This is a genomic window from Streptacidiphilus sp. MAP12-20 (assembly GCF_041262525.1).
Lineage (GTDB): Bacteria > Actinomycetota > Actinomycetes > Streptomycetales > Streptomycetaceae > Streptacidiphilus.
In genome coordinates, this window is record NZ_JBGCCK010000021.1 from 1 (window position 1) to 56316 (window position 56316).

At 70.7% G+C, this 56316-nt stretch carries 52 protein-coding genes, 1 pseudogene and 1 riboswitch (1 of these 54 only partly in view); of the genes and pseudogenes, 21 read left to right on the plus strand and 32 right to left on the minus strand.

Annotation, left to right across the window (positions count from 1 at the left end; genetic code table 11):
• Positions 1–111: 111 nt before the first annotated feature.
• From ABIA32_RS25385 to ABIA32_RS25410, 6 genes are all read right to left on the minus strand, one after another.
• Complete coding sequence (locus ABIA32_RS25385) at positions 112–1860, minus strand: amidohydrolase family protein (RefSeq protein ID WP_370099848.1); 1749 nt, start codon at positions 1858–1860, stop codon at positions 112–114.
• A 12-nt stretch (positions 1861–1872) separates the two neighbouring features.
• On the minus strand, positions 1873–2997 hold the full coding sequence (locus ABIA32_RS25390; RefSeq protein ID WP_370099851.1) for an LLM class flavin-dependent oxidoreductase: 1125 nt from the start codon (positions 2995–2997) through the stop codon (positions 1873–1875).
• Positions 2998–3098: 101 nt separating this feature from the next.
• Positions 3099–3935 carry an SDR family NAD(P)-dependent oxidoreductase gene (locus ABIA32_RS25395; protein WP_370099854.1) on the minus strand — a complete coding sequence of 279 codons (837 nt, stop codon included), beginning with the start codon at positions 3933–3935 and terminating at the stop codon, positions 3099–3101.
• Positions 3936–4021: 86 nt separating this feature from the next.
• On the minus strand, positions 4022–4894 hold the full coding sequence (locus ABIA32_RS25400; protein ID WP_370100147.1) for a TIGR03619 family F420-dependent LLM class oxidoreductase: 873 nt from the start codon (positions 4892–4894) through the stop codon (positions 4022–4024).
• A gap of 37 nt (positions 4895–4931) precedes the next feature.
• Positions 4932–6167, minus strand: coding sequence for an amidohydrolase family protein (locus tag ABIA32_RS25405; protein ID WP_370099857.1), 1236 nt, complete (start codon positions 6165–6167; stop codon positions 4932–4934).
• Positions 6168–6177: 10 nt separating this feature from the next.
• Positions 6178–6954 carry a helix-turn-helix domain-containing protein gene (locus ABIA32_RS25410; protein WP_370099859.1) on the minus strand — a complete coding sequence of 259 codons (777 nt, stop codon included), beginning with the start codon at positions 6952–6954 and terminating at the stop codon, positions 6178–6180.
• A gap of 225 nt (positions 6955–7179) precedes the next feature.
• On the opposite strand from ABIA32_RS25410, the gene ABIA32_RS25415 reads away from it, so the two are divergent.
• From ABIA32_RS25415 to ABIA32_RS25425, 3 genes are read left to right on the plus strand one after another with little or no spacing between them, the layout of a single operon-like run.
• Positions 7180–7845 (plus strand): DUF4097 family beta strand repeat-containing protein, encoded by a 666-nt coding sequence (locus ABIA32_RS25415; protein ID WP_370099862.1) that lies wholly within the window; start codon positions 7180–7182, stop codon positions 7843–7845.
• Between the two features lie 23 nt (positions 7846–7868).
• Positions 7869–8858: an ATP-binding cassette domain-containing protein gene (locus tag ABIA32_RS25420; protein ID WP_370099865.1), complete on the plus strand. Its 990-nt coding sequence runs from the start codon at positions 7869–7871 to the stop codon at positions 8856–8858.
• Positions 8855–9640: an ABC transporter permease gene (locus tag ABIA32_RS25425; RefSeq protein ID WP_370099868.1), complete on the plus strand. Its 786-nt coding sequence runs from the start codon at positions 8855–8857 to the stop codon at positions 9638–9640. Before ABIA32_RS25420 ends, ABIA32_RS25425 begins: the two co-directional genes overlap by 4 nt.
• A gap of 115 nt (positions 9641–9755) precedes the next feature.
• Here ABIA32_RS25425 and ABIA32_RS25430 read toward each other — a convergent pair whose 3' ends face one another.
• From ABIA32_RS25430 to ABIA32_RS25455, 6 genes are all read right to left on the minus strand, one after another.
• Entirely contained in the window at positions 9756–10865 is a 1110-nt protein-coding gene (locus ABIA32_RS25430; RefSeq protein ID WP_370099871.1) for a S1C family serine protease, read from the minus strand.
• Between the two features lie 46 nt (positions 10866–10911).
• Positions 10912–13032: a glycosyltransferase family 39 protein gene (locus ABIA32_RS25435; protein ID WP_370099874.1), complete on the minus strand. Its 2121-nt coding sequence runs from the start codon at positions 13030–13032 to the stop codon at positions 10912–10914.
• Between the two features lie 58 nt (positions 13033–13090).
• Positions 13091–14566: a sensor histidine kinase gene (locus tag ABIA32_RS25440; RefSeq protein WP_370100150.1), complete on the minus strand. Its 1476-nt coding sequence runs from the start codon at positions 14564–14566 to the stop codon at positions 13091–13093.
• Positions 14566–15324 carry a response regulator transcription factor gene (locus ABIA32_RS25445; RefSeq protein WP_370099877.1) on the minus strand — a complete coding sequence of 253 codons (759 nt, stop codon included), beginning with the start codon at positions 15322–15324 and terminating at the stop codon, positions 14566–14568. Before ABIA32_RS25445 ends, ABIA32_RS25440 begins: the two co-directional genes overlap by 1 nt.
• 111 nt (positions 15325–15435) lie before the next feature.
• Positions 15436–16161: a rhomboid family intramembrane serine protease gene (locus ABIA32_RS25450; RefSeq protein WP_370099880.1), complete on the minus strand. Its 726-nt coding sequence runs from the start codon at positions 16159–16161 to the stop codon at positions 15436–15438.
• An 84-nt stretch (positions 16162–16245) separates the two neighbouring features.
• Positions 16246–17217: an aldose 1-epimerase family protein gene (locus tag ABIA32_RS25455; protein WP_370099882.1), complete on the minus strand. Its 972-nt coding sequence runs from the start codon at positions 17215–17217 to the stop codon at positions 16246–16248.
• A gap of 226 nt (positions 17218–17443) precedes the next feature.
• Between ABIA32_RS25455 and ABIA32_RS25460 the strand changes: the two genes are divergently transcribed.
• Positions 17444–19555, plus strand: a complete 2112-nt coding sequence (locus ABIA32_RS25460; RefSeq protein WP_370099885.1) for an N-acetylmuramoyl-L-alanine amidase — start codon at positions 17444–17446, stop codon at positions 19553–19555.
• A 49-nt stretch (positions 19556–19604) separates the two neighbouring features.
• Here the strand turns inward: ABIA32_RS25460 and ABIA32_RS25465 are convergent, their stop codons facing one another.
• Positions 19605–20144, minus strand: coding sequence for a hypothetical protein (locus ABIA32_RS25465; protein ID WP_370099888.1), 540 nt, complete (start codon positions 20142–20144; stop codon positions 19605–19607).
• 280 nt (positions 20145–20424) lie between these two features.
• Here ABIA32_RS25465 and ABIA32_RS25470 point away from each other — a divergent pair, with 280 nt between their 5' ends.
• Positions 20425–21582, plus strand: a complete 1158-nt coding sequence (locus ABIA32_RS25470; RefSeq protein WP_370099890.1) for an acyl-CoA dehydrogenase family protein — start codon at positions 20425–20427, stop codon at positions 21580–21582.
• A gap of 62 nt (positions 21583–21644) precedes the next feature.
• On the opposite strand, the gene ABIA32_RS25475 is transcribed toward ABIA32_RS25470, so the two are convergent.
• The gene (locus tag ABIA32_RS25475; protein ID WP_370099892.1) at positions 21645–22571 is read right to left on the minus strand and encodes a tyrosine-protein phosphatase; all 927 of its coding nucleotides are present in this window, start codon (positions 22569–22571) and stop codon (positions 21645–21647) included.
• Here ABIA32_RS25475 and ABIA32_RS25480 point away from each other — a divergent pair.
• Complete coding sequence (locus ABIA32_RS25480) at positions 22464–22745, plus strand: hypothetical protein (protein WP_370099895.1); 282 nt, start codon at positions 22464–22466, stop codon at positions 22743–22745. The two genes, ABIA32_RS25475 and ABIA32_RS25480, sit on opposite strands and share 108 nt — an antisense overlap.
• 18 nt (positions 22746–22763) lie before the next feature.
• Here the strand turns inward: ABIA32_RS25480 and ABIA32_RS25485 are convergent, their stop codons facing one another.
• The 5 genes from ABIA32_RS25485 to ABIA32_RS25505 are packed head-to-tail and all read right to left on the minus strand — an operon-like array spanning position 22764 to position 25502.
• The gene (locus tag ABIA32_RS25485; protein WP_370099897.1) at positions 22764–23357 is read right to left on the minus strand and encodes a GNAT family N-acetyltransferase; all 594 of its coding nucleotides are present in this window, start codon (positions 23355–23357) and stop codon (positions 22764–22766) included.
• Between the two features lie 6 nt (positions 23358–23363).
• On the minus strand, positions 23364–24110 hold the full coding sequence (locus ABIA32_RS25490) for a tyrosine-protein phosphatase (protein ID WP_370099900.1): 747 nt from the start codon (positions 24108–24110) through the stop codon (positions 23364–23366).
• A gap of 29 nt (positions 24111–24139) precedes the next feature.
• Positions 24140–24454 carry a hypothetical protein gene (locus ABIA32_RS25495; RefSeq protein ID WP_370099902.1) on the minus strand — a complete coding sequence of 105 codons (315 nt, stop codon included), beginning with the start codon at positions 24452–24454 and terminating at the stop codon, positions 24140–24142.
• Complete coding sequence (locus tag ABIA32_RS25500) at positions 24451–25035, minus strand: TIGR03086 family metal-binding protein (RefSeq protein WP_370099905.1); 585 nt, start codon at positions 25033–25035, stop codon at positions 24451–24453. Before ABIA32_RS25500 ends, ABIA32_RS25495 begins: the two co-directional genes overlap by 4 nt.
• A 38-nt stretch (positions 25036–25073) precedes the next feature.
• Positions 25074–25502: an SRPBCC domain-containing protein gene (locus ABIA32_RS25505; protein WP_370099907.1), complete on the minus strand. Its 429-nt coding sequence runs from the start codon at positions 25500–25502 to the stop codon at positions 25074–25076.
• A gap of 123 nt (positions 25503–25625) precedes the next feature.
• Here ABIA32_RS25505 and ABIA32_RS25510 point away from each other — a divergent pair, with 123 nt between their 5' ends.
• The 4 genes from ABIA32_RS25510 (at position 25626) to ABIA32_RS25525 (ending at position 29286) form a co-directional block, all read left to right on the plus strand.
• Complete coding sequence (locus tag ABIA32_RS25510; protein ID WP_370099910.1) at positions 25626–25982, plus strand: ArsR/SmtB family transcription factor; 357 nt, start codon at positions 25626–25628, stop codon at positions 25980–25982.
• Positions 25979–26452: an SRPBCC domain-containing protein gene (locus ABIA32_RS25515; RefSeq protein WP_370099913.1), complete on the plus strand. Its 474-nt coding sequence runs from the start codon at positions 25979–25981 to the stop codon at positions 26450–26452. Before ABIA32_RS25510 ends, ABIA32_RS25515 begins: the two co-directional genes overlap by 4 nt.
• 55 nt (positions 26453–26507) lie before the next feature.
• Complete coding sequence (locus ABIA32_RS25520; protein ID WP_370099915.1) at positions 26508–27314, plus strand: DsbA family protein; 807 nt, start codon at positions 26508–26510, stop codon at positions 27312–27314.
• 169 nt (positions 27315–27483) lie between these two features.
• Positions 27484–29286, plus strand: coding sequence for an alkaline phosphatase family protein (locus tag ABIA32_RS25525; protein WP_370099917.1), 1803 nt, complete (start codon positions 27484–27486; stop codon positions 29284–29286).
• Here the strand turns inward: ABIA32_RS25525 and ABIA32_RS25530 are convergent.
• A complete protein-coding gene (locus ABIA32_RS25530; protein ID WP_370099920.1) occupies positions 29269–30348 on the minus strand; it encodes a HoxN/HupN/NixA family nickel/cobalt transporter in 1080 nt (359 codons plus the stop codon). The genes ABIA32_RS25525 and ABIA32_RS25530 overlap by 18 nt on opposite strands.
• A 31-nt stretch (positions 30349–30379) precedes the next feature.
• Positions 30380–30569, minus strand: a riboswitch (cobalamin riboswitch).
• A 126-nt stretch (positions 30570–30695) separates the two neighbouring features.
• Between ABIA32_RS25530 and ABIA32_RS25535 the strand changes: the two genes are divergently transcribed.
• The 3 genes from ABIA32_RS25535 (at position 30696) to ABIA32_RS25545 (ending at position 34073) form a co-directional block, all read left to right on the plus strand.
• Positions 30696–32882, plus strand: coding sequence for an alpha-galactosidase (locus ABIA32_RS25535; RefSeq protein WP_370099923.1), 2187 nt, complete (start codon positions 30696–30698; stop codon positions 32880–32882).
• 31 nt (positions 32883–32913) lie between these two features.
• Positions 32914–33405 (plus strand): pyridoxamine 5'-phosphate oxidase, encoded by a 492-nt coding sequence (locus ABIA32_RS25540; protein WP_370099926.1) that lies wholly within the window; start codon positions 32914–32916, stop codon positions 33403–33405.
• Between the two features lie 95 nt (positions 33406–33500).
• Positions 33501–34073 carry a hypothetical protein gene (locus ABIA32_RS25545; RefSeq protein ID WP_370099929.1) on the plus strand — a complete coding sequence of 191 codons (573 nt, stop codon included), beginning with the start codon at positions 33501–33503 and terminating at the stop codon, positions 34071–34073.
• Between the two features lie 199 nt (positions 34074–34272).
• Here the strand turns inward: ABIA32_RS25545 and ABIA32_RS25550 are convergent, their stop codons facing one another.
• The 11 genes from ABIA32_RS25550 to ABIA32_RS25600 form a co-directional block, all read right to left on the minus strand.
• The gene (locus ABIA32_RS25550) at positions 34273–35094 is read right to left on the minus strand and encodes a phosphate ABC transporter ATP-binding protein (RefSeq protein ID WP_370099932.1); all 822 of its coding nucleotides are present in this window, start codon (positions 35092–35094) and stop codon (positions 34273–34275) included.
• A gap of 32 nt (positions 35095–35126) precedes the next feature.
• Entirely contained in the window at positions 35127–36056 is a 930-nt protein-coding gene (locus ABIA32_RS25555; RefSeq protein WP_370099935.1) for a class E sortase, read from the minus strand.
• On the minus strand, positions 36053–37759 hold the full coding sequence (locus ABIA32_RS25560; RefSeq protein ID WP_370099938.1) for a substrate-binding domain-containing protein: 1707 nt from the start codon (positions 37757–37759) through the stop codon (positions 36053–36055). Before ABIA32_RS25560 ends, ABIA32_RS25555 begins: the two co-directional genes overlap by 4 nt.
• Positions 37756–38889, minus strand: coding sequence for a phosphate ABC transporter permease PstA (pstA, locus tag ABIA32_RS25565; protein WP_370099941.1), 1134 nt, complete (start codon positions 38887–38889; stop codon positions 37756–37758). The genes ABIA32_RS25560 and pstA overlap by 4 nt, the downstream gene beginning before the upstream one ends.
• A gap of 21 nt (positions 38890–38910) precedes the next feature.
• Complete coding sequence (pstC, locus tag ABIA32_RS25570; RefSeq protein WP_370099944.1) at positions 38911–39906, minus strand: phosphate ABC transporter permease subunit PstC; 996 nt, start codon at positions 39904–39906, stop codon at positions 38911–38913.
• Entirely contained in the window at positions 39899–42439 is a 2541-nt protein-coding gene (locus ABIA32_RS25575) for a hypothetical protein (RefSeq protein WP_370099947.1), read from the minus strand. Before ABIA32_RS25575 ends, pstC begins: the two co-directional genes overlap by 8 nt.
• 140 nt (positions 42440–42579) lie before the next feature.
• Positions 42580–43167 (minus strand): hypothetical protein, encoded by a 588-nt coding sequence (locus ABIA32_RS25580; protein WP_370099950.1) that lies wholly within the window; start codon positions 43165–43167, stop codon positions 42580–42582.
• A gap of 118 nt (positions 43168–43285) precedes the next feature.
• On the minus strand, positions 43286–44314 hold the full coding sequence (locus tag ABIA32_RS25585) for a PstS family phosphate ABC transporter substrate-binding protein (protein WP_370099953.1): 1029 nt from the start codon (positions 44312–44314) through the stop codon (positions 43286–43288).
• A 201-nt stretch (positions 44315–44515) separates the two neighbouring features.
• Positions 44516–44920: a hypothetical protein gene (locus tag ABIA32_RS25590; RefSeq protein WP_370099955.1), complete on the minus strand. Its 405-nt coding sequence runs from the start codon at positions 44918–44920 to the stop codon at positions 44516–44518.
• Entirely contained in the window at positions 44917–45255 is a 339-nt protein-coding gene (locus tag ABIA32_RS25595) for a YegP family protein (RefSeq protein ID WP_370099958.1), read from the minus strand. Before ABIA32_RS25595 ends, ABIA32_RS25590 begins: the two co-directional genes overlap by 4 nt.
• A gap of 243 nt (positions 45256–45498) precedes the next feature.
• Positions 45499–47397, minus strand: coding sequence for an alkaline phosphatase family protein (locus ABIA32_RS25600; protein ID WP_370099961.1), 1899 nt, complete (start codon positions 47395–47397; stop codon positions 45499–45501).
• Between the two features lie 196 nt (positions 47398–47593).
• Between ABIA32_RS25600 and ABIA32_RS25605 the strand changes: the two genes are divergently transcribed.
• A complete protein-coding gene (locus ABIA32_RS25605) occupies positions 47594–48247 on the plus strand; it encodes a class I SAM-dependent methyltransferase (RefSeq protein ID WP_370099963.1) in 654 nt (217 codons plus the stop codon).
• Between the two features lie 685 nt (positions 48248–48932).
• Positions 48933–49781, plus strand: a pseudogene (locus ABIA32_RS25610) (NADP-dependent oxidoreductase); the annotation flags it as partial.
• Between the two features lie 15 nt (positions 49782–49796).
• Here ABIA32_RS25610 and ABIA32_RS25615 read toward each other — a convergent pair.
• A complete protein-coding gene (locus ABIA32_RS25615; RefSeq protein WP_370099966.1) occupies positions 49797–50234 on the minus strand; it encodes a hypothetical protein in 438 nt (145 codons plus the stop codon).
• Between the two features lie 40 nt (positions 50235–50274).
• On the opposite strand from ABIA32_RS25615, the gene ABIA32_RS25620 reads away from it, so the two are divergent.
• The 6 genes from ABIA32_RS25620 to ABIA32_RS25645 all read left to right on the plus strand — a co-directional run.
• Complete coding sequence (locus tag ABIA32_RS25620) at positions 50275–50589, plus strand: hypothetical protein (RefSeq protein ID WP_370099969.1); 315 nt, start codon at positions 50275–50277, stop codon at positions 50587–50589.
• A gap of 602 nt (positions 50590–51191) precedes the next feature.
• Positions 51192–52274 carry a CoA transferase gene (locus ABIA32_RS25625; protein WP_370099971.1) on the plus strand — a complete coding sequence of 361 codons (1083 nt, stop codon included), beginning with the start codon at positions 51192–51194 and terminating at the stop codon, positions 52272–52274.
• Positions 52275–52352: 78 nt separating this feature from the next.
• Complete coding sequence (locus ABIA32_RS25630; RefSeq protein WP_370099974.1) at positions 52353–53393, plus strand: Lrp/AsnC family transcriptional regulator; 1041 nt, start codon at positions 52353–52355, stop codon at positions 53391–53393.
• Between the two features lie 150 nt (positions 53394–53543).
• Positions 53544–55241 carry a carboxylesterase/lipase family protein gene (locus tag ABIA32_RS25635; RefSeq protein WP_370099977.1) on the plus strand — a complete coding sequence of 566 codons (1698 nt, stop codon included), beginning with the start codon at positions 53544–53546 and terminating at the stop codon, positions 55239–55241.
• A gap of 262 nt (positions 55242–55503) precedes the next feature.
• Entirely contained in the window at positions 55504–56169 is a 666-nt protein-coding gene (locus ABIA32_RS25640) for a DUF4097 family beta strand repeat-containing protein (RefSeq protein WP_370099980.1), read from the plus strand.
• 68 nt (positions 56170–56237) lie between these two features.
• On the plus strand, positions 56238–56316 hold the 5' end (the start) of the coding sequence (locus ABIA32_RS25645; protein WP_370099983.1) for an alpha/beta fold hydrolase. The gene runs 728 nt beyond the window's last position; the window shows 79 of its 807 coding nt (coding positions 1–79); the start codon lies at positions 56238–56240; its stop codon lies beyond the right edge, outside the window.

Consider the following 56316-nt stretch of genomic DNA (forward strand, 5'->3'; position numbering starts at 1 on the left):
GGGCGCGGGGAACTGCGCGAGCAACCACCCTGTGCGGATGGCCCTGCACGTTCGGGGACTCACCGCACAGGGTGGTTGCTCGCGCAGTTCCCCGCGCCCCTGAAAGTGCAACTAACGCCTCGTTGAAACAGTGCGGGTGTCGCGGCCCGACCTCAATACGGTCCCCGGCACCGCCCCCGTCAGTTTCGTCTCCCGCACCGTCTCCACGCCGTTGACGCGGACCGCCACCACGCCCTCCGGGCGGGAGTCCAGCCGTGGGCTGTCGCCCGGGAGGTCGTGGACCAGGGTCGCCGGGCCCGCGTCGATGCGTTCCGGGTCGAAGAGGACCAGGTCCGCGAAGTTCCCCAGCGCCACCGCTCCCCTCCCCCGCAGGCCGAACAGTTCCGCCGGGTCGGAGGTCAGCATCTTGACCGCCTGCTCCAGCGGCACCAGCTGTCGCCGGCGCAGGCAGTCGCCCAGGAAGCGGGTGGTGTACGGCGCGCCGCACATGCGGTCCAGGTGCGCGCCCGCGTCCGAGCCGCCGAGCATGACGTCCTCGTGCTGCCAGGTCGCGCGGCGCAGCTCCCAGCTGTTCGGGTCGTTGTCGCGGGGCATCGGCCACAGCACCGTGCGCAAGCCGTCATTGACGCAGATCTCGACCAGCGTCGAGAACGGGTCCTGGCCGCGCTCGGCGGCGATGTCGCGGACGACCCGCCCCGAGACGCCCGCGTTCGCGTTCGCGTCCGAGTACGTGTCGCCGATGACGTACCGCCCGAAGTCCGCCAGCCGCCGGAAGACGCCCGCTTCCGGGCTGTCCGCCCGGCGCAGCATCTCGGCCCGCACCTCCGGCCGCTGCAACTGCGCGATCCGCTCCGGCACCGGCAGGTTGAGAACGTCTCCCCACCCCGGAATCAGGTTGAGCGCGCAGAACGTGCCCAGGCTCATGTTCATCGGCGTCAGGATCGGCATCGTCAGCGCGACGATCCGCCCGCCCGCCGCGCGCGCCCGCTCCGACGCGAGCAGTTGACGCGGGACGCGGTCCGGGACGGCCGCGTCGATGGTCAGCACGTTCCAGTTGAGCGGGCGGCCAGCCACCGCGCTCATCTCGACCAGCAGGTCGATCTCCTCATCCGCGAACTTGTCGAGGCAGCCCGCCACGATCGCCTCGATCTGCGTCCCCGGTGCCTCGCCCACCGCGCGGCAGAGCGCGAGCATCTCCTCGCGCTTCGCGTGCCGGGAGGCGACCGGCTTGCCGTCGCCGTCCGAGTGCGTGGCGGACTGCGTCGTGGACAACCCCCACGCGCCCTCCGCCATGGCCTGCTTGAGCAGCGCGGTCATCGCGTCCAGCTGCCCCGCCGTCGGCTGTCCGCCGACCGCGTCCGGGCCCATGACGTAGCGGCGCAGCGCGCAGTGGCCGACCATGAAGCCGGCGTTGACGGCGATCCTGCCCTCCAGCGCGCCAAGGTACTCGCCGAAGGAGGACCAGCCCCAGGGCACCCCCTCCTCCAGCGCGGCCAGCGCCATGCCCTCCACCTTGGCCATCATGCGACGCGTGTAGTCGGCGTCGTCCGGCCGGGCCGGGTTGAGCGGGGCGAGGGTGAAGCCGCAGTTGCCGCCCGCCACCGTCGTGACGCCGTGGTCGAGCGAGGGCGTGGCGAAGGGGTCCCAGAAGAGCTGGGCGTCGTAGTGGGTGTGCGGGTCGACGAACCCCGGCGCGAGCACGAGGCCGGTCGCGTCCTCCACCGAGACAGCGGACTCCTCGCAGCGCCCGGCCTCCGCGATGACGGCGACCTTCCCGTCCTTGATGCCGACGTCGGCGCCGCGCGCGGCCGCGCCGGTCCCGTCGACGAGGGTGGCGCCCTTGATCAGATGGTCGAGCATCGTCGCCTCTCCTCAGCTCGCGGCCTGACGGAACCGCGTCGTGCGGTGGACCGGATCGGTGTCGATCTTGGGGATCACGTGCTCGCCGATCAGCTTGATGGTCTGCGCCGTCTGCTCCGGCGGGATCCCGATCGGCAGGCCGAACGCCAGTTGGTCCGCGCCCGCCGACTCCCAGCGCTTGCACTGCTGGAGCACCTCGTCCGGGTCGCCGCAGATCATCAGCTCCTCGGCGATCAGCAGGTCGATCAGCTCCTCGCTGTACTCGGGCAGCAGCTCCGGCCAGACCGGGATGCCCTCGGGGCGCGGGAAGGTGTCGTGGTAGCGGAAGAGCAGCGACTGGAGGTAGTTGAGCCCGCCGTTGACCGCGATCCGCCGGGCCTCCGCCGAGGTCTCCGCGCAGATCGCGGTCGAGGTGACCATCACGTTGTCGTTGACGTAGGCCCCGACCGGCTCGGCCTCGCGGATCGCGTTCTTGTAGCTCTCGACGACCCACTCCATGTCGGAGACCTTCTGGACGCTGAAGCCCAGCACCCCGAGCCCCCTGCGCGCGGCCATCTCGTACGAGGAGGGGCTGCCCGCGGCGTACCACATGGCCGGGTGGGCGGCCCCGTACGGCTTCGGAAGCACCTTGCGCGGCGGCAGCGACCAGTGCTTGCCGCTGAAGCCGGGATACTCCTCGTTCAGCCACATCTTGGGGAACTCGCCGATCGTCTCCTCCCACATCTCCTTGGTGGCGTTCATGTCCGTCACCTCGGGGAGGAAGCCGAGAATCTCGTGGCTGCCCGCGCCGCGTCCGGTGCCGAACTCGAAGCGCCCGCCGGAGAGATGGTCCAGCATGGCGACGCGCTCGGCGACCTTGACCGGATGGTTGACCCTGGGCAGCGGGTTGAAGATGCCCGAGCCGACATGGATCCGCTCGGTGGCGTGGGCCAGGTAGCCGATGACCACGTCGTTGGCGGAGATGTGCGAGTACTCCTCCAGGAAGTGGTGCTCGGTGATCCACGCGTACTTGAACCCCTTCTTGTCGGCCTGGACGACGTAGTCCATCTCCTCCATCAGGGCGTGGTGCTCGGCCTGCGGATCGGCCAGGGAACGACTTCTGGGCACGTAGCCCTGGATGAAGATGCCGAACTCCATCGGTTCACCGTCCTGTCAGCGTGCGGGTTCGAGGGGATAGGCGAAGGGACCGACTGCATGATCTGACGATCCGTCAGATCATGCAAGAGTCGACCCTCGCGTCAGCCGATGCTGACGCCGGCCATCCAGCCGCCGTCGGCGACCAGCGCCTGGCCGGTCAGATAGGAGGAGTCCTCCGAGGTCAGGAAGAGGGCCAGCTTCGCCATCTCGTCCGGACGGCCGATCCGGCCGAGCGGGACGGCCTTGGCGTAGAGCTCCTGGGTCGCCGAGGCGATCGCCGCCGCGTCCTCCGCGCTGAGCACCGGCGCGCCGGACTCGCCGACGAAAGCGTTGGCCGGGTCGGACATCGGGGTGTCGATCGCTCCCGGGCAGATCGCGTTGACGCGGATGCCCTTGGCCGCCAGCTCCAGCGCGGCGACGCGGGTCATCGCGACGATCGCGCCCTTGGTGGCCGCGTACGAGGTCAGCAGCGCCATGCCGGTGAGCGCGGTGTAGGAGGCGGTGTTGACGATGGTGCCGCCGCCGGCCGCCTCGATCGCGGGCGCGGCGGCGCGCATGCCGAGGAAGCAGCCGACCTGGTTGACTCGCACGACCGTGAGGTACTCCTCCAGCGGCGTGCTGACCAGCTCGTTGAAGCGCAGGATGCCGGCGTTGTTGAGCAGTCCGTCGAGCTTGCCGAAGGCGGAGACGCAGGCGTCGACGGCGGCGGCCCAGTCGTCCTCGCTGCTGACGTCGAGGTGCTGGTAGCGGACCCGGTCCTCGCCGAGCTCCAGTTGCAGCTCCTTGGCCAGGGCCTCGCCCTGGTCGTCCAGGACGTCGCCTAGCAGCAGCTGCGCGCCCTCGGCGGCGAAGAGACGGGCCTCGGCCTCGCCCTGACCGCGGGCGGCGCCGGTGATCAGGACGGTACGGCCGGCGAGACGACCGGAAGCAGTGGACATGGGTGCGGGCTCCCTTCGGAGATCTTCTGACTATCCGTCAGTTTCCGTCGGGAGCCCGCACAAGGGAAGACCCCGGAGCCGCCCGCTCACACCAGCGGCAGGACGTCCGTAGCGATCAGCTCCAACTGGGCCAGGTACTCGGCCAGATCACGGCTGCGCGGCCGCAGCTGGAGATGCGTGACGCCGACGGCGACGTACTTCCGCAGCAGCTCCGCCAACGCGTCCGGCTTTCCGGAGACCGAGCGGCGACCGATCTCCCACCCCGGCTCGCCGACATACAACGGCGGCGCGATGGCATTGACGACGAAGCCACCCTCCCGCCCGGCGCGCTCGCGCGTGGTACGGATCAGCTCCAGCTGCGCGGGCAGCGTCTCCAGGGTGTCGCCCTGCGAGAGCCACCCCTCCGCCTGCGCCGCCGCACGCCGGACGGCCGCCGGAGCGGAGCCGCCGACCCAGATCGGCGGACGCGGCGACTGCACCGGACGCGGGCTCACGGCCAGGTCCCTGAACGGGAAGCGCGGGCCCTCATGGACCGGGTACTCGTCGGTCAGCGCGGCGTCGAGCGCGGTGATCGTCTCGGTCAGGATCTCGCCGCGCCGGTGGAAGTCGACGCCGAGCGTCTCGAACTCCTCCTGCACGTGGCCTGCGCCGACGCCGAGGACCAGCCGCCCGCCGCTGAGCCTGTCCAGCGTCGCGTACTGCTTGGCCGACAGCAGCGGGTGCCGCAGCGGCGCGACGGCGACGTGCGAGAGCAGCCGCGTGCGCGTGGTCAGCGCGGCGAGGTAGCCCAGCGTGGAGACCGGGTCGTACCAGGTCGCGCCCATCGGCCCGGCCAGCCGGCGCGGAATGGCGACGTGGTCGCAGCAGGCGACGTACACGAAACCGAGCCGGTCCGCCGCCTGCGCGACGGCGGCAAGCTCGACCGGTCCCGCCTCGGTCTCCCAGGGCTCGACGAACATCGTGCTCTGCGCCTGGACGGGGAGCTGGATGCCGAACTCAGGCACCGCTGGCCCCCGTCCCGCCCCACAGGCCCTCGGCGGTGAGCCCGAGCAGCTCGATCGCGTTGCCGCGCACCAACTGCTCGACCACGGGCGCTTCCAGGTGGCCCATCTGCTCCTCGGCGACCTCCCTGCTCCTGGGCCAGGTCGAGTCCGAGTGCGGGTAGTCCGTCTCGTACAGGACGTTGGCCGCGCCGATGGCGTCCAGGTTGCGCAGGCCGTGCGGGTCGTCGAAGAAGCAGCCGTAGATGTGCTCGGCGAAGAGTTCACTCGGCTTCGTCAGCACCTTGTCGGCGACGCCGCCCCAGGCGCGGTTCTCCTCCCAGACCACGTCGGCGCGGGCCAGGATGTAGGGGATCCAGCCGATCTGCCCCTCGGCGTACATGATCTTCAGGCCGGGGAAGCGGTTGAACTTGCCGCTCATCAGCCAGTCGACCATCGAGAAGCAGCAGTTGGCGAAGGTGATCGTGGAGCCGACGGCCGCCGGGGCGTCCGCGGAGGTGGAGGGCATCCGCGAGGAGCTGCCGATGTGCATGGCGATGACGGTCTGCGTCTCCTCGCAGGCCCGCAGGAAGGGGTCCCACGCGTCGGTGTGGATGCTGGGCAGGCCCAGGTGCGGGGGTATCTCGCTGAAGCAGACGACTCGGAACCCGCGCGCGGCGTTGCGCCGGACCTCGGCGGCGGCGAGCTCGGCGTCCCAGAGCGGCACGATGCCGAGCGGGATCATCCGGCCCTGTGCGGCCGGGCCGCACCACTCCTCCACCATCCAGTCGTTGTACGCCCGTATGCAGAGCAGCCCGAGCTCGTGGTCCTTGGCCTCGGTGAAGGTCTGTCCACAGAAGCGGGGGAAGGTGGGGAAGCAGAGGGCGGACTGGACATGGTTGATGTCCATGTCGGCGAGCCGCTCGGGTATCGAGAAGGACCCGGGTCGCATCTGCTCGTAGGTGATGCCTTCCAGGCGCACCTCGTCGCGCGGATATCCGACGGCCGTGTCGAGCCGGGTGAGCGGGCGGCGCAGGTCCTCGTAGACCCACCAGTCGGCGAGCGGGCCCTCGCTGCCGGGCTCGCCCATCCGCAGCGAGAGACGCCCGCCGACGAAGGTCATCTCGGCCAGCGGGGCCCGGACGATGCGCGGGCCGGTCTCGCGGTACTTGGCAGGCAGCCGGTCCTGCCACACGTGCGGCGGCTCGACGGTGTGGTCGTCCACCGAAATGATCCAGGGGAAGCTCTCCATGCGGGTCAGGCTACGCCGAATCTGACGATCCGTCAGGAGTGCGAGAGCTACGTTCTGGGGTGTCACCTGAGGTCGTTTCGGGTTTCGTCCAGAGGACTTCGCGGACCTGCTCCGCGGCCCGGAGGATGCTCTCGCTGATGAAGTCGCTGAAGCGGGCGATGTTCTCCAGGCGGGCGGCGGCCGGGCTGTCGTGACCGAGGACGCCGACGCCCTGCCGTGCGATCTCGGCGACCTGGGCGGTGCCACGGGCGCTGGCGATCGTCGCCTGATACCAGACGTCGTCATCGACGAAGTAGCGCTCGCGGCGACGTTCGTCGCGCTCCCGGCGGATGAGGCCCTGGCTTTCGAGGAACGTGATCGCCTTGGAGACGGACGCCGGACTGACCTCGAGTCGCTGGACGAGTTCGGACGCGGTGAGGCTGCCCGCGTCGGCGACAAAGAGGCAGGTCAGCACTCGGGCCATCATCTTGGGCAGGCCCTGTGACATCAGCAGGGTGGTGAACGACTCCTCGTACTCACGCACCGCCGCGTCGTCGCGCCGACGGCCCTGCGCCGAGGCCCCCTCCCCTCGGGGCGCGGCGGGCTTGCGCTGATGAGCGCGGCGTTCGGTGGCACGGTGGGCCAGGTCGGCGCGGTAGGCGGTGGGGCCGTCGTTCCGCATCACCTCACGCGTGATCGTGGAGGTCGGCCGATCCAGGCGCCTGGCGATCTCCGCGTAGGCCAGGCCGTCGGCCAGCCCCAGTGCGATCTGCTGGCGTTCCTGCTGGGTGAGCCTGCCTCCCGGCATCATGATCTCCTTCGCGCTTCCCCGATGCCCCGAGCATAGCGTTCACCTCGCTTCATTGCAACGGCAGGATGGGCTGCTGTTGCATTGAATTCACAGCCATTGCAACGATTTTCTGGCTTTCACCTGCATAGATGCTGATTCTTCGCAACGAACCTATTGAAGGATCCTCGAACGCAACGTAGCTTTTCGCCTATCAGAAACGGCGAACTGCACGAGGAGCGCACGATGCAGAAGTTCGACACCCCCACCACCATCACCGCCATCCTGGACATCCCCGCCGGACGCATCCAGCTCATCGCCGCCGACCGCGCCGACACCGCCGTCGAGATCCGGCCCGCCGACCCCGCCAAGAGCCGCGACGTGAAGGCCGCCGAGCAGATCCAGGTCGCCTACGCCGACGGCGTCCTGCGGATCCACACCGCCGAGCCGAAGAACCAGTACTTCGGCCCCACCGGATCCCTGGAGGTCACCGTCCAGCTGCCGGCCGGGTCGCGCATCGAGGCGAAGACCGCCGGCTGCGAACTCCGCAGCGTCGGCCGCCTCGGCGACGTCACCTTCGACGGCGCCTACCGGCAGATCAAGATCGACGAGGCCGGGGGGCTCCGCCTCACCGCGGTCGACGGCGACGTCGAGGTCGGCCGCCTCACCGGCCCGGCGGAGATCAGCACCGCGCGTGGCGACATCACGATCGCCGAGGCCACGTCCGGCACGGTCGTGCTCCGCACCCAGATGGGCGACATCACGGTCGGCGCCGCCGCCGGCGTCTCGGCCGCGCTGGACGCGGGCACCGGCTACGGCCGCGTCAGCAACGCACTCAGGAACGACGGCGCCACCGAACTCGACATCCGCGCCACCACCTCCCACGGCGACATCACCGCCCGCAGCCTCTGAGAATCCGAGAAGGAGCACTCCTCATGACCACCCTGGCCATCGCGGCGAACGGGCTGCGCAAGTCCTACGGCGACAAGACCGTCCTCGACGGCGTCGACCTGCGCATCCCTGCCGGGTCCGTGTTCGCGCTGCTCGGCCCGAACGGCGCCGGCAAGACCACCGCCGTCAAGATCCTCTCCACCCTCATCTCCCCCGGCCCCGGCACCGGCGACATCCACATCGGCGGCCACAACCTCGCCACCGACCCCCAGGCCGTGCGTGCCGCGATCGGCGTCACCGGCCAGTTCTCCGCCGTCGACAACCTGATCACCGGCGAGGAGAACATGCTCCTCATGGCGGATCTGCACCACCTCCCCCGCCGAGAGGGACGGCGCGTGGCGGCCGAGCTGCTGGAGCGCTTCGACCTGGTCGAGGCCGCGAAGAAGCCCGCGTCCACCTACTCCGGCGGCATGAAGCGCCGCCTGGACATCGCGATGACCCTGGTCGGCAACCCGCGGATCATCTTCCTCGACGAGCCGACCACCGGCCTGGACCCGCGCTCGCGCCACAACATGTGGCAGATCATCCGCGAACTCGTCACCGGCGGCGTCACCGTCTTCCTCACCACCCAGTACCTGGACGAGGCCGACGAGCTCGCTGACCGCATCGCCGTCCTCCACGACGGCAGGATCGCCGCCGAAGGCACCGCCGAAGAACTCAAGCGCCTCATCCCCGGCGGGCACGTCCGCCTCCGCTTCACCGACCCGGCCACCTACCAGTCCGCCACCGCCGCGCTCCACGACGCGACCCGCGACGACGACGCCCTCGCGCTGCAGCTCCCCAGCGACGGCAGCCAACGCGAACTGCGCTCCATCCTCGACCGGCTCGACGCCGCCGGCATCGAAGCCGACGAGCTGACCGTCCACACCCCCGACCTCGACGACGTGTTCTTCGCCCTCACCAGCAGCACCGGCGTCTCCAGCCAGACCACCCAGACCCCTCAGTCCACTCAGTCCAAGGAGGCAGTCCGATGAGCGCCCTCTCCCTCGCCGTCCGCGACTCGAACACGATGCTGCGCCGCAACCTCCTGCACGCGCGCCGCTACCCCTCCCTCACCCTGAACCTGCTGCTCACCCCGATCATGCTGCTGCTGCTCTTCGTCTACATCTTCGGCGGCACCATGAGCGCGGGGATCGGCGGCGGCGGGCGCACGGCCTACATCGCCTACATCGTCCCCGGCCTGCTGCTGATGACCATCGGCAGCACCGTCGTCGGAACCGCCGTCTCCGTCTCCAACGACATGACCGAGGGCATCATCGCCCGCTTCCGCACCATGGCCATCCACCGCCCCTCCGTCCTGGTCGGACACGTCGTCGGCAGCGTCCTCCAATCCATCGCCAGCGTGATCCTCGTCGGCGCGGTCGCCGTCGCCATCGGCTTCCGCTCCAAGGGCGCCGGCGCCCTGGACTGGCTTGCCGCCTTCGGACTCCTCGTCCTGTTCGCCCTGGCCCTCACCTGGATCGCCGTCGGCATGGGCCTGATCAGCCCGAACGCCGAAGCCGCCAGCAACAACGCCATGCCGCTGATCCTGCTGCCGCTCCTGTCCAGCGCCTTCGTCCCGCTCCACACCATGCCCGGCTGGTTCCAGCCCATCGCCCAGTACCAGCCCTTCACTCCCGCCATCGAAACCCTCCGCGGCCTGCTGCTGGGCAGCCACATCGGCAACAACGGCTGGCTCGCCATCGCCTGGTGCCTCGGGCTCGCCGTCCTCGGCTACTTCTGGTCGGCCTCGAAGTTCAACAACGACCCGAAGTAACCGCGCATGACCACGCGGGCCGCTCCCGCAACTCGTTCCGCCCCAGGGCGGCGCACCCCGACACCACGTCGGTGTACGCCGCCCCGTCGGCGTTCCGGCCGGCCGCCGCCTGCGACTACCCCAGCGTGCCCAGGGTGACCGTCGCGGTCTTGGTGGCGCCGTCGCGGACGTAGGTGACCGGGACCTGCTGGCCCGGCTTTTCGGAGGCGAGGACCTCGGAGAGGGTCGCGGAGCTGTCGATCGTGGTGTCGCCCAGCTTGGTGATCACGTCGCCCGCCTTGAGGCCCGCCTTGTCCGCGGGGCCACCGCTGGTCACCGAGACCACGCCCGCGCCGGTCTCCTTGCCGTCGCCGCCCGTGGTGATGACCGTGCGGGTGGAGATCCCGAGCGCCGCGCGGCCGGAGTCCGTCACCTTGCCGCTCTTGATCATCTGGTCGGCGAGGTTGGTCACCGTCGAGGCCGGGATCGCGAAGCCGATGCCCGGGGCCTGCCCGCCGCCCTCGCCGCTGTCCAGCGCGGCGAGCGTGTTGACGCCGATGACCTGGTTGGAGAGGTTCACCAGTGCGCCGCCGCTGTTGCCCGGGTTGATCGCCGCGCTCGTCTGGACCATGTTCGGGATGGTCGCGCCCTGCGGATTCTCCTGACTCTTGCCCTCGCTGACGGTCCGCCCGACCGCCGAGACGATGCCCTGCGTCACGCTCGACGAGAGCCCCAGCGGGTTGCCCATCGCGAGCACGATCTGACCCACCTCGACCTTCGAGCTGTCCGCGAAGACGGCCGGCTTCAGGCCGGACGGCGGGTTGGTCAGCTTGATCACCGCGAGGTCGTTCGTCGGGTAGGAGTAGACCAGACTCGCCGTCAGCGTCTTGGACTGGTCGGAGAGGGTCACCTGAAAGCTGGTGGCACTGCCGACGACGTGGGCGTTGGTGACGATGTCACCCTTGTTGTCGTAGACGATGCCGGTGCCCAGGCTGCTGCCGGCCGTGATCTGCACGATCGAGGGCAGGACCGCCTTGACGGTGTTCTGGTAATCGGTCTGCAGATCGTTGCTGACGCTCGGCGCGGGCGCGGCGCTGCCCGCGTCGGAGGACTTCGCGCCGCTACCGCCGCTACCGCTGCTGCTGCACGCGGTGGCGGTGAGCAGCAGCGATGCGGCGGCAGCGGCGGCAAGGGCGGTGCGACGGGCCGGGGTCTCCATGGGCGCGACCTTCACTGTGGATGACATTTTCTCCACATTGTCGCTTTTGTCAGGAAAGATCCCCGGAGGCGCGCTAGCTGGTCTTCGCCTTTGTCAGGTCGTAGACGGTCACCCCGTTCACGGTCGTGGAGCTGTAGTTCTTCGCCACCCAGGCCACGATCTGCGCGGAGTCGCTGGAGCCGGAGCTGCTGCTCGTGCCGCCTCCGCCCATCGAGAGCGTGCCGCCGAGGAAGTAGTGGATCTTTCCGGCGCGGACGTCGTTCTCGAACTGGGCGAGGGTGGGCGACGGGTCGGTGCCGTTGAAGCCGCCGACGGCCATCACGGGCGCGTCGCTGGCCAACTGATAACCCGCCGCGTTCTGCGAGCCGACGGTGGCGGCGGTCCAGGTGTACTTCGACGCGTCCTGCTTGAGCAGCGCGGTCAGCGCGGCGCCGGGCTTGCTGCCGTTGAGCAGCCCGCCCGCGCCGCCCCCGCCGCCACCGAAGCCGCCCCGCGCACCGCCACCGGCCGCGCCACCCGGGAAGCCGCCCGTCCCGGCGCCGGGCCGGACACCCGGGGCGCCCTGCGCGCCCAGCGCGCCCTGCGCGCCGGGACCGCCCGCGCCGCCGCCGAAGCCACCGAAGCCGCCACGGCCCGCTCGCGCCCCTCCGGGCATGCCGCCGCCTCCGCCGAAGCCACCGCCCTGCACCGCCGGGCCCGCTGACGGAAGCGAGCCGGCATGGGTGGTACCCGCCGTCTCGACGCTGTACGCCGCCGGGCCTGCCAGGCCCGCGACGATCGCCGCCACCGCCAGGGCCAGGGCGATCCTTCGCCCGAGCAGCGGACCGAAGGCCAGCCCGAGCGCCGCGGCGAGCCCGACGAACAGCACCGCCCAGCGCAGCCACGGCAGCCAGTCCGCGCTCCGCGCCAGCAGCACGTACGACCAGACCGCCGTCACGGCCACGACGACCGCCGCGCCGCCCGACACCGCCCAGGAACCGCGCTGCTCCCAGAGCAGCCCTGCGCCCATGCCCACCACGATCGCGATGTACGGCGCGAGGGCGACGTTGTAGTAGGGGTGGAAGATCCCCTGCATCTCGCTGAAGACCAGGAAGGTCGTCAGCAGCGCACTCCCCCACAGCAACAGCGCCGCGCGGCGCTGGTCCGTGCGCGCGGCGCGTCGCGTCAGCCAGAGGCCGACCGGCAGGAGCAGCAGCGCGGCCGGGAGCAGCCAGGCGATCTGACCGCCCATCTCGGAGCTGAACAGCCGGGTCAGTCCGGTGCTCCCCCACATGCTGCCGCCCCCGGCTCCGCCGCCTCCGCCGCCGACGCTGCCGGTCTCCGAGCCGGTGATCCGGCCGAAGCCGTTGTATCCGAACGTCAGCTCCAGGAAGGAGTTGGTCTGGCTGCCGCCGATGTACGGCCGGTACTGAACCGGCGTCAGCTCCACGATCGCCACCCACCAACCGGAGCTGACCACCAGCACGACCGCCGCCAGCAGCAACTGCCGTACCCGCCGCCAGAAGCCGGTAGGCGCGAGGATCAGATAGACGAGCGCGAAGGCCGGCAGCACCAGGAACGCCTGCAGCGTCTTGGTCAGGAAGGCGAAGCCCACGCAGCCCGCCGCCAGCAGCAGCCAGCGCGTCCGCGCCTGCTCCTGCGCGCGCTGCACGGCATATCCGGCGAGGGCGAGCAGCAGCGCGAGCAGCGCGTCGGGGTTGTTGAAGCGGAACATCAGCGCCGCGACCGGGGTCAGCGCGAGCACCGCGCCCGCCAGCAGCGCGGGCCCGGCGGCGAACCGCCGCTTCACCGCCGCGTACACGACCGCCACCGCGGCGACGCCCTCCAGCGCCTGCGGGACCAGGATCGACCAGGCGTTGACGCCGAAGACCCGGGCGGAGAGCTCCATCACCCACAGGGACGCGGGGGGCTTGTCGACGGTGATGGCGTTGGCGGCGTCGGACGAGCCGAAGAACATCGCCTTCCAGCTGTGCGCCCCGGCCTGGACGGCCGCCGAGTAGAACTGGTTGGCCCAGCCCGAGGCTCCCAGATCCCAGAGGTAGAGCAGCGCGGTGAGCGCCAATAGGGCGAGGAAGGCGGGCCGAACCCAGCGGGGGTCGCCGGTCGTCGCGGGGACGGACAAGGGCTGGTCGGGCTGGTCCGGCCCCTCCTGATTCGGCACAGGCGGGTTCGGCTCGGGCAGCGTGGTGGTCATGTCCCCAGGGTCACGAACGGCTCTGTCCGACCGGTATGGGGTAGCTGTGCGGAGCCCGTCAGGATCCCTCGGTCAGCGGGAGGCGCACCGTGAAGACGGTCTCCCCCGGCTCGCTGGTCACCCACACCTCACCGCCGTGCGAGGCGACGACGGCCGCGACGATGGCCAGGCCGAGGCCGGTGCTGCCCGCGATGCGCGACCGCGAGCCGTCGCCGCGCGCGAATCGCTCGAAGACCGTCGGCAGCAGCTCCTGCGGGATGCCGGGGCCGTCGTCGGCGATCGTCAGCACGGCCCAGCGCGCCTCGACCGCGAGCGAGCCGGTGACGGTCGTGCCCTCGGGCGTGTGCTTGCCGGCGTTCGCGAGCAGGTTCACCAGCACCTGGTGCAGCCGGTGCTCGTCGCCGACGACCGCGGCGGCTTCTGCCGCGTCCTCCTCCGGCAGCCGGACCTCCCACTTGTGGTCGGGCACCGCCGCGTGTGCATCGCGGACGGCATCGACGAGGAGCGGGGCGAGCTCGACGGGCTCGCGGTCCAGCGGCCGACCCGCGTCGAGGCGGGCGAGCAGCAGCAGGTCCTCGACGAGCGCGGTCATCCGCGTCGCCTCGGACTCGACGCGGCTGAGCGCGTAGGCGGTGTCCGGCGGCACGGCCTCCCTGCTACGCCGGGTCAGCTCGGCGTAGCCCTTGATCGACGCGAGCGGCGTCCGCAGCTCGTGACTGGCGTCGGCGACGAACTGACGCACCCGCGTCTCGCTCGCGTGCCGGGACTCGAGCGCGGCGGAGACGTGGTCGATCATCCGGTTGAGCGACGCCCCGACCAGCCCGGACTCGGTCCGGGGATCGGTGTCCTCGACCGGGACCCGGGCCAACGAGGTCACCTCGCCCTTGTCGAGCGGCAGCCTGGAGATCCGCGCGGCCGTGACGGCGACGCGGTCCAACGGCCGCAGCGAGACCCGGATCAGGCCGAAGCCGACGAAGCCGACGATGATCACGCCGGTGACGCCGAGCACCGCCTCGGTCGTGACCAGAGTGCTGATGACATCGTCGATCTCGGACTCGGGCAGGCCGACCACGATCTGCGTGGTGCCGTGCCCAGGGGCGGGCGGCGCCCAGCTGACCAGATAGGTGCCCAACCCCGGCAGCGTGACGGTGTGCGAGCTGCCGTCCTTGGGCACGGCTTCGAGTGCCTCGATCTGAGCCCCGGTCAGCGAGCTGTCCGCACGATTGATGGCCGACTGGGGCTGTCCGCTCTCGTTGCCGACCGCCACGGCGTCCTGCGGGAAGCCGTGCGCGTTGCTGAACACGCCGGTCAGGTTGAGCTGCTGCTGGTTGTCCCCGCCCGGCATGGGGCCGCCATGGGACACCACGGCCACGCGCGCCGAGGTGTCCTGGAGCTTGGAGTCCAGATTGCCCAGCATGTAGCTGCGCAGCTGGACGGTCGTCAGCCAGGCCATGACCGTGAAGACCAACGCCAGCAGCACGGTCATGACGACAACCAGCCGCGTGCGCAGCGACCAGCTCGACCAGCGTCGGATCACGACGCGGCCGCCTCCACCACCGCGGGCTTGAGGACGTACCCCGCGCCGCGCATGGTGTGGATCATCGGCGCGCGGCCCGCGTCGATCTTGCGGCGCAGGTAGGAGATGTACAGCTCGACGACGTTGCCCTGGCCGCCGAAGTCGTAGTTCCAGACCCGGTCCAGGATCTGCGGCTTGCTCAGCACCCGGCGCGGGTTCCGCATCAGGAAGCGCAGCAGCTCGAACTCCGTCGCCGTCAGCCGGATCGACGTGCCCGCGCGGTGGACCTCGCGGCTGTCCTCGTCCAGCGTCAGATCGCCCACCACCAGCAGCGACTCGCTCCGCGCCGCCGCGGCGCCGGAGCGGCGCAGCAGGCCGCGCAGCCGGGCGACGACCTCCTCCAGGCTGAACGGCTTGGTGACGTAGTCGTCCCCACCGGCCGTCAGACCGGCGATGCGGTCCTCGACAGCGTCCTTCGCGGTCAGGAAGAGCACCGGCACGTCGTGCTGTTCGGCGCGGAGCCTGCGCATGACCTCGAGCCCGCTGAGGTCGGGCAGCATGACGTCGAGGATCACCGCGTCCGGGCGGAAGTCGCGCGCGGCGCGGATCGCGGTCGCGCCGTCGCCGGCGGTGGTGGTCTGCCAGCCCTCGTAGCGCAGGGCCATGGACAGCAGGTCGGCGAGGGGGGACTCGTCGTCGACGACGAGCACCCGCACGGGGGTGCCGTCGGGGCGGCGGAGCTCGGTGGTGGCGGCATCGGCGGGAGTCGTGGTCATGCGAACACGCTGCCGTCGTTGAATGAGAAATCGATGAAGCTGGGACTACGGGTTTCCTGTGTATTCCCTGGCAATTTCCGAAGACCGCTCGAAGAGCGACCGCTCCCGGCCTCAGAGCAGACCGAGATCACCGAGCTCTTTGTGCAGGTCGGAGCGGGTCTGGTCGAGCTCGTTGCCCGGCGCGACCGCAGGCGCGGCCGCCGCACCCGCCCCGGCCTCCACCGGGACTGCCGCCGACCGCCGGTCGCGCAGCAGCCACGCGCCGGCGACGCCGCCGACCAGTCCGCCCAGGTGCGCGAGCCAGCTGACGCCGGGCGTGCCGGGGACCGCCACCGTGAGGATGTAGGCGAAGGAGGCCGCCATGACCAGGCCGATCAGCGTGTCTATCAGGTGACGGTCGAAGATCCCGCGCAGCACCACGTAGCCGAAGTAACCGAAGATGACGCCGCTCGCTCCGACGCCGACGGTGTTGCTGCCCTGGAAGAGCCAGACCGCCATCCCGCTGGTGATCGTCACCAGCAGCGTCAGCCACAGGAAGCGGACCACGCCCCGGTAGGCGGCCAGGAAGCCGAAGACGAAGAGCGGGCCGGAGTTGGACTCGATGTGCGCCCAGCTGAAGTGCAGGAAGGGGGCGGCGAAGATGTCCTGGAGCCGAGCGGTGTCGTGCGGGACGACCCCGTAGTCCATGGAGAGGTGCTGGCTGTCCATCCAGTTGACGACCTGGAGCGCCCAGACCACCACCAGGAAGCCGAACATCACGAAGAACGCCTTGCGCGCCTCCGCGATCATCTGCTCCGGAGTGCTGATCTCCTTCGGTGCCCACAGCTTCGACGCCATCGTTCCCACCCCCACCCCCGCAGCGGTTCCTGCCCTGCCAGAAACTTTAGGCCGCAGGGGTGACAACCGACAGCTCTCCGCGCCTCACTGGAGCGCGCTGATACCGAACCGGTGCACGACGCGGCCACCGGGCTCGATCGACAGCACGTCCTCACCGCTCGCGAAGGCGTTCGGCGGGCAGCTCATCGGCTCCACGGCGACGCCCGCCCGCCGGTAGTTCGGCCCGAGGGTGTCGCCGGTGTAGAGCTGGAGCCAGTCCATGCCCTCGCCGAGCCAGAGCTCGACGCCGCGTCCGCCCTCGGCCGCCGTGAGCCGGACCCGGGCGCGGCCGTCCGCGTCGCGGGACAGGCCGGTGTAGGCGGTGTCCAGCTCGGTCGTCCCGATGACGCGCGGCTTGCGGAAGTCGTAGCCGGTGCCCTCGACCGGCTCGCGGCCGGTCGGGAGCTTGCGCTCGTCGACCGGCAGCCAGGTGTCGGCCGGGACCTCGAGCAGCGCCTCGCCGATGCTGCCGGGACCGCGACCGAGCGTCAGGTAGGGGTGCGCGCCGAGGCCGTAGGGGGCGACCCGGTCGCCGACGTTACGGGCGACGATCTCCACGGCCAGACCGGCCTCGCTGAGCTCGTAGTGCGCGGTCAGCTCCAGGATGTGCGGGTAGCCGTGCATCGGGTAGAGGCGCAGGCCGTAGCGGACGTAGGCCGAGCCGTGCCCGGCGTCCTCGGCGACCACCCGCCAGGGCAGCCAGCGGGTGAGGCCGTGGCTGGCGTTGCCCGTCGCGGGCTCGGAGAGATCGAGCTGGCGGTCCTCGCCGTCGAAGCGGTAGCGGCCGTCGCGGATCCGGTTGGGCCACGGGATCAGCAGCTGACCGGCGCCGCCAGGGGGCTGGATCCCCTCCGGGTACTTGACCACCAATGGTCGCCCGCGGTGGCTCAGCCCGCGCAGCCCGGCTCCCACGCCGCTGATCACGGCGCGGTAGTCGCCTGCCTCGATCACCTGCTGCGGCCCGTTGGGGGACAGTCCGGCCGAATGGGCCGCGTGGGAGAGGTTCGCGTCAGCCATACGGCCATCCTTACATCTCATCGGCTGCCCCGTCGGGCGGGCCGCACTCCGGTCTCACCCCCCGGACGTCCGACCGGACGGGAGTGCTAACCTCACGCTCACATCTCACTGCCCATCAGCAGCCCCCCGCGTGTCGGCCGGTCCCACCCGAACGGCCCTGCGGGCCCCACCGCATCGATCCCAGCACAGCGAACCCCACGGCATCGACCCCCCGCAGAGGCTCCCGTTGACGGCTCGACACGTCCGCAAACGGTCACGGCGCTGGATCGGCGCGGCCGTCACCCTCTCCGCCGGCGCACTGGTCGTCGGCGCCGTCGCCGAGGCGGCGCCAGGAAAGGCGACCCCGCAGCCCAACACCGCGACCGCCGCACCTGTCCGCGGCTCGCTGGCCTGGCCGCAGACCCCGGCCCACCCCTCGGTCGCGCTGCAGCACGACTTCACCGCCGCGGCGGCCGAGTTCCACGTGCCGGTCGAGGTGCTGATGGCGGTCTCCTACCAGGAGACCCTCTGGGAGTCCCACGGCGGCCGGCCCAGCACCACCGGCAACTTCAACGTGATGGGCCTGACCCAGGTCTCCCCCGACGACCTGGCCGCACCCGCGCAGCCCGATCCCGGCGGCAGCGGCGATGACGGGGCCCACCCGAAGCAGCCCTCGGCCCGCGCGCTGGCCAAGCTCTCCACGGTCGACACGGCCTCCCCCGCCCTGCACACGCTGCAGACGGCCGCGGCGCTCGCGGGGGTGTCGGCCGATCAGCTGAAGACCGACATGGCGCAGAGCGTGCGCGGCGGGGCGGCGCTGCTCGCCTCCTACGAGCAGCGGCTGCGCCCGAACCCGGGCGCGCTGGGCGGCGTTCCGGCCGACGCGGCGCAGTGGTGGCCCGCCGTCGTCGCCTACGCCCAGGCGGAGACCCCGACGGCCGGCCTGCAGTTCGCGGCCCGCGTCTACACGCTCGTCCAGCAGGGCGCGGGGCGGCTGACCGACGACAACCAGTCCGTCACGCTGGCCGCCGATCCCAAGGTTCAGCCGGCCGAGCTGGCCAACACACCCTCCGGTCTCAGCGGCGGCACCGGCTCCGGTTCCTCCTCCGATGCGGCGAGCGGCGGCGCGGAGTGTCCGGCCGGGCTGGCCTGCGTCGTCAAGCCGGCCGCGTACACGCAGGTCACCAAGGGCAGCCCGAGCGACTACGGCAACTACGCGCGCGCCGACCGGCCCACCGACGGCGACCAGGTCCAGTACCTCGTACTGCACGACACCGAGGGCTCGCTGGACGGCGCCGTCGCCTTCTTCCAGGACCCGACGGCCTACGCCAGCGCGCACTACGTCGTCGGCCGCGACGGCTCGGTGACGCAGCTCGTGCCGACGAAGGACATCGCCTGGCACGCCGGCAACAAGACGCTGAACGCACACTCGATCGGCATCGAGCACGAGGGCTACGCGCTGCGCGAGGGCACCTGGTACACCGAGTCCGAGTACCAGTCCTCGGCCGCGCTGGTGAAGTACCTGGCCGCGCGCTTCAACGTGCCGCTGGACCGCCAGCACCTGCTCGGCCACGACGACGTGCCGGGTCCGGTGCAGGCCAAGGTCGCCGGGATGCACTGGGACCCGGGCCCGTACTGGGACTGGAGCCACCTGCTCACCCTGGTCGGCGCCCCGCTGACGGGCCGCCACATCCAGCCCGTCGTCGGCGGCACGGTCACCGTCGCCCCGCCGTACAGCCGCGTCACGCAGCCCAGGATCACCGGCTGCGGCGCGCCGGGCGCGGCCTGCGCCGCGCACCCCGCGAACTTCGTCTACCTGCGCCAGGACCACGCGCCGGACGCCCCGCTGGTCGGCAACGGCAGCATGGACGCCTGGGACTGGACCGACCGGGCGGCCTACGGGCAGACCTTCGTGGTCGCCGGGGTGTACCAGGACTGGGTCTCCATCTGGTACGGCGGCCGCCAGGCCTGGTTCGAGGACCCGGGCTGGTCCGACACCCTCGTCCCCGACGCCACGGCCAACGCGTCGCTGACGCTGGTGGCACCGGCCGGCGACAAGCCGATCCCGGTCTACGGGCGCGCCTACCCGGAGTCGTCCGCGTACCCGGCCCAGCTGGCCGCCCTGGCGGCCTCGCCCGACCAGCAGCTCAGCCCGCTGGCGGACACGATCGCCCCTGGCCAGGCGTACCTCGCGGGCCAGCAGCTGAGCGGCGACTTCTACGCCCAGTCCTTCGGCTGCGCGGGCCCGGTCGGCTGCACGCTGGTGATCGGGACGACGCAGTACTACCCGATCCGCTTCAACCATCGCCTTGCCTTCGTCCGCGCCTCCGACGTGCAGCTGATCACGCCCGCCGGCTGAGCCCAGGGCCCGACAAGCGTCCGCCTCCTGCACTGAGCCGCACGGAGCCTCAGAGCAGCGCCGTCGCGGCCGCCGTCGCCCAGAGCGTCAGGGCGGCCGAGGCCGGGAGCGTGCGCAGCTCCGGGACGTAGCCCGCGAGGGTGCGCAGCGCCGAGCAGGCCACGAGCGCGGCGGGTACGGAGGGCGGCACCAGGCCGAGCGCACCTGCGCCGAGCAGCGCGAGCAGGGCCCAGCGGTCGCGGTACGGGCCGAGGACGACCAGTGCTGTCAGCGCGGCCAGCTCGGCGGCGGGCAGCCGGGCCGGTGGCAGGCCCGAGGCGAGTCCGAGCCCGGAGGCCAGCGCCACGGCCAGCAGCGGACCCGCGGGGCCGAGCCGCGGCAGCCGCACGGACCGGATCAGCAGCACGGCGGTGGCCAGCGCCAGGAGCATCGGGCCGGTGCGCCACGCCTCGGGGTGCCCCGCCCAGTCGGCCAGGCGGACCAGCGCCCCGCCCTCCCCCGGGCGGTACCCGGACGCGTCCGCGACCGCCCGCGCCACGACGCCGAACGCCAGCCCGATGCCCAGTCCGGCCCCGACGGGATATCCCACCCCGGATCCCGCCGGATGTACCGCCGGATGACCGGGTATGTCGACGTGCTGGCGCATGAGTCCGTCCCGCCCTTCTGCCGGAGCAGTCAGTTGGGAGCGTAAGCAGGCCGCGTCCGGCCCGCGACCGGAGCGGCAGATCGGTCGTTCAGTGCTCGGCGCCGACGAAGCGCGCGCAATGCGGGAAGTCTCACGCCGAGGCACTCTGGACACGGAGGCTACTGCCGATTAACTTAACGTTCGTTCGATTAGACAGCTCAGTTCGTCCGAGAGGAGCGCCGTCGTGCGCCGCACCGTTTTCACCGAGGACCACGAGGCGTTCCGGGAGACCATCCGCGACTTCATCGCCAACGAGGTCGTCCCGGTCTACCCGGAGTGGGAGCAGGCGGGCCGCGCGCCCAAGGACTTCTACCTGAAGCTCGGCGAGCTAGGCGTCTTCGGCATCGAGGTGCCGGAGGAGTTCGGCGGAGCCGGCATGACCGGCTTCAAGTACCAGGCGGTCGTCACCGAGGAGTGCGCCCGCGCGGGCGTCAGCTTCGGCTCCGCCGGCGTGCACACCGGTCTCTGCCTGCCGTACATCATGGAGTACGCCAACGCGGAGCAGAAGAAGCGCTGGCTGCCCAAGTTCGTCTCCGGCGAGATGATGACGGCCATCGCCATGACCGAGCCGGGCACCGGCTCCGACCTGGCGGGCATGACCACCACCGCGAAGCTCTCCGAGGACGGCACGCACTACGTCCTCAACGGCGCCAAGACCTTCATCACCGGCGGCGTCCAGGCCGACATGATGCTGGTCGTCTGCCGCACCTCCCCGGCCACGCCGGAGGACCGCCGCGGCGGCCTGTCGATCCTCTGCGTCGACACGACGCTGCCGGGCTACTCGGTCGGCCGCAAGCTCGACAAGATCGGCCTGCGCACCTCCGACACCGGCGAGCTGGCCTTCGTCGACGTGAAGGTCCCGGCCGAGGACCTGCTGGGCGAGGAGGGCAAGGCGTTCTCCTACCTGGCCCACAACCTGGTCCAGGAGCGCCTGGCCATCGCCGTCGGCGCCTACGCCGCCGCCCGGGCCGCGGTGGACCTGGCCGTCGCGTACACCAAGGACCGCAAGGTCTTCGGCCAGTCGGTGGCGTCCTTCCAGAACACCAAGTTCGAGCTGGCGGCCTGCGAGGCCGAGGTCGACGCCGCGCAGGCGGTCGTGGACCGGGCGCTGGAGCACTTCGAGACCGGCGACCTGACCCCGGCGGACGTCGCCAAGGCGAAGCTGTTCACCACCGAGGTCTGCTCCCGCGTCGTGGACCGCTGCCTCCAGCTCCACGGCGGCTACGGCTACATCCTGGAGTACCCGATCGCCCGCCTCTACGCGGACAACCGCGTCTTCCGCATCTACGGCGGCACCAGCGAGGTCATGAAGATGGTCATCGCGAAGTCGCTCGGCCTGTAGTCGCAGCAGAACACCACCTCGCCCCGCCGCCTCCCCGACCGGAGACGACGGGGCGAGGTGCTTCAGCTCCCCGCCGGCTCGGTGACGCGCTCGTGAAGAGCCTTCAGCTCCTCGGCGTCGAGCAGCTGCCGGGACTCGGCCCGGAACCAGGCCACCGTCTGCATGACGCAGGACGTCGCCGTCGTGCCGTGGTCCGCCAGCAACCGGTCGATGGCCACCACCTCCCGCTCCCTGCCCCGGGCTCGCAGCAAGGGGTCCAGCCGCTCGCCGCTGCGGGTGTAGTCCGCAGCGATGTCCTCGGCAGCGACGCCGAGCGAGGCGAGCAGCGCGAATGCGAAGAGTCCGGTCCGGTCCCGTCCGGCTGCGCAGTGGACCAACACTCCGCCAGGGGGTGCCGCGATCACAGCGCGCAGCACCCGCGTCACCCCCTCCGATGTGTGCTCCAGCGCCGGACGGAACGTCAGCGGCGTCCCGTCGAGCTCGCCCCACCGCTCCCACCAGACCGGCCCCGCCAAGCGGTCCAGCGGCACCCGAACGACCTCGAGCCCCTGAGCGGCGGCAACCGGCTCACCCTCCCCGGGATCGCGCAGATCCACGACGGTCCGCACTCCGTGCGCCCGCAGGGCCGCCCACCCGCGGTCGGTCAGCCGATCCGGCGCGTCGCTCCGCACGACCGCCCCTCGCCGGATCCGCCGCCCGTCAGCCAACTCGAGCCCGCCGAGATCCCGGGCGTTCCAACAGCCCTCCCAGTCGAGATCGCGAACTTCCGCGCCCACCTGGCCCCCCTGTCCGTGGCGTCTGTGAGGTTGGAGACGATCACGCTCGCTGTCCGGTTGCCAGGAGCCGTGTCGCAGCTGCCGCCTTCCTCTAGCCTGGGAGGCATGACGGCCGTCACCAAGCGCGAGATCTACCGGCACCTGCGCAATTTCGCCGAGCACTTCACGCCGCCCGCGCCGTTCAGCCCGAAGATAGAGATCAGCGACGGGCACTACCTGATCGTCGATCCCCGGGACGGGACGTGTGTCCATTTCTGGGCCATCGTGGAGCGGGACGGCAATCCGGTCTACGACGCCCGCGTGCCCTACGTCTTCGGTGACAAGATCCCGGTCGGAGACTGGATCATCGACACCGCCGAACTGCCCCGCTACGACCGCGAGGCGTGAGGCGCGAGGCGTGAGGCGTCAGCCGCCGAAGTCGAACCTGACCACCGGCCGCTTGGCCCGACGCCGCAGCACCTCGTGGAAGCCGGCCCGCTCGAACATGCCGACCGTCCCGGTGTAGAGGGAGGCGGGCGCGCCGCGTTCGTCGCCGGTGTCGACCGGGTACGCCTCCAGCGCCGTCGCGCCGTGCTCGCGCGCGTGGGTGAGGGCGGCGGCGAGGAGTGCGGTGGCGACGCCGCGGCCGCGCTGGGCGCGGGGGATCCAGAAGCAGGTCAGCGACCAGATGCGCGCGTCGGCCGGGTCGTCCGTCTCCGGCGCGGGCCGGAGGTTGGGTGAGCGCAGCAAGCGCGGGTACTGCGGACGGGGGGCCAGCGCGACCCAGCCGACCGGCTTGCCAGCCTCGTAGGCGAGCAGCCCCGGCTCGGCGCCCTCGCGCGTCAAGCGTTCCAGCAGCGCCCGGTTGCCTGCGCCCCGTTCCGCGCAACCCTCCTTGAACTCGGGGCTGCTGACGCGCCACCAGGCGCACCAGCAGTTCGAGTACGCGCCGCTCGGGCCGAAGAACGCCTCCAACTCCGGCCACCGTCCCGCCGTGACCGGCCGCACCTCGAACGTCATGTCTGCTCACTCCTCCAGCAGAGTCGCGCGCAGCCGCGCCAACAGCGCGGCGTCGACGCCCAGCCGCTGTTCCGCGTAGCCGCGTACCGAGCCGTAGCGAGCGGCGAGGCCGGCCAGGAAGAGTTCCATCACCTCGCCGGGCGCGGTCCCGTACCCGGGCCAGCGCGGCTCCTTGCCGCCGCCGTGGGCGGCGATCCAGTACGCGCGCAGGCGACCGGTGGCCAGGCCGGTCAGCGCGAAGTCGGCGACGATCTCGGCCTCGCCGACGTCGAGGAGCGCGAGCACCGTCGCCGCGAGCTGTCCGGTCCGGTCCTTGCCGGAGGCGCAGTGGAAGACGACCGGGCCCGCGTTCGGGTCGGCGATCACCTCCAGCGCCTGGCGGATCTCGACGACGCCGTCCTCGGCGATCTCCAGGTACTTCCCGGCCAGGAACGGCCCGACCTCCACCTCCGGGCCGAGGCCAGGCTGGTCGTAGGGCCGGTGCTCGATGCTCAGGTGGCAGTACACTACCCCGGCCTGCTCGGGGATCCGACCGCGCGCCTCGATCTCGAAGCCGTGCCGCAGATCGATGACCGTCCGGATCTTCAGCTCCTCGAAGACCGCCCGGTCCGACTCGCTCGCCAACTTCGAGAGCGAGTCCGCCCGGAAGAGCCGCCCCCACCGCACCGTCCGGCCGTCCCTCGAGCGATAGCCGCCGAGGTCACGGAAGTTGTGCAGGGCGTCGAAGGCGACATGGCGCGCGGGAGTCGTCATGATCCTCACCCTAGCCGGGCCCGCCCGCGTCATCGCGGCATCTGGCGCGCCGCCTCCGTCAGCGGCAGCCACTGATCCTTCGCGGCGAGTTGCAGGCAGATCCAGTCCTTCATCGGCCGACCGCCCATCGGGTCGAAGAGGTGGCTGCCCGGCAGCGCCAGTGCGGCGGCGTGCTGCTCGGTGTCGCGGTTGAGGCGGACCACCAGTTCCTCGCCGTGCAGGCCGACGAAGGCCTTGCCGTTGGGGTCCTTGAGGCAGGCCATGCCGAACATCGAGGACTTCTTCGCGCCCAGCGGCGCCATGTCCTCCGCGAGCTGCGCGAAGAGGTCGTCCGCTGCGGTCATCCGATACTGCTCCGTCCGGTGAAGGCCAGCAGCCGCTCCAGTGCGGACGCGTCCGGGGCCGGGGTGAGCTCCACGCCGAAGGCGCCGTTGGCCCGGGCGCCCTCGGCGATCTGCGCGGCGACGGCCGCGGCCGTCGCGACGACGTCGTCCTCCGCCTTGAACGGCTGCCCGGTGGCCTGCGCCAAGTCCCAGCCGTGGACCGTGAGTTCCATGACGGTGACCATGCCGGCGAAGAGCGCAGGGCAGGTATTCGGCCCGAACGGCGTCTCGCCCTCCCATGCCTCCGGCTTGGACCAGGCAGCGACCAGCTTGTCGACGACCGGCGGGTAGGCCCGCCACGGCGCGTCCGTCAGCGTGAGCGGCGCGTCGGCGGGGAGCGGGCGCTTCGTCGCGGCGTGAGTGCTCATGACCATCGTGCCGAGCAGGTGCTCGCAGAGCTGGTGGACGTTGAACTCGGCGCAGGGCGTCGGCAGTTCGCGCTTGCCGTTGAGCTCGCGCTCGGTGGCGTGGGCCAGCAGGTTACGCGCGGCGCGGGTGAGCTGGTCGGCCAGCTCGACGGGGGTGGTGGCGGCAGTGCTCATGGTGCGGGGTGTTCCTTACCTGGAGTCGGTTCGTGAGATCACTCGAAGAACGGCGCGGGCTCGCCGGTCTCCGCGTAGGCCTTGAGGGCCGTGAACTTCGTGGCCCAGCCGTAGGTGAAGTTGCGGTAGCCCTCGTCCTGGGCCGGGAAGCCGGCGTGGGTGAAGACGAGGACGGTCGCGGGCTCGCCCTCGCCCTCGCCCGAAGGGAGGAGCTCGTAGGTCTGGGTGGTGCCGGCCCAGGGGCCGTTCTCGCCCGCCAGCACCAGGCGGTGCTCGTCGGACTCGACGACCTTCAGCCGCCACGGCTCGGGCACGCCGGGGAAGCCGAGCGCGTGCTCCGCGCCGACGCCCTCGCCGATCGTGGCGTCGGCCGTGAACCAGCTGCGCACACCCGCCTCGGTGGCGACGGCGGCGCGGACGGTGGCGGCGTCGGCCTGGATGGACAGTTGCATCGCGATGTCGGCCATCGGATGACCCTTTCTCGATCTGGGGACCAGTGTGTCCGGGCTTGCCCCGGCCCGCCTGCTTAAGTCGACACTAAAATAAGCGCTGCGCCCATGCAAGCTGAAGCCGTGACTAAAATAAGAACCGTGGATCAGGTGAAGGCGATCAGTGAGCCGAGGCGACGGGCGATTCTGCGGCTGGTCTGGGACGAGGAGCTGTCCGCGGGCCAGATCGCCGAGCGCTTCGACGTCACCTTCGGCGCGGTCTCCCAGCACCTCAAGGTGCTGCGCGACGCGGGGCTCGTCGTCGTCCGAAAGGACGGCACCAAGCGGTACTACCGGGCGGACCGTGCTGGGATGGGACCGCTGGCCGCCTATCTGGAGTCCATGTGGGTCGCCTCACTGGACACCCTGGCCGTCCTCGCCGAACAGGCCGAACGCGCCGACCAGGGCGAACGGGCTGACCAGGGCGAGCAGGCCGAAAGCAAGGAGTCGCAGCCGTGACCATCACCCCTCAGGGCGCCGTCGTCGTCCGCCGCCGGATCAAGGCCCGCCCGGAGACCGTCTTCTCCTTCTTCACCGATCACGACCGCTGGCTCTCCTGGCAGGGCGTCGAGGGCAGCTTCGACCCGCGTCCGGGCGGCGCCTACCGCATGCGGGTCGTCGGCGACGCGATCGCCTCCGGCGAGTTCGCCGAGCTCACTCCGCACCGCCGGATCGTCTTCAGCTGGGGTTGGGAGAACGAGGGCGACCCGGTTCCGCCCGGCAGCAGCCGCGTCCAGATCGATCTGGTTCCCGAGGCCGAGGGCACCCTGCTCACGCTCACCCACTCGGACCTGCCCGAGCCCGCCCGCGCGGCGCATCAGGACGGCTGGGAGCACTACCTCGGCCGTCTGACCGTCCGCGCCGAAGGCGGCGACCCCGGTCCCGACCTGTGGATGCAGGAGGCGGAGGAAGCCGAGGAGGACGACTGAAGGAGCCCACGCGCGCCCACCTTCCGGCACCGCCCTCCCGAGGGAGCAGTTCCCCATGTCCCACCGCCCTCCGCACACCCCTGCGAACATCCCTGCCCGACAGAAGCTCCAGGACTCCGCCCAGCAGCAGCGCGCCGCACAGCTGCGCCGCCGCGGCATCTTCGCCGCCGTCGCGCTGACCGTCGTGGCCGCGGCCACCGCCGTCGGGATCGCCGTCGGCACCCAACACAGCGCCACCGGCACCGCGAAGAGCAACGACACCAACGCCACGGTCGGCAACAAGACGTCGCCCACCCCCGCGCACGCCTCCGGCGCCGACGGCACAGTGGTCGTCTACGGCGACCCGAACGCCAAGCGCACCCTCGAGGTCTACGAGGACTTCCGCTGCCCCGTCTGCAAGATGCTGGAGGCGACGGACGGCGCGACCATCACGCACTCGGCCGACCAGGGCACGTACAAGATCGCCTACCACCTCGGCGCCTTCCTCGACGGCAACCTCGGCGGCAGCGGCTCGATGCAGGCGCTGGCCGCCGCCGGCGCGGCGCTGAACGAGAGCCCGAAGCTGTTCAAGGAGTTCCACGACGTCCTCTACGCGAACCAGCCGGAGGAGACCAGCGACGATTTCTCGAACCAGCAGCACCTGCTCGACCTCGCCGCGAAGGTACCGGGGCTGGTGACGCCTCAGTTCACCAAGGACGTGAAGGACGGCACCTACCTGGGCTGGGCCCAGCGGGTGACCGACGCCTTCACCGCGAGCGGTGTCACCGGCACCCCGACGCTCAAGCTGGACGGGAAGACGCTCAACGTCTTCACGAACTCCGGCCCGATCACACCGGACCAGTTCCGGCAGCTGATCGGGTAGCAGTCGGCCGGGCAGCAGTGGCCGGGCAGCGGTCGGCCGGGCGGGCAACTGCCGGAAACTTGTCCAGACAAGTCGTGCGATCTGTTCGGTTGGAGTTCTTCAAACCGTCAGCCGGTGCCGGTACTTATGACGCATCCAGGACGCCTGACTCACAGGATGAGGTTCATAGATGCGACTGCGGTGGAGATCCCTCGGCGGACTTCTCGCCCTCCTCGGCGCGCTGCTCGTCACCGCCCACGCTCCGGCCGCCGGGGCGGCCACGACCAGCGGAAACCTGATCGTCAACGGCGACGCCGAAGCCGGCGGCTTCTGCACCACCGACTGGGGCGCGGCCACCACCCTGCCCGGCTGGACCGTCGAGTCCGGCAGCCCGAACGCCGTCTGCTACTCGGCAGGCAGCTTCGGGCTGCCGAGCGGCGGCACGCCCGGCCAGGCCTTCTTCGCCCCCGGCAACCAGGGCGACGGCGCGATGACCCAGACCGTCGACGTCTCCTCCGCCGCGACGGCGATCGACGGCGGCGGGGTGAGCTACAACCTCTCCGGCTGGCTGGGCGGTTGGACCGTCTACAGCGGCTATGTCGCGGTCGGCCTGCACTTCCAGGACGCGAGCGGCAACCCGATCGGCGCGACCGCGAAGCTGCCGACCGTGTCCACCACCGACCGGCTCTCGGCCACCAAGTTCCTGGCCCGCAGCACCACCGGCAGCGTGCCGGCCGGGACCCGCTCGATCCAGGTCGAGGTGCAGTTCCTGTCGAGCTCGAACGAGTCCGGCTACCTGGACAACCTCTCGCTGACCCTGAACACCCCGGTCACCGCGCCGACTCTGACCCCGCCCGCGTCGAGCGTGCCGGGCTACGACCACGTGTTCATGGTCATGATGGAGAACACCGACTACTCCCAGATCATGAACGACCCGGCCGACACCGCGTACATGCACAGCCTGATGGCCCAGGGCGCCACGCTGACGGACTACCACGGCGTCTACCACCCCAGCGACGAGAACTACCTCGCCGTCTCCGGCGGTGACACCTACACCCACGGCGCCACCTACTGGCCCAACATCAACTCCCCCGAGCGCAACCTCGGTGACACCCTGGAGACCGCCGGCAAGAGCTGGAAGGCCTACGAGCAGGGCATGGGCGCGCCCTGCACCACCACCAAGGGCAGCGACAGCTACTACATGCCCGACGACGCGCCGTTCATCAACTACACGGACATCAGCGGCAACCCGGCCCGCTGCGCGGCGCACCTCTTCGACACCACGCAGCTGACCACCGACCTGCGGTCCGCCGCGACGACCCCGAACTTCTCCTGGATCGCCGCCGACGACTACTACGACGGCGAGGCGTCCGGCAACGGCAGCGCCACCAGCCTCAAGGTCCAGGACGGCTGGCTGAAGCAGACGCTCGCCCCGCTGCTGGCCTCCCCCGCCTGGACCACGCAGAAGTCGCTGCTGATCCTGAACTGGGACGAGAGCGCGGGCGAGGCCGGGAACCACGTCGCCGCCGTCGTCCTCGGCTCGCAGGGCACCGTGCAGGCCGGGACCAGCAGCAACAGCCGGTACGACCACTACAGCACCGCCCGCACCATCGAGGCGGCCCTCGGCCTGCCCGGCCTGACCGCCAACGACAGCTACGCGACGCCGTTCAACGACGCGTTCGTGCCGTCCACCGCGGGCACGCCGACGCTCACCGGCAACCTGAACGCGGTCGCGAACGGCGGCAACGCCACCTTCCGCTACGCGGTGCCCTCGGCGGCCCAGGTGAGCGCGAAGAACTGGATCGGGATCTACCCGGCCGGTGTCCTTCCGGGCCAGAAGGGGTCGCTCGCCTGGTCCTACGCCCCGAACGCCGCCGGCGCGCTCACCTTCTCGACGAGCAAGCTCTCCGGCGCCGGCGCGTACGACGTCTACTACCTGGCCAACGACGGCTACTCGGTGCTGGCCGGGCCGTTCTCACTGACCGTCGGCTGACGCTCCGGTCGTGGTGAGGGGCCTGCTCGCCCAGCGGTGCTCGACCTTGGCAAGTCGCCAGTAGCCGAGCGCGCAGGCCCACACCAGCACGAAGAGCCCGACGATCAGGTAGCCGACGTTGCCGAGGTCGATCCCGGCGATCCAGTCCGTCACCGGATTGCTGAGCCCCACCGAGTCGTGCAGCACGCCGATCAGCTCGATCGTGCCGATGACGAACGCGACGGCGATGGAGAGCCCGGTGATGGTGAGGTTGTAGTAGACCTTGCGGACCGGGTTGGCGAAGGCCCACTGGTAGGCGAAGTTCATGAAGGTGCCGTCCAGCGTGTCGAACAGGCTCATGCCGCAGGCGAAGAGCAGCGGCAGGCAGAGCACCGCGTACCAGGGCAGCCCGGAGGCCGCGCCGGTGCCGGCCATCACCATCAACGCGACCTCGGTGGCGGTGTCGAAGCTCAGCCCGAAGAGCAGCCCGACCGGATACATCTGCCCCGGGCGGGTGATGGAGCGGGTCAGCCGACCCAGCAGCCGGTTCATGAAGCCGCGGCTGTCGAGGTGCTTCTCCAGCTCGTACTCGTCGAACTCGCCCTGCTTCATGGCCCGGAAGACCCGGTAGATCCCGGCCAGCGCGACCAGGTTGAGCGCGGCGATCAGGTAGAGGAAGACGCCGGATATCGAGGTGCCGACGACGCCGATGGCCACGTGGGCGCGGAGCAGCGTGCCGGCCAGCTTCGCGCCACCTGCGGTGAGCACGGCCATCGCGACGACCATGGTCGAGTGCCCGATGGCGAACCAGAATCCGACCGAAACCGGGCGCTTGCCGTCGGCCATCAGCTTGCGGGTGGTGTTGTCGATCGCCGCGATGTGGTCCGCGTCGAAGGCGTGGCGCATGCCCAGCGTGTAGACGGTGATCCCCAGGCCCAGGCCGTACACCTGGGTGCCGATCGTGTAGTGGCGCGGGGCGATCATGAGCAGCAGCAGGCCGAAGGCCACCACATGCATCGCCACGATTACCGCGAGCAGGCCGCCGGTTCGCAGCCAGAACTTCTCGTGCGCGGGCACGGTCATCTAGAGACAGCCTCTCCATCACCTCGTGGATATGACATAGCGCTGCCGTGGCCGGTCTCCTGGCTGTCAGGTCTGACATCCCCGCACCTGGCCTTCCCAGGTCCTTGCGGACCCAGTGACCTCAGTGCACGACTGCTGTACGAGGACTTCCTGATCACAGTGGCGAGGGCCGCGCCGGTCTTGAACCGGACTTCCCGAACACCACGGCCCGACCACCCTAACCGCCGAGCTCTCCTCCTCGCAGCTGTGCCTGCGCTATGTCTTGACGCTTCATCGGCCTACCGCTGAAATGCTCATGGCGTTGAACTTAGTTCGGTCATGTTGAGTTGTGTCACGAAAGGGATCCCATGCACCGAAGAGTCCGCACCCTCCTCGCGACCTGCGGTGCAGCCGCAACCGCACTGCTCGGCCTACTCCCCGCTGCCCCCACCGCCCATGCCCAGGCGAACGGCGTCGCACTCACGCCGCCGATGGGCTGGAGCAGCTGGAGCTTCATCCGGAAGAATCCCACCGAATCAAACATCGAGGCCCAGGCCCTGGCCATGAAGAGCAGCGGCCTCGTCGGCCACGGCTTCTCCTACGTCAACGTGGATGACTTCTGGTATCTCAACCCCGCCAACACCGTTGACAGCTACGGTCGCTGGGCCACCGACAGCAGTCGGTTCCCGAACGGCATGGGCGCCCTCGGCTCCTACATCCACAACCAGGGCGAGAAGTTCGGGATGTATCTCACACCCGGCATCCCAGTCGCCGCCTACAACCAGAACACGCCTATCCAGGGCACCGCCTTCCACGCCAGGGACATCGTCTCCAACACCAGCAGCTACGAGACGAACTACAACTTCGGCAACGGCTCGATGTACTACATCGACTACGCCAAGAACCCGGCCGCCGCCCAGGCCTACCTCAACTCCTGGGCCGACCAGCTCGCCTCCTACGGCGTGGACTACCTGAAGATCGACGGAGTCGGCGACTGGGACGTCGCCGACATCCAGCACTGGTCCCAGGCGCTGAACCAGTCCGGCCGCCCGATCCACCTGGAGCTCTCCAACAGCCTCGACGTCAACAACGGCGCGACCTGGCAGCAGTACGCGAACGGCTGGCGGATCGACGGCGACGTCGAGTGCTACTGCGGCTCCGGCTCCTACCCGCTCACCAGCTGGTCCTCCGTCGCCTCGCGCTTCACCGACGCCCCGAAGTGGACGAGGTTCGCCGGGCCCGGCGGCTGGAACGACCTGGACTCGCTGGAGGTCGGCAACGGCTCCAACGACGGCCTGACCCTGGACGAGCGCCGCACCCAGCTCACCCTCTGGGCGGTCGAGGGCGCGCCGCTGCTGCTCGGCACCGACCTCACCCACCTCGACCCGACCGACCTTTCGCTGCTGACGAACGACCAGGTCATCGCCGTCGACCAGGCGGGCATCCCGGCCCGCCCGGTCGACCAGGTCAGCCAGCAACAGGTCTGGACGGCCGCCAACCCCGACGGCAGCTACACCGTCGCCCTGTTCAACCTCGGCTCCGGCGCCGCCTCCGTCACCGCGCACTTCGCCGACCTCGGCTTCGGCGGCGCGGCGGACATCCACGACGTCTGGACGAACACGGACCTGGGCAGCTCCGCCAACTCCTTCAGCGCGACGCTGGCCGCCCACGCCTCCCGGCTGCTGCAGATCACCCCGGCCGCAGGGGCCACGTTCGCGACCATGCGCTACAACCTGGTCAACGCCGCCACCGGCCAGTACCTCGACGTCTCCGGAGCGAGCACCGGCAGCAGCGCTCCCCTGGTCACCGCTGCGGCGAACGGCGCGGCAGATCAACAGTGGCAGCTCGCGGCGGCGGGCAACGGCGTCTACCGGATCGCCGACGTCAACAGCGGGATGATCGCCAACGTACCCGGCGGCAGCTCGATCCAGGGCACGCAGCTGATCCAGTACCCGGACGACCACGCCGCCAACTCGCAGTGGACCTTCACCGCGAACGGCAGCGGCTCGTACTCCGTCACCTCGCGGCAGACCGGTCAGGTCCTCGACGTGAGCGGCACGGCCGTCGTCCAGCAGCCGGCCGCCGGCACGGCGACGCAGCAGTGGAAGCTGGTGCCCGTCCCGGTTCCCGGCGCGCAGTACCGGCTGGTCAACGGCGCGACCGGCGGGCGGATCGACGTGAACAACGACTCCACCTCCGACGGCGCGCGGATCCTGCAGTGGCAGGACAACGGCGCGGCGGACCAGCGCTGGTCCTTCGTCCAGCAGAGCGGCGGCGCGTACACGATCGTCAACGCCAACAGCGGCAAGGTGCTCAACATCCCCGGGCCGACCACGATCCAGGGCACGCAGCTGATCCAGTACCACGACGACGGGAACAGCAACTCGCGCTGGACGCTCGTCGACGCGGGTCCGAACCAGGTGCAGTTCCGCAGCGTCTACGACGGGCAGCTGATCGACCTCAACAACAGCGGCCTGTCCGACGGCACTTCCGTACTGCAGTGGCCCGCCGACGGCGGCTCCAACCAGTCCTGGACGCTGCTCGCACCCGAGTGACCCCGAGTGACCCGACGGCAGGCGTGATTGCATGGGGGCCGTGATCGCCCAGAACATCGTCACGGCCCTCCGTGCGCACACCACCCTCACCCTGGCCTACACGGACGCCGAAGGACCGCAGGCCTGCGCGGTGCTGTACGCCGTGACGGCGGAGAGCTCGCTCGTCTTCGTCACGTCCCCCACCACCCGCCACGGCCGCGCGCTGAGCGCGGGGCCGGCGACGGCCGAGACGCCCGAGACGCCGGTGGCGTTCACCGTGCAGGCGGACGGCCAGGAGTGGACCACGCTCACCGGCGTCCAGGGCCGGGGCCGCGTCCGCAGGCTGGCCGAAGGCAGCGTGGAGCGGGCTGCCGGGTGGGCTGCGTACACGGAGCGTTTCCCCTTCGTCACCCAGGACGCACGGCTGGGCGCGGCGCTGGCCGCGACCGCGCTGTGGGAGCTGCGCCCCGACTGGCTCCGGCTGATCGACAACGGACTCGAATTCGGGTGGAAAGAGGAGTGGCCGGGACCGGCGAGGGGTTGAATACCCGGCCACCGGGCATGACGATGGAATCGGCAGCCTCGTTCGACGAGGACCGACCGATGCCTCTGGGCGGGAGGGCAAAGGAGGCGGTGGGCATGGCCACGCCGTCAGTCGCGCCACAGCCGTCCGCGCCGGTGCCACGGCGCGGCAATCCGCTGCGCCGGCGGAGCGATTCGCTGCGCACCTGGCTGCGCGTGGGCTTCTCGCTCGCGCTGGTCCTCGCGGTCGCCCTGACAGCCCTGTTCGGCCTCAAGCTCTACGCCGACAGCCGCGCTGCGGCGGCCCGGCAGGTGGCGGGCCTGCACCAGGTCACCGCGCGCGCCGTCGGCGGTCCCACCGCGGCCGGCGTCGGCGCCTGGGTGGCCCCACTGAGCTGGACGGACTCCACGGGCTCCCACACCGCGGACGCGCCCGTCCCGGTCGCGACGGTCCCGGGCGACCACGTGGTGATCTGGATCGACTCCAAGGAAACCCCCCGCCCCGACCCGATCCCGGCGGTCCAGAGCGCGGGCAGCGCGGCGACGTACTCGCTTGCGGCGTTCGCCGCCGCGACGATGGTGATCAGCGGGGCGTACGCGCTGGCGAAGCACCGGGTGGACCGGGCGGCGTGGAGGTCCTGGGAATCCGAATGGGAACGCGTCGAACCCCAATGGACCCACCGGCGGTAGCGGCAGCTCCTCAGGGGCGCGAGGCTCCACTGATTTGCGGCTCGGCCGCGTGGGCGCGACAGGTCACGACGGAGGCCAGGTTGCACCATCAGGGGCGCGGGGAACTGCGCGACAAGCCACCCACGCGAGTAGAGCACCGAACGCGCAGGGCCATCCGCTCATCAGTGGTTGCTCGCGCAGTTCCTCGCGCCCCCACCCTCTATCCGAAGCGTCCGTTCACATAGTCCGCAGTCCGCTGGTCTCGTGGGTTCTCGAAAAGCTCCGCCGTCGCGCCGTGTTCCACCACCCGCCCCGGCGTGTCGTGCGTGGCCAGGAAGAACGCGCAGCGTTGGGAGACCCGCTGGGCCTGCTGCATGTTGTGGGTGACGATGACGATCGTCAGCCGCCCGCGCAGCAGTTCGATCGTCTCCTCCACCCGCCGTGTCGACGTCGGGTCCAGCGCCGAGCACGGCTCGTCCATGAGCAGGACGTCCGGGGAGACCGCCAGCGAACGTGCGATGCACAGGCGCTGCTGCTGGCCGCCCGAGAGCGCGCCGCCCGGCGCGCGCAAGCGGTCGCGGACCTCCGGCCAGAGGCCGGCCCGCTGGAGGCTCGTCTCCACCAGCGTGTCGCGCTCGTCCCTGGTGACCTTGATCCCGGCCAGCTTCAGGCCGCTCGCGACGTTGTCGTAGATCGACATCGCCGGGAACGGGTTCGGCCGCTGGAAGACCATCCCGATCCGCCGCCGCACCGCTGCTGGGAGCCGGCCCAGTGCGTAGACGTCGTCGCCGTCCAGCAGTACCTCGCCCGCGAGGCTCGCGCCGCGGACCATCTCGTGCATCCGGTTGAGGATGCGCAGGTAGGTCGACTTGCCGCAGCCGGAAGGCCCGATCAGCGCCGTGACCTGGCCGGCCGGCATCGCCAGCGTGACCCGGTCGAGCACCTTGCGCTCGCCGAACCAGGCGGAGACCCCCCGCGTATCCAGGCCGTGCACGGTCGTCGTCGGCAGCGCCACCGTATCGATGAGATCGGCGTCGGTCATCTCGTGCCCCTTGTCAGCAGCGTCAGCAAGCACTAGTAGAGGTTGGGCAGCAGCGCCGCCGCGTTCTCGTAGACGGACCAGAGCAGCGCCAGCAGCACCGGCGCCGCCACCAGATACGCCGCCGAGCGGCGCCAGCGGAACGCGGCGAGTACCGTCAGCACCGTCGCCGCGACGAGCGCCAGCGACCACAGCTGCAGGGCCGCCAACGCGTCCGGCTGGCCGGCCAACGCCTTGTCCGCGGGGACGACCGCGGGTCGGCCGCCGGGGTTCGGCGCGGGGGTACCCTGCAGGCGGGCGCTGACCAGGACGGTGTCGGTCGGGATCCAGGACGGGTCCGACGTCGCCAGGACCAGCAGGTTGGTCGCCGCGTCGTGGAACGGCCTGCTGCCGGTGCCCGAGCCGTCGACGACGTAGACGAACCTGCCCTGCCCGGTGGTGACCTGGATGCGGTCGCCGGGCCGCAGCGCGTCGACGTGGCCGAAGGGCCCGCCGAAGGTGGTGCGGCGGCCGAAGAGGACGGCCGCGCCGGTCTGTCCGGGCAGCACGGTGTCGCGGCGGTGGCCGGGGCCGCGCATCAGGTCGCGAGCGGTGGTGCCCTCGACCACCACGACGTCGTGCACGCCGATCGCGGAGATGTCCAGCACCGCGACCGGCTCCCCGTCCGGCGCGCTGCCGGTCGGCGCGACGGCGTTGCCGAGGTCGTCGGCGAACGAGCGGTGCACGGTGGCCTGGTAGTGCTCCTCCTGGAAGGAGGACATGGTGAACAGGAAGGCCCCGAAACCGAGCAGCAGCGTGCCGAGCAGGCTGGCCGCGTAGGCGACGCCGAGGGTGATCCCCCGCCCGCGTCCGCCCGTCGGCGGGGGCGTCTCCGGCTGTCGCACCCGTGCCGGCTCCGTCAGGGAGGACCCGGGCTGCGGCATGGACTCGGGCTGCGGCGTGGGCTCGGTGACGACGGCGCTCACCCGGCACCGCCCCCGCCCGCCGGTGAACTCCGGCGCCGACGGCGCAGGTACGCGCCGAGCAGCGGCGGTACGGTGACCACCGCGACCAGCTCGACCGCCGTCAACGAGGTGAGCAGCCAGTCGTCCTGACGGCCCGCCAGCGCCACCACGGCGCCCGGCACCGAGGAGCCGTCGCCCGAGCCGCCGCTTCCGGCCGGGACCACCTGCCCGGTCTGCGGGTCGATCGTCGTCCCGCCGGCCGCACCGGCCGTGCGCCCGCCCGCCGAGCCGCCCGAGGAGCCGGTGCCGCCGGTGCCACCGGTCGCGCCACCGCTGCCGCTGCCGCCCGAACCGCCGCTGCCGGACCCGCCGGAGCCACCGCCCGAACCACCGCCGCTGCCGCAGCTCAGCGACGCGCCCAGCTTGTCGCAGGCGTTCGGCTGCGGGGCGTTCTTCAGGATCGTGAGCTGCCCACTGGCGTCGAAGGTCGGATTGGGGCAGTTCTGCAGGGTGTTCGGATCCACCCCGCCGGCCTGGCCGGGGACGTGCTGCACCTGCAGCAGCCCGCCGCGCACCAGCCCGCGCGGGATCGGCGAGTAGCCCAACTGCGGCGCCTCGCCCTGCCCGGCGCAGAGGATGTAGTCGATGTACTTGCTCAGTGCCGCGCCCTTGGCGTTGTCGAAGCGCGGCGGCACCGGCAGCGGCGCGCCGGAGCGCGGCACGATCAGGTAGCTGTAGCTGGAGACCGGGTAGGAGCGGGGGTCGCTGTTGGTGTAGACGCCGTCGAGGTTCTGCTGCAGGTAGTTCGGGTCGCTCGGCGGAGTGTTGTCGTCCACGCCGCGGATCCGCGCGGCGGTCAGCGCGACGGCCACGTTGGAGGCGGTCGGCAGCGAGAAGTAGCCGGCCGGGTTGAGCACCTTCACCACCGGCCAACTCGCCCGCAGCGCGTAGGCGTACTCGTCGTACCCGATGGTGCCGAGCCCGGTCGGCGACTGGATGTAGTTGGCGACGACGTCCGAGCCGTTCTGCGCGACCATGCGGCCCGACGGCGGATAGAACTCGGTGTAGTCACCGCAGGGGACGCCGACGGTGGAGCGGCAGTACGCGTCCCATTCGGACGGGTGGGTGTGCTCCATCCAGCGGGTGAACTGGGCCGTCGCGCCCGAGCCGTCGGAGCGGACGACCGGCGTCACCTGGATGTGCGGCAGCTGGCCGCCGTAGTCGTGCAGCACCGCCGGGTCGTCCCACCACTGGATCTGCCCGGTGAAGATCTTGACCAGGGTGTCCGGTGACAGCCGCAGGTTGGTCACCTGCCGACCGGCGACCTTGAGGTTGTACATGAACGCCGTGCCGCCGGCCGTCACCGGCACGTAGGAGAAGCCGAAGGTCGGGTTCTCCGGCTGACCGAGCCCGCTCGTCCCGCCCGCGCCCGCGCCCGCGTCCGCGCTGCTGCGGAACGGCACGTCCGAGGCGGTGAAGTCGTCCTGGCCCAACTCCCACTGGTTGCGCCCGGCGGCCGAGCCGAGCGGCGTGAAGTTGATGACGATGCCCTGCGGCTCGACGTCCTGCCGCCACTGGTCCAGCGCGGGTCCGGCCCAGCTGGAGCCGTCACCGTTGAGCGAGGTCGACGCGTAGCTCTGCCCGCCCTGCGTCGCCAGCAGGGCCGGCAGCAGCGCCAGCAGGATCAGCAGCCGGGCAGGGGCACGTCTGCGATGCGTTCTCACCGCGATCCCTCCTTGTCGGCGCGACCCCCGAGGGTCCGCGCGGTGACGAACAGCACCAGCACGATGATCATCAGCGTCATCGCGGCGGCGAAGCCCCGCGCGACCATGTTGGGCGTGGGCATCCGCACGTAGTTCCAGATGTAGACCGGCAGACTGACCTGGTGGTCGTGGAACGGGTTCAGGTTGAGATGCGAGGTGAAGCCGGAGGTCAGCAGCACCGGCGAGGTCTCACCGACACCGCGTGCCATACCGAGCACCACCGCCGTCACCAGTCCACGCCGCGCGGTGGGCAGCACCACGTTCCACACCGTGCGCCAGTGACTCGAGCCGAGCGCGTAGGAGGCCTCGCGCAGTGTGCCCGGGACCAGCCTGATCACGACCTCGGCGGCGCGGGTGACGATCGGCATCATCATCACCGTCAGGGCGAGCGAGGCCGCGAAGCCGCTCTTCTGCAGACCCAGCGTCAGGATCGCCACGCCCAGGATGAACAGGCCCGCGACGATGGACGGCAGCGCCGTCATCGCCTCGATCAGGGTCCGCACGGCCTTCGCGGTGCGCCCGCCGATCTCGGCGAGGTAGACCGCCGCGCCGATCCCCAGTGGCACCGAGAACAGTGTGGCCAGGCCGAGTTGCTCCAGGGTGCCGACGATCGCGGCGAGCGCGCCGCCGGAGGTGAGCGGCGAGAGCGGCCCGGTGTGCTCCATGTCCTGGGTGAAGAAGGTGAGATGCCGCGCGGCAGCCCAGCCGCGCACCGACACGAAGCCGACCTGGTCGGCGATCAGGGCGACCACCACCACGCCCGCGCTGACAGCCAGCGCCCGCACCGCGTTCTCCCTGGCCGTGCGGGAATCCCACTGGGTGCGCCCGATCAGCAGGTAGAGCCCGTTGAAGACCACGAACCAGCTGAGCCAGAAGCCCAGCGCGCCGCTGAGCGGCAGCAGCCGCTCGTAGAGCAGCCAGCAGAGCGCGAACGCCCCTGCCGCCGCACCGAGAAACGAGAAGACGCCGGGCGCGGTCGTCCCGCCGAGCCGCAGCCGCACCTCCGGCCGCTCGGCGGCCTCGGTCGTCGGCTCCGGCTCTCCCTCGGCGAGTGCGTCGTCCGCCGCTGTCTTCGTTGTCGCCTGTGACACCGTCCCTCACTCCTTCCGTTGTCAGTCGGCGGTCGACGCGCCGGAGCGCGAGCGGTTGATGATCACGGAGGCCGCCAGGTTGACCGCGAAGGTGAGCAGGAAGAGCACCAGGCCGGCGGCCATCAGCGCGGAGAGTCCCAACGAGTCCGACTCGCCGAAGCGCAGGATGATCAGGGCGGAGATGGAGTTGGCGCCGTTCTCCAGCACGTGCCAGGCCAGCGAGAAGGAGGGCGAGATGATCATCGCGATCGCGATGGTCTCCCCCATCGCCCGGCCGAAGCCGAGCATCACCGCGCCGACGATGCCGCCCCGCGCGTACGGCAGTACGACGCTTCGCACCATCCCCCAGCGGGTGCTGCCGAGGGCGTACGCGCCCTCCCGCTCGCCGCGCGGCGTCTGGGACATCACCTCGCGGCTGAGCGAGGTGATGATCGGGATGATCATCAGCGACACCACGGTCCCGACGATGAACGTCGAGGAGGTGTAGGAGGTGCCGATGTCCCCGGTCCGCACCTTGAGGAACGGGAGCACCCCGCCCAGGTGGTTGCTGAGCCAGCGCGAAGGGCCGACCATCAGCGGCTGCAGGAAGTAGAACCCCCACAGGCCGTAGACGATGCTCGGGATCGCCGCCATCAGGTCGATCAGGCTCACCAGGGTCGCCCGGATCCGCAGCGGCGCGTACTCGGAGATGAAGACCGCGGTCGTCAACGCCACCGGCACCGCGATGATCAGGGCGACGAGCGCGATCAGGATCCCGTTCGGCAGCACTGCCGCGATGCCGAAGACTCCTCCCTGCGGCTTCCAGGCGGACTGGGTGAAGAAGGACCAGCCGGTGAACCTCAGCGCCTGGAAGCCGCGCAGCAGCAGGAACAGCGCGATCAGACCCATCAGTGCGAAGACCGAGAGTCCGGCCACCCGGAGCCCGGCGCGGAAGAACTTGTCCGGCAGGGTGACCGGCGCGTCGATCCGACGCGGCCGGTCCTCCTCCGCATCCGCCGCGAGAACCGCCTCAGCCACGACGGCTCACCGCGCTCCGCGTCCAACCCCGCGCCTGCGCCCACGCCCGGCGGCTGCCACGCCGCAGCTGCGCCCCCGCGCCGGTCCCGGTCAGCACCAGCGTCGCGGGCCCCCCGACGAGCAGCACCCCGCCCGCGATCAGCAGGATCGGCAGCAGCAGCCGCTGGTCACCGACCCGGTTCGGATCCGGCGATCCCACGGCGACGGGTTGCGTGGAGCCGAGCGCCTGGCGCTTGACCTTGCCGCCGGCCCCGGCCGTCGTTCCCGCCGAGACGGCTCCGCCTGTGGTCCCACCGGAGGTCCCAGCCGTCGTGCCGCCCGAGGTCGTCCCGCCGGAGCCTGTGGTGCCGCCCGTCGTGCTCGGCGGCGCGGGGGTGCAGGGCGAGGCCGGGCTCTGGTTGCCGGGCTTCTGTCCGTCCTGACGCTGCACGTCGCAGGTCGCGATGGTGAGCTGGGTGCGCTGCGCGCCGGTCAGCGGTACGAACCCGGCCGCGAGCCTCCCCGGTTCGAACCCCGGCTGCTGACCGCCGGACGGGTCGGCGGCTCGGGTGAGAAAGTCCGCGATCTTCGCAGCCTTGGCCGAGGACAGCCCGTGCGTCGGCAGCATCGCGTACTGGACGGTGGCCAGCGGGTACGCGGCCTTGTCCGCCCCGAAGTTGGTGCTGCTGGGAGAGGCGTAGGGCAGCATCGCCGTGGCGGTGGTGGGGTCGGTCGCCATGTCGGCGACCGCCGCACCGAAGGACGCGTTGCCCGGGCCGACGTAGGCGCCGGCGGGGTTGAGCAGCTTCGCCTGCGGGAGCGAGAAGGCGGACGCCTGTCCCGCGTCCATGATCGCCATCATGGTGCGCTGGCCCACCGGCTCCGGCGACGCCTTCGGGTGGTTCCCGTTGGCGTCCGGCAGCCAGACGTAGTCGCTCGGCTGCGACGCGAGGATCGCCCGGCCGACCTGGACCAGACCGCCGAGGAGCGGGTTCCATTCGTAGCTCTTCATATGGGTGATCCCGCCCGCGCCGACGCCGGAGGAGTCCTGCGGGATGAACACGTTCACCGGATAGCCGGCGAACGCGGGCTTCTCGTAGTACGTGTCGAGGTGCATGCCCCACGGGTCGCGGGTGCCGGCCAGGAAGGAGGCCGCATCCCGATCAGCGACGATCCAACTGGTGAGCTGCTGGACCAGATCCGTGGTACCGCCGACCACGACCGGTAGTGCCCCGCCGCCGTTGGCATTGCCGCAGTCGGGCCAGTGCGGACCGTGCGGGCCCTCCGGATTGAGCTGCAGGAACTCGGGGTCCTTGTAGAGGCACGGGGGATTGCCCTTGGTCGAGTCGTAGGCGTTCGGATCCTGTTGACCCACATAGGACTGGGTGAGCTGCTTGGCGAGCAACCGGGCGTTGAGCTTCATCGCGGGGATCGGGGCGCCGGTGATCCGGTCATCCGCCCGAAAGGCGACCACGATGCCGCTGGTGGCGAGTGGCGCGTAGACGTAGGGCCGGGGCGCGGATGCGGTGTCCGGGTAATCCGTGAGGGCCATGTCGGCGCCGGTCCCGTGCAGGAACGCCTGACGGGCCTGCGGCTCCCCGCCGCTGGAGGTGTACTGCACGGAGAGCGGGCCGGTGCCCAGACAGAAACCGGACCGCCACAGCTGCACCATCCGATTGGCCATTTCCAGCCCCCGGACGGTGAAGTCGGCCGCTCGCGCGTGGCAGTCCGACGGGGTCGGCGCGAACTTCAGCGGCACGACCACGTGGTGTGTCCAGGCACACTGCTCGCCGTCGTAGTTCCCGTTGTTCACGTCATTGGTCGAGATGATCACGTCGGCGGCCGTGGCGGCATAGCTGGTGTCGGTGTCCCAGGTGTGGTTCTCGCACCCGGGCTTCCCGATGCCGAGCACGTTCTGATAGCCGAGGGGATCACCCCCGTAGTTGGGTTCCACCACCAGCGAGCAGGCGTGGCTGACGTCGCAGCCGAGGCTCTGGCTCTCGTGCGCCGTCCACACCTCGAGGTCGGCCTGGCCACTGCCGTCCGGATGAGTGGCGGCGAGCACCGCGTTCGAAGGGAACTCGGGCGTGGTCGAGCCGGGAACGGGGATCGGCTGCTGGAAGCCCTTGCTCGAATCGGCGCCGTAGAGGCTGCTGCCGTAGCAGTCGGTGATCTTCGGGTCGGCGCCGCGGCACTCATAGACGCGCACCCCGTAGAACACGTGAGGGCTCTGGACGAGGTCGACCGTGACGGGGGTGGGAGAACCGTCGGTGGTCGGCGTGAAGCCGGTCCAGCTGACGTGCACCACCTGGTCGGTGAGGTTCACCGCGGGGCTCACGGTGACCTTGCCGCGCGCACCGTACGTGCCCTTGGCCGGCTGCCAGACCGGCGGTCCGGCCACGGTCACCGCGCCGCCCCCCGACGGCGTGGCGGCCTCGGCAGGTGCGGCGGCCTGAGCAGGTGCGGCCTGCGGCAGGATTCCGGCCAGGAGCAGCATCATGGCCCCCAGCGTCGCGGCCAGTGTCCCGCCCGCGCGTACGTGTCTCGATCGCATCCCCAGCTCCCGACTCGTCTGTGGCTCATTTGGCCTGGCAGACATGACAGATGACGAACCGCCAGATGTATGAGGCACCAACGGGGCGCCCCTGCCCGGGGCGCCCCGTCGAACTCGCAGGGCGGTGCGAGGCGCTCGCGTCAGGAGGCCGGCGTGAAGTTCACGGCGAGGGTGCCGACGACGGCGCCCGCCTTGAAGAACGCGGTGTTGAGCGCGTGGTCGAGGTAGGTCGCCGCGGCCGGGTCCAGGTCGGTCTCGGAGGCCGTGAAGGTCTGCACGCCCGCGTTGACCGAAACACTGAGGTCACCGCTCGGGTCCAGCAGCGGAACCGGCGTCGTGCCGCCCTGCGGGATGCCGGTGAAGACGCCGTTGAAGTCGTCGAAGGCCAGCTGCGTGAAGGTCACCGAACGGCGGGTGCGGGCGTCCATCACCACGAGGGTGCCGCCGAACTGGACCGAGCCGACGTACTGGTTGAGCACCGCGTCGCCGCCGGTGACCGGGAAGGCGCCGCTGAGGCCCGTCGTGGAGCTCCAGCTCGCGGTGGCCGGGGAACCGACCACGACGCCGATGCCCTCGATCAGAGCGCTCTTGATGTACGCGCTGCTCTCGGTCAGCACGAGGCTTCCGGAGGCGGGCGTGGTGGCGACGGCTGAGGGCGCGGACGCGGCGACGGCGCCGAACACGAGCACTCCGGCGACGGGGAGCAGGGCGATTCGCTTGATCTGCATGGTCACTCCTGGAATGAGACGCCTGATACGTGAGCGAAAGGACGGTCGTCGGACGGCCGGTGACGGGCCGGCGCAGACGCGCCGACCCGTCACCGGGGGAAGAGGTGGAGCAGGCGGATCAGGTGGTGGTGATGCCACCGCAGAGCGCCAGCGACAGGAAGCCGTAGCTCTTCAGGTCGGCCTGGGCGGTGGTGTTCTTGCAGACCCAGCCGGTGGAACCGAACAGGGTCTTCAGGGCGGTGGCGTGCGCGTCGCCCTTGTTCCAGTCGGCGGTGCGGACCACGGTGTAGAGGTTGCGCGCGTAGGTGGTCTGCGCGTACGCCGAGGTGATGACGTGGTTCACGGTGTCGATCGGGGTCACGCCGTTGGTCTGGCGGACCGTCAGCGGGCCGGGGGCGTCCGTCGCGGTGGTGTGGCCGAAGTAGACCTGGCCGATGTAGTGGCCCACGGAGTAGGGCACCATGGCGTCCTTGGTCTGCAGCAGCGGGTTGGTGCCCTCGTTCTCCTCGACCGTCTGGTTGACGCAGGCGCCGACCGTCGCGTCGGTGACGCCGATGGCGCCCTCGAAGAAGGAACGAGTGCCGGAGCCGACCTGCGGCAGGAAGGCCTGGATGGTGTTGGCGGAACCGGTGTAGCCGGAGATGTCCGTGATCTGGTTCCACTTGGTGATCGAGCAGGTGTAGATGCCCTTCAGGTCCGCCGTGGTCAGGTTCGCGGGGGCGTCGCCACTGGCGTCGGCCGCCCAGGAGACCGCGTCCTTGGCGTAGGCGATGAAGGACAGGCCCGTCGGGTCACCGGTCTTCGGGGCGCGCGAGGAGCGGGAGTAATCGATGGTGGCGCTGGTGTTGGCGGCCAGGGCGGCGATGCCGGCGCTGGAGCCGTTCGGGCGGGCGATGGACTTCGCACCCGTCTTCGGGGTGATCGGGCTGGTACCGGTCGCGTCCCAGCTGTAGAGCTTGGGGGTACCGGTGTAGTCGTGCGACAGCTGGTTGAACAGCGCCTGGGTGGTGTCCGAGCCGACACCGACGATGTCGGTCGCGGCGGGGGTGACCGTCGGGTCGGCCAGGGCGGGGCCGGCGGCGAGGGCGGTCGCGCCGATGGCGATCGCGACGGCGATGAGCGGCTTGGACAGCGGCATGGTGCGCATGTTCCGGTCCTCCACGAGGGCGGGTCGTACAGGCGTTCCGCGGCCTCGGTTCGGGCCCCGGCGACGACGAGCCTCGCTGCGGCCCCGGATCGCGACAAGGACGACACGGCGGCGGCAGCTCTGCCGCCCGCTGCAAGGTCGCAGCTCACCGTGGTTGCGAGGTCCGGACCGCACACCGGCCGTGCTTCTCGCGGTGGGGGTTCAACTGCCGGTTGGCCACGATTCGTTCACCAAGTCCAGCGCCGCCGTGAAGCCCGCGGCCCCGCGTCGGCACTGGTCCATCCGCAGGTAGCCGCGCGCGCTGCGGGCCACCGGCTGCCGTTCCCTGCTGCCGCTGCGGCGGGCCGGCAGATACGCGGTCCAGCCCCACTCCCGGCTGCCGCCCGGCTGGGTCAGGCCGAAGCGCAGCTCGCGCCGGTCCGCGAGGAGTTCGCGCAGCGCGGCGGCGAGCTCGTCGTCCCCGGCGAAGAGGCCCGTCGAACGGGCCAGCGGCCGACCGTTGGCGGCCAGCAGCGTCCAGGACACCTGCGCGCCCGCGCCGCGGACCGCGACCAGCCGCGGCCGGCGCGGCAGCCGCGCCTCCTGCTCCCGCACGGGCGTCGTCACGACCGCTCCAGCAGGGCCATGAACGTCCCCAGCGCCTTGCGGCAGGTCGCGTAGCGCTCGTAGGCGCGCGGCGACCGAGCGAGCGTCTTCCCCTCGGTGATGCTGACCGTCCAGACCCAGCCGACGCCCTCGTGCACGTGCGCGATCCGCGCGTGCCGCTCCAGCCCCTCCCGCAGCAGGCCGCGGCACGCCGTCAACGCGGCCTCCTCGGTGCGGTACTGCGGCGGCGAGACGCCGACGACTCTTCCGTTGACGGCTTTCAGCCGCCACCCGTACAACCCGTTCCCGCTCTGCCCGGCGCTGCAACGCCCCTTGCCGACCAGCGACTCGCCCACGGCGACGCCCCCTTGTGTCCTTCGTGTCCCCACCCGATGTGCACGTGCGTCGGCGCAGGTCCAGTGTGTGGGTGGAAGGAGGGTTTCCTGTCATGGCTCGATCGGCTGTTCGTCCCCCGGTTGCGCCTTGTTCAGCAGGAGTCGGAGAGCGCTCCCCCGACATGTCCGAAAGATGCCGCCCACGGAACGACATCCCGTGGGCGGCAGCGGAGTTGAGACGACCAGAGGGCAGTCAGGAAACGGTCAGGAGGCGTTCAGGGCGGTGTCGTCGATGACGAAGCTGGTCTGGAGGCTGGAGTCCTCGCTGCCGGTGAACTTGAGGGTGACGGTCTGTCCGGCGTAGCTGGACAGGTTGAAGGAGTGCTGGGTGTAGCCGTTGGCCGCGTTCAGGTTGGAGTAGGTGGCCAGGGTGCCGAGCACGGTGCCGGAGCTGCTGAGGACCTGGACCTTGAGGGTGTCGTAGGCCGTGGTGGTGGTCGTCTCGGCGGTGTCGACGTGCAGCCAGAAGGAGAAGGTGGCGGTGCAGCCGGCCGGGACGGCGACGGACTGGGCGAGGGTGTCGGTGTGGGTGGTGCCGTAGCCGTCGAGCCAGGCGTCCCAGCTGCCGGAGTGGGCGGGTTCACTGACGGTGTCGTTGTTCAGCACGCCCGCGGTCATGGTCCACGGCGAGGCGGAGCCGGTCTCGAAGCCGGGGTTGCCGAGCTTCTGGCCGGGGCTGGTGCAGCCGCCGCCGCTGGGGTTGACGGTCCAGCTGAAGGAGGCCGAGCCGGACGCGGTGCCGGAGGAGGCGGTGACCTTGACGCTGGAGGTTCCGGCGGCGGTCGGGGTTCCGGAGATGAGACCCGTCGTCGCGCTGATCGAGAGCCCGGCCGGGAGTCCGGTGGCGCTGTAGGTCAGCGACTTGCCGGCCGAGTCGGAGCCGGAGATCTGGAGGGACACCGAACTGTTCACGGTGGTGGACTGGTTGCCGGGGTTGTTCACGCTGACCGTCTCGGTGGCCTGCGGGTTGACCGTCCAGTTGAAGCTCGCGTTCCCGCTGGAGCCGGAGGCGTCGGTGGCGGTGACGGTGACCGCGGAGGTGCCTGCGGTGGTCGGCGTGCCCGAGATCAGACCGGTCGTCGCGTTGATCGAGAGCCCGGCGGGCAGGCCCGTCGCGGCATAGCTCAGCGTCTGCCCGGCGGCCGAGTCGCTCGCGCTGATCTGGAGCGAGGCCGCGGTGCCGACGGTGCCGGTCTGGCTGCCGGGATTGGTGACCGTGACGGTGTTGACGCCGCCGCTACCGAAGATGTCGGTGACCGGGGTGGCGCTCGCGCTGTTGTTGGCGGCGGCGAGCCCGAAACTGTCCTCGACGGTGCGCAGCACGTTGTCGTGCGTGATGTGCTCCGAGTACTGCCCCGCCGTGACGCCCGCGCCCACCATCAGCGTCGGGATCTGGTTGCTGGCGCTGGAGTCGTCCTCGTCCCAGGTGACGACGAGCAGGCTGTTGTGGGTCTTGGCCCACTGCGCGTAGCCGTCGATGTTGCTCTGCAGCCAGCTGTCGCCCTGCTGGATCGTGCCGTCGTGCATGTCGTTGTTCAGGTTCGGCACGACGAAGCCGATCTTCGGCAACGTGGTGTAGTCCGTGGGGTAGGCCGCGAAGGTGCGGTTGCTCGCAGCGGGGACGTCGCTGAAGTTGACCCACGGATTGTGCTTGCGCGCGTAGGTGCCGCTGGTGCAGCCGGTGTAGCCGTCCGACGGCATCGACTCCGAGTAGCCCGTGAAGCTGACCGACGCCGCGATCGCCTCACCGCCCAGGTCGGGCCCGGAGAAGGTGTGCGGGCAGCTGTCGTCGCTGATGCCCTGGGTCGAACCCGAGAACAGCTCCAGGTAGTTGGGCTCGCTGGGGTGGCTGACGGCGAACGACTGCGTGAAGAGCGCCCCCTGGCCGGCCAGGTTGTTGATGTACGGGGCGGACGAGCTTCCGATGATCTCGCCGTAGGAGTGGTTCTCCTCGATCACCACGACGATGTGGTCGAAGTGCGGCACCGTCGTCGCGGCGCTGGCCGCGGGCGCGGCGGTCACCGCGGCCGCGCCGAGGCCGACCAGCGAACCGGCCAGCACCGCGGCTGCGGCGGCGAGGGTGGTGACGGTCTTTCGGATCACGGTGGTCTCCCGAAGGCTTCCGAATCGCTCCGAGGCGACCGGAACCGGCCGCCGCCAGCCACGGTGACGGCATGTCGCATACGCGACAAGTGATGCCGGGAAGCCTTGCGCGGAAATTCACCTGTTGTGAGCATGATGAACAAGCCCGTGAAGGAAGCGCGCCCGAACGCCGCCCCGGCCGACTAGGGTCTCGGGCATGACCGAGGCCCTTCCCCTCCACGTCACGCGCGAGGCGTACGACGCCGTCGCTCCCGCCTACGCCGAGCAGTTCCGCGACTCGCTCCGCGAACTTCCGTTGGACCGTGCGTTGTTGGGCGCCTTCGCCGAGCTCGTCGGCGCGGGCGGCGGCGGCCCGGTCGCGGACCTGGGGTGCGGCCCCGGCCACATCACGGCGTACCTGCGCGATCTCGGGCTGTCGGCCTTCGGCGTCGACGCCTCCCCGGTGATGATCGCGCTCGCCCGCGAGGCCAACCCGGACCTCCGCTTCGAGGTGGGCCTGATGTCCGCGCTCGATCTCCCTGACGCCGGCCTGGCCGGGGTGCTCTCGCGCTGGTCCGTGATCCACACCCCGCCCGAGGAAGTCCCCTCCGTCCTCGCGGAGTTCCACCGCGTCCTGGCGCCCGGCGGCCACCTGCTGATCGGCTTCTCTGCCACCGACGAGCCGTCCCTGCCGACGCAGTCCTACGACCACAGAGTGGCCACCGCCTACCGCTGGTCCCCCGACCAGCTCTCCGCGCTCCTCCGCGCCGCCGGCCTCGCGGAGGTCGCGCGCCTGATCTGCGAGCCTGGCCCCACCGACCGTCGCCAGTTCCGGGAGGTCCAGCTGCTCGCCCGCAGAGAGGTTTCCTGAGGCTCCTGAGGTTTCGCCGTCAGCGACCCGCAGCGACAGGCCCGGAACACCAGCCCGGCCGTGACAGCGCCCACCACGGCCCCGACCACGGTCTGAGCCACGGTGTGGTCCCGCAGGACGACCCGCGACCACGCGATCAGGCCGACCCCGAGGTACCCGAGCAGCCACCAGGCGCCGAGCGCGACGGACAGCATCGCCACGGCACCGCCGGAGACGGCCGTGTGGATCGACACCTTCCACTTGAACCCGGCGGTGATCACCAGGATCGGCACCAGCGTGGCGAGCATCGCCACGATCATCGCGACGATCTCCTGCGGCGCGCCCGCCAGCCACATGAGGAGCAGGCCGACCAGCACCGACAGCGCCAGCACCGGCAGCACCTTCGCCCGCTTCGCCCGGTCACCGACGTAACGGTCCCCCAGCGTGCCGCGCCGCATGCCGAACTTGATGATCCCCTGCGGGATGACACCCGCGAACAGCGCCGCGAACACCGCCCACCCGACCCCGGCCCACCCATGGCGCACGACGCCGATGAGGACCAGGACGCCGACGATGATGTTCTGCGGGTCCAGCCCCCGCGTGACGACGCGCGCCCAGGTCGGTGGCGGGACTGCCGGCGACTCGGCGGCCGCGGTTCGCGGCTCCGTGTCAGTGACGTCGTCCATGCGGGGTGCACTCCAAGGCTGTTCGGGTGAGACGGGGCGGGTGGGCTCCCGGAATTCTCCCATTCGATCTTCCGAGCTCCCCTACGCCCCTCGGCGAGCCGCCGTTCACGCTCGGCTGGGACGTCTCCGGCGTCGTCGAGGCGGTCGGTCTCGGCGTCTCGCTGTTCAAGCCCGGCGACGAGGTCTTCGGCAGGCTGCCGTACCCGCACGGAGCCGGTGCGTACGCCGAGTACGTCACCGGCCCCGTCCGCGCCTTCGTGCCCAAGCCGTCCGCGCTGGGCCACGTCGAGGCCGGGGCGCTGCCGATGGTGGCGCTGGTCGGCTGGCAGGCGCTGGTCGACACCGCCCGCCTGCAGCCGGGGCAGCGGGTGCTGGTCCTCGGGGCAGCCGGCGGCGTGGGCCACGTCGCGGTGCAGATCGCCAAGGCGCGCGGCGCGTACGTCATCGGCACTGCGTCCGGCGACAAGCGCGACTTCCTGCGCGGGCCGGGCCTGGACCAGGTCATCGACTACCGCACCGCGGACGTCGCGGAGCAGGCCCACGACATCGACGTGGTCCTCGACCTGGTCGGCGGCACCGACCGGCTCCGCTCCCTGGAGACGCTCAAGCCGGGCGGCGTCCTGGTCACCAGCCTGCCCGTCGCCTTGGACGAGGCGAATCAGCGCGCCGCCGAGTTGGGGGTGCGGGTCGCGACGCTCGTGGTCGAACACGACCAGGCGGGCATGGTCGGCATCGCCGCGCTCGCCGAATCCGGACAGCTGCGCGCACACGTCTTCGGTACCTACCCGCTCGCCGAAGCCGCGAAGGCCCACGCGGAAGCCGAGTCTGGGCGCGTCACGGGCAAGCTGGTGCTCACCGTGCGCCCGTAGACCTCGTCGAAATGCTCAGTACGCGCCGAGCACCTGGAAGCTGCTGCTGACGAAGACATGGTGCGGCCAGTTCACGCCGATGTAGTGAACTTCGTATTCACCGTTGCTCAGCAGCACGACGCGGTCCGCGATCCCTCCGGGGTAGGCGGCCAGTGCCGCCTCCGATGCCCGATAGGCCACCGTCCCGCTCTGGATGGTGCCCGATCCCTCCTTGTAGTCGGCCGGGATCTGACCGACCTGCTTCGAGGCGCTCTTCGTCCCCCGCTGGAACGGAAGGACCTGCGAAGAGGGCGTCGTGTAGGCACTGCCCGCCGGCTCCACGGTGACCTGGGTGGCCGTGATGTTCGTGCTGTTGGTGGTGCCCAGCACAAGTACCGGCTTGCCCACCGCCACCGCGCTCGCCGACGCCGCAGCCGTCCCCACCTGGTAGACCGTGCCGGCGGTCTCGGTCACCGTCACCTTCTGACCCGCCGTAGTGGTGAGAGTGAAGCCGTTGCCGGACACACTCGCCACCGTGCCGCTGGAGCCTCCTGCGGCAGGACCGGACCGTGCGTTCGCTCCTCCACCACCCTGCCGGGGGCCGCCGAACGGCGGCGCGCTCTGCCCCGCCGTGGCCGAAGCCGTTGCACTGCTGGACGCGGTGCTCGACGTGCCGTTCGTGGCACTGCAGCCGGCCACGGCCGCGGTCACGCACACCACCGCCGCCGCACCGACCAACAGCCGCCCGGCCTTGCCTCGGCCGACACCACCCGACGTCGGTTCCGTGCTGGCCTCCGGGGAGTTCGCCGACTCATGGACATTCATCTGAGCACTCCTCGCTGTTCCGTTGCGGTCGACGGTGCCGCCCGAATCCATGAGGCGCCCCTGAGTCTCGTGTGAGCAGTCAGTGCGTGGACGGCGCGGCGATTTCCATCGCAGCTCGCTGATGAATGGCGGTTTCCTTCACGATCGGGTTCCGCTAGGCGTCGGTGTTCATGCTCGGCGGTGAGGTGCGGTACCGAGCGGAGGATTGATCATGAGTGGTGATGCCGGGAAGGCGCTGGAGGAGCTGCTGGGTGAGGTCGGGCTGTCGACCGCGGATGTCGGGGGGAGAGTGAGTTTCGCCGGGGAGGATCCGATCGTGGCGGCGCGGCATCGACTGGGCGCGGCGATCGGCGTCCCGATCATGGCGTGTGCGGTCGGAGCGGCCGCGTTGCACCGATACCGGACGGGGACAACGCAGGATCTGCATCTGGATCTGCGCCAGGCCGTGCACGGGATCACGCCGCACGCGTTCTGGAGTCCGAAGCTCGCGGGTGAGCTGCCACCGCACCCGCTGGTGGCCGACAACCACTTTCTGCTCACTCCCTACCGGACGCGTGATGGCCGAACGGTGATGCCCTCGGGGGTGTACCCGCACCTGGCCGCCAAGTGGGAGCGGTTCCTGGGGTCCCGCCGGACCGGGAACGGATCGCCGAGGCCCTCGCGCGATGGGACGCCGAAGCGCTGGAGGAGGCCGCGAACGCGGAAGGGCTGCCCGTCACCATCGCCCGCACCCCGCAGGAGTGGCTGGCCCATCCGCAGGGAGCACTGCTGGCCGAGCTGCCGGTGATCGGGCTGGAACGCGTCGGGGACGCTCCACTGCGCGCGTTCGAGCCCGCGGACCGTCCGCTGGAGGGGGTGCGGGTGCTGTCGTTCACCCACGCGATCGCGGGGCCGACGGTGGGGCGGACGCTGGCCGAGCAGGGCGCGGACGTGTTGTGCGCGACCCGGCCGAACGACTACGAACACGACTTCATCTACGCCGAGGCCAATGTCGGCTCGCGCAGCACCTACCTCGACCTGACCACCGACCGAGGCCGGGCACTGGCCGAGGAACTCCTGGCCGACGCCGATGTGGTGGTCAACAATCACCGCGGCGGGAAGCTGGAGAATCTCGGTCTGGATCCTCGTTCGCTGGCGCAGCGTCATCCGGGCCTGATCAGCGTGTCGGTGACCTGCTACGGGTCGAGCGGGCCCTGGGCGGCGCGGGGTGGCTTCGACATGAACGGGTCGGCTGCCTCGGGCCTGATGGTGATCGAGGGCAGCGAGCAGCAGCCCGTGCTGCCGATCACCGGAATGATCAACGACTTCATCACCGGCTACCTGGGGGCGGCCGGAGCCACGGCAGCGTTGCTGAGACAGGCCAAGGAGGGCGGAAGCTGGCATGTGACCGTCAGCCTGACCCGCACCGCCATGTGGTACCAGAGCCTCGGCCTGGTCGACCCGGCCCGAGCGGCGACAAGTCCCGAACGCTCGTTGCGGGAGCCTGCCGCCTACGATGCCGACACGCCGCTGGGCGAGGTTCACATGCTCGCCCCGCCGGTCGTCTTCTCCAAGACCGCGCCACGCTGGCGGGATCCGATTCTGGTGCCGCGCGGCTCCAGCCGGCCCGGCTGGCTCAGCGCGGACGCAGACGCGGACGCAGACGCGGACGCGGACGCAGACGCAGACGCGGACGCGGCGACGGGATGACGTGATGACACAGGGCCGTGCGATGTCGGGCGTGCTTGATCCGCGGTTTCGGCGCCACCGTCCGACAGACTCACCCGCATGACCGAACGCACACGACGGTGGGTCGACGAGGACGATGTCGCACTGCTGGACGCACTGCACGTCAACCCGCGTGCGAGCTTCGAAAGGCTCGGCGCGGCGCTCGGAGTGTCGCCGGTGACCGCAGCCCGCCGATGGCGGCGGCTCGCCGAGGCGGGACAGGCCTGGATCTCCTCGGTGCCGGGCCCGCAACTGCCCATGTCCGGGGCACTGTTCGAGGCCACGTGCGTTCCCGGGCAGGTCCAGGCCACAGCCGCCGCGCTCACCGCTCTGCCGCAGGTGTTCAGTGTTCATCTGACGACCGGGACGAACGACCTGTACGCGCTCGTCGTCGCCGCCGACGCCCAGATCCTGGCACGGCTGCTGCTGGAAGACCTGCCCCAGGTGCCTGGCCTGTTGCGGGTCCGGAGCAGCGTCATCACCCAGATGTTCTCCGGCGCGCATTGGCGGCTGGGCGCCATCAGCCGCCAACAGGCCAGCGAGATCCAGTCCGGCGACGAGGACCCCCGCTCCGACACCCTTCCGCCCCCTCCGGGGCTCAACGACTTCGAACAGGCGCTGTTCCTGGCGCTGCAGGACGACGGCCGCGCCGGATACCGCGACCTGGCCGCCGCACTCGGCCGCTCCGAGCAGTCGGTGAAACGCCGCCTGGGCATGCTGGTCCGGCGCGGACAGCTGGACTTCCGCACCGACTTCGTCCGACCCGAAGGAGGTTGGCGCGCGCAGGTCGCGCTGTGGCTGCGCGTCCCCGACGAGCAGGTAGACGAGGTCGGAACGCAGCTGAGCGGCTGGCCGCAGATCCGGGTGTGCGCGGCGCTGGTCGGCCGGGCGAACCTGTTCACCACCCTCCAGTTGCACAGCCTCCACGAACTCTCCGGAGTCCTGTGCCGCGTCCGGGGGGCGTGGCCCGCCGTCCATGTCAGCGACCGGCGGGTCGTGCTTCGGTCGACCAAATCCTGGGGCAGGGTCCTGGACGCCGACGGCTACGCCGTCGGCGTCGTCCCGGTGAATCCGTGGGCGCCACCGGCCTCCGCGCCGTGACGGGCCGCCTCCGCCGCATCCGTTCTCGCCCGCTTCCTCCAAATCCCGGACGGGAGATGTGAGTTTCCGTCATCTGAACGGGGCCTCGGTGACGCTCCGGACACTGGGTGGGCCATCCCACCCGGTTCAAGGTCTCGAGGAGAACCCCCGATGAGCAGACCACTCCGCTCCGCCGCCATCCGATCTCCGTGGCGGCCGACCCGCCGTCCGGCCCGATGGGCGCTGGCGAGCGCAGCCACAGCCCTGTCGCTGCTGCTTCTGCCCATGAGCTCCGCCGGCGCCTCTGCCGTGGTTCCGGCGACGGTCGCCACCGCCCAGGGAGCCGTTCAGGGCGTCGTCACCGCCGCCGGGTCCCACTGGCTCGGCCTCCCCTACGCGGCACCGCCCACCGGCAGCCGCCGCTGGAAGCCGCCTGCGGCGGCCGCGTCTTGGTCCGGAGTCCGCCCGGCCACCAGCCCCGCACCGGCCTGTCTGCAGGACACCACCGACTACGCCAAGGGCCGTGGCTCCGAGGACTGCCTGTACCTCAACGTCTACGCCCCGCCCGGCACGGCCACCGACAGCAGGCTCCCGGTCATCGTGTGGATGCACGGCGGCGGGTTCGTCAACGGCAGCGGCGGCGACTGGGACGGCACGAGCCTCGCCCAGACCGCGAACGCGATCGTCGTCACCATCAACTACCGGCTCGGCCCGTTCGGCTGGCTCGCCCTGGACTCCCTGTCAGCCGAGCAGAACGGCGCATCGGGCAACTACGGACTGATGGACCAAGCGGCCGCCTTCGCCTGGGTCAAGAACAACATCGCCGCGTTCGGTGGCGACGGCGGCAACGTCACCATCGCCGGCCAGTCCGCCGGCGCGGAGAGCGTCTTCGCCCAGCTCGTCTCTCCCGGATCGGCTGGGCTGTTCCAGAAGGCCATCTCCATGTCCGCACCCACTGCGGTCAACCTGCCCACCGCAGCTGCTGCCTCCCAACGCAACAACAGCGCCTACGCCACCGAGCTCGGCTGCACCGACGCCGCCACCCAGGTCGCCTGCCTGCGGGCGGTCCCTGCCGCCCAGGCACTAGCCGCCGGCCACGAGAGCTGGAACCTGATCAAGGACCTCGGGCTGTACTGGACCCCCGTCGTCGGCGTCCCGACCCTGCCCGACCAGTGGCTCACCCTGTACAAGAACGGCGCCTACACCAAAGTCCCGATCATCGTCGGCAGCACGCACGACGAAGGACAGTTGTTCACCGCGATCTACGAGAACAACAACGGCCACGCCCTCACCCTCAGCGAGCTCGTCGACCGCGGTTCCAAGTTCCTCGGCGTTGCCACCCCCGTCGTCCTCGCCAAGTACAACCCGCTGACCTACGGCAGCAACTCCGCCGCGATGTCAGCGGTCATGACCGACGCACTGTTCGCCTGCGGGCAGGGCCGCGTCCGCGACGCCCTCGCTACGGGCGGCACCCCCGTCTACAGCTACGAGTTCACCGACCCCCACGCGTTCGAAGTCAACGTCCACGGCCAATACAGCGCCATCACCGACGCACACGACGCGGATCTGCCGTTCCTGTTCCAGTCCAACCCCGCCGACATCCAACCCCCCACCCCCGCCTTCAGCCCCGACCAAAGGGCCCTGGCCGTCCAGATCGGCCAGTACTGGGGCGCGTTCGCCCGCACCGGCGACCCGAACTCGGCGGGCCTGCCGGCCTGGCCCAGCTACGTGGCCGGAACCAGCACCCCCACCCAGTCCCTCACACCGCCGGCCGCCGTCACCCTTCCCAGCGGCCAGTACTACGACCGCCACAACTGCGGCATGTGGAACACCATCCTCGACCTGAAGGCGCTCTCCAGCCCCTCCTAGCGCCTCCGATGGCAGCCGGTGCATCGGCGACACCCTTGGGAGTCTCGTGCTCCCAAGGGTGTCGCCTGCGTCGCGTTCACTCTCAATCCGATGCAACGACCAGAGCGCCAGTCATTGCGTTAGATTCGCTCCCATTGCAACGAAATTACGGCTTTCACCTGTACTAATGCCGATTAGATGCAACGAGCATGTTGCGTAATCCTCGAACGCAACGTAGCTTTTCGCCTATCAGAAACGAAGAGCTGAACGAGGAGCACACATCATGCTGAGGTTCGACACCCCCGCCACGATCACCGCCATCCTGGGCATCCCCGCCGGACGCATCCAGCTCATCGCCGCCGACCGCGCCGACACCACCGTCGAGGTGCGGCCCTCCAACCCGGCCAAGAGCCGCGACGTGAAGGCCGCCGAGCAGATCCAGGTCGCCTACGCCGACGGCGTCCTGCAGATCCACACGCCTGAGCCCAAGAACCAGTACTTCGGCCCCACAGGTTCCCTGGAGATCACCGTCCAACTGCCCGCCGGCTCCCGCCTCGAGGCCAAGACCGCCGGCTGCGAACTCCGCGGCGTCGGCCGCCTCGGCGACGTCACCTTCGACGGCGCCTACCGCCAGATCAAGATCGACGAGGCCTCCAGTGTCCGCCTCACCGCGGTCGACGGCGACGTCGAGGTCCGCCGCCTCACCGGCCCCGCGCAGATCAGCACCGCACGCGGCGACATCACGCTCACCGAGGCCGTCCGCGGCACGGTCGATCTCCACACCCAGATGGGCGACATCACGGTCGGCGCCGCCCCCGGCGTCTCCGCCGCCCTGGACGCCGGCACGGGCCACGGCCGCATCAGCAACGCCCTCAAGAACGACGGCACCGCCGAACTCGACATCCGCGCCACCACCTCCTACGGCGACATCACCGCCCGCTCCCTCTGAACCACCGCATCTCCAGTAACCTTCCACCGCACCGCTCCTGATCCGCTTTCAACCCGAAGAGGCAAGCCTTGACCAGCAAGCAGCAGTCCGCGTGGAGCGGAATGGTGACCGTCGACGACACCGCCCTGGCCGTGACCGACACCGGCG

Coding starts and splice junctions, on each gene's coding strand:
- ABIA32_RS25385 (WP_370099848.1), bottom strand. CDS start 1,860: ATGCTCGACCATCTGATCAAGGGCGCCACCCTCGTCGACGGGACCGGC.
- ABIA32_RS25390 (WP_370099851.1), bottom strand. CDS start 2,997: ATGGAGTTCGGCATCTTCATCCAGGGCTACGTGCCCAGAAGTCGTTCC.
- ABIA32_RS25395 (WP_370099854.1), bottom strand. CDS start 3,935: ATGTCCACTGCTTCCGGTCGTCTCGCCGGCCGTACCGTCCTGATCACC.
- ABIA32_RS25400 (WP_370100147.1), bottom strand. CDS start 4,894: ATGTTCGTCGAGCCCTGGGAGACCGAGGCGGGACCGGTCGAGCTTGCC.
- ABIA32_RS25405 (WP_370099857.1), bottom strand. CDS start 6,167: ATGGAGAGCTTCCCCTGGATCATTTCGGTGGACGACCACACCGTCGAG.
- ABIA32_RS25410 (WP_370099859.1), bottom strand. CDS start 6,954: ATGCCGGGAGGCAGGCTCACCCAGCAGGAACGCCAGCAGATCGCACTG.
- ABIA32_RS25415 (WP_370099862.1), top strand. CDS start 7,180: ATGCAGAAGTTCGACACCCCCACCACCATCACCGCCATCCTGGACATC.
- ABIA32_RS25420 (WP_370099865.1), top strand. CDS start 7,869: ATGACCACCCTGGCCATCGCGGCGAACGGGCTGCGCAAGTCCTACGGC.
- ABIA32_RS25425 (WP_370099868.1), top strand. CDS start 8,855: ATGAGCGCCCTCTCCCTCGCCGTCCGCGACTCGAACACGATGCTGCGC.
- ABIA32_RS25430 (WP_370099871.1), bottom strand. CDS start 10,865: ATGTCATCCACAGTGAAGGTCGCGCCCATGGAGACCCCGGCCCGTCGC.
- ABIA32_RS25435 (WP_370099874.1), bottom strand. CDS start 13,032: ATGACCACCACGCTGCCCGAGCCGAACCCGCCTGTGCCGAATCAGGAG.
- ABIA32_RS25445 (WP_370099877.1), bottom strand. CDS start 15,324: ATGACCACGACTCCCGCCGATGCCGCCACCACCGAGCTCCGCCGCCCC.
- ABIA32_RS25450 (WP_370099880.1), bottom strand. CDS start 16,161: ATGGCGTCGAAGCTGTGGGCACCGAAGGAGATCAGCACTCCGGAGCAG.
- ABIA32_RS25455 (WP_370099882.1), bottom strand. CDS start 17,217: ATGGCTGACGCGAACCTCTCCCACGCGGCCCATTCGGCCGGACTGTCC.
- ABIA32_RS25480 (WP_370099895.1), top strand. CDS start 22,464: ATGACGGCCGTCACCAAGCGCGAGATCTACCGGCACCTGCGCAATTTC.
- ABIA32_RS25485 (WP_370099897.1), bottom strand. CDS start 23,357: ATGACGTTCGAGGTGCGGCCGGTCACGGCGGGACGGTGGCCGGAGTTG.
- ABIA32_RS25490 (WP_370099900.1), bottom strand. CDS start 24,110: ATGACGACTCCCGCGCGCCATGTCGCCTTCGACGCCCTGCACAACTTC.
- ABIA32_RS25495 (WP_370099902.1), bottom strand. CDS start 24,454: ATGACCGCAGCGGACGACCTCTTCGCGCAGCTCGCGGAGGACATGGCG.
- ABIA32_RS25500 (WP_370099905.1), bottom strand. CDS start 25,035: ATGAGCACTGCCGCCACCACCCCCGTCGAGCTGGCCGACCAGCTCACC.
- ABIA32_RS25505 (WP_370099907.1), bottom strand. CDS start 25,502: ATGGCCGACATCGCGATGCAACTGTCCATCCAGGCCGACGCCGCCACC.
- ABIA32_RS25520 (WP_370099915.1), top strand. CDS start 26,508: ATGTCCCACCGCCCTCCGCACACCCCTGCGAACATCCCTGCCCGACAG.
- ABIA32_RS25525 (WP_370099917.1), top strand. CDS start 27,484: ATGCGACTGCGGTGGAGATCCCTCGGCGGACTTCTCGCCCTCCTCGGC.
- ABIA32_RS25530 (WP_370099920.1), bottom strand. CDS start 30,348: ATGACCGTGCCCGCGCACGAGAAGTTCTGGCTGCGAACCGGCGGCCTG.
- ABIA32_RS25535 (WP_370099923.1), top strand. CDS start 30,696: ATGCACCGAAGAGTCCGCACCCTCCTCGCGACCTGCGGTGCAGCCGCA.
- ABIA32_RS25540 (WP_370099926.1), top strand. CDS start 32,914: ATGGGGGCCGTGATCGCCCAGAACATCGTCACGGCCCTCCGTGCGCAC.
- ABIA32_RS25545 (WP_370099929.1), top strand. CDS start 33,501: ATGGCCACGCCGTCAGTCGCGCCACAGCCGTCCGCGCCGGTGCCACGG.
- ABIA32_RS25550 (WP_370099932.1), bottom strand. CDS start 35,094: ATGACCGACGCCGATCTCATCGATACGGTGGCGCTGCCGACGACGACC.
- ABIA32_RS25575 (WP_370099947.1), bottom strand. CDS start 42,439: ATGCGATCGAGACACGTACGCGCGGGCGGGACACTGGCCGCGACGCTG.
- ABIA32_RS25580 (WP_370099950.1), bottom strand. CDS start 43,167: ATGCAGATCAAGCGAATCGCCCTGCTCCCCGTCGCCGGAGTGCTCGTG.
- ABIA32_RS25585 (WP_370099953.1), bottom strand. CDS start 44,314: ATGCGCACCATGCCGCTGTCCAAGCCGCTCATCGCCGTCGCGATCGCC.
- ABIA32_RS25605 (WP_370099963.1), top strand. CDS start 47,594: ATGACCGAGGCCCTTCCCCTCCACGTCACGCGCGAGGCGTACGACGCC.
- ABIA32_RS25630 (WP_370099974.1), top strand. CDS start 52,353: ATGACCGAACGCACACGACGGTGGGTCGACGAGGACGATGTCGCACTG.
- ABIA32_RS25635 (WP_370099977.1), top strand. CDS start 53,544: ATGAGCAGACCACTCCGCTCCGCCGCCATCCGATCTCCGTGGCGGCCG.
- ABIA32_RS25640 (WP_370099980.1), top strand. CDS start 55,504: ATGCTGAGGTTCGACACCCCCGCCACGATCACCGCCATCCTGGGCATC.